Raw genomic sequence first — 57,671 nt, 5'->3', positions numbered from 1 at the left:
CAGCACCCGCGGCCCCCGCGCTATCGGCGCCATCACCCCCTGCGGCCGCCCGCCCGCACCATCCGCCCCAGCGATGCCGCCCCGGTGTCCTGCATCGCCGGCGCTGGGAGGGCCGCTGGGCTCGGACGTGCCGCTGGGTTCGGGCGCGCCGGCTGTGGCGAGCGGGTCGCTCGTATGAGGCGCGCTACCTGCGGTGAGCGGCTCGCTCTGGTCGGGGGTGCTGCCTGGGGTGAGCGGGTGGCTCTGGCCGGGTGTGTCGCTGGTGGCAGGCCGGTCGCCCGGGGTGGGGGAGGAGGACACGCGCGGGCTCCTCTCGGAGGGTGCACACATCACACACCGGACGGAAGCCGCATGTCGAGAAATATGCCCATCTCAGGATGGGCGGGCGAGCTGTGGCGGAAGGGGCCGGGCGTGCACGACGTCGAGCCGGGAGACGGCCCGGGTGAGGGCGACGTACAGGCGGTTGAGACCCCGCCGCTCCGCCTCGGCGATGGCCGCCGGCTCGGCCACGACGACGTGGTCGTACTCCAGGCCCTTGCACATCGAGGCGGGCATGACGCTGAGCCGCCCGCTCACGTCGAGACCCTCGTTCCAGAGTGCGGCGCTGATCGCCTCCACGCCGGCGTCCGCCGCGATCACCCCGATCGAGCCCTCGAACCCGGACGCCTCCCGCACCGCCTCCACCACCCCCTTCTCCAGCACGGGCACCTCCATCACCCGCAGCCGCCCGTCGGAGCGGTACGAGCGCGTCGCGGGCACCTCCACCTCCAGCGCCGCCAGCAGCGTGTTGGCCAGCTCCACCACGGCCGCCGGGACGCGGAACCCGGTGGTGAGCGCGATGACCTCGCCTCCGGGCTTGCCGAGCAGCTCCAGACGTTCGGGCCAGGACGACGCCGCCCACGGCGTGGTGCCCTGCGCCAGGTCGCCGAGCACGGTCAGCGAGCCGTGCTCGCTACGCCTGGCGACCGCCCGGCACTCCATGGGCGACAGGTCCTGGGCCTCGTCCACGATCACGTGGCCGTAGCCGCGCGGGCGCTCGATCAGCGCGCCGAGCTCGTCCAGCAGCACCAGGTCGGCCGCCGACCACTTCGCGCTCCTGACGCTGCGCGGCGGCCTGCTCCAGGTCAGGGCCGCGCGCTCGGCGTCCGTCAGCAGGCCGCGCGCGGGGTCGCGGCCGTCCGGTGCGGGGCCGCGCAGCAGCTCGTACAGGACCTCCTGCGGCTTGGCGGACGGCCAGATCCGGTCGAGCCACGGGGTGACGCCGCGGCCGATCCTGCGCAGCCAGGGCGCGGTGGCGGTCTGCCCGCGGGCCTCGGCCTGGCGGCGGATGGACTCGACCACCCGTGCCCTGACGCGTTCGCGGCCGGTGCCGTAGGGCAGGGACTCGCGCCGGGTGTCGTCCACGATGCGGCGCAGCTCGTCCTCGTACACCCGCCACCGGAAGGAGCCGTCGGGCACCGCGACCGGCTCGACCGGCTTGGCGATCCGCCCGTACAGGGCCCTGCGCAGCACCCGCGCCATGCGGGCGTCGTGCTTGACCTCGGCCGTCGCCTCGCCGTCCACCGCCGTGACGGGGACGGTGGCCAGCAGCCGTTCCAGCGTCGTCTGCTCGACGTCCACCTCGCCGAGCGCCGGCAGCACGGCCGAGATGTAGCCCAGGAAGGCCCGGTTGGGCCCGAGCACGAGCACGCCGGCGCGCTGGAGGCGCCGGCGGTGGGCGTAGAGCAGGTACGCGGCCCGGTGCAGGCCGACCGCCGTCTTGCCGGTGCCGGGGGCGCCCTGGACGCAGATGGAGGTGTCCAGCTCGGCGCGGACGAGGTCGTCCTGCTCGGGCTGGATGGTGGCGACGATGTCGCGCATGGGCCCGACGCGGGGGCGCTCGATCTCGGCCGCGAGGATCCTGCTCTCGCCCTCCTCCCCGCGCGAGAGCCGCTCGTCCTCGAAGCCGGTGAGGGTGGTGCCCGACCAGCCGAAGCGGCGACGTACGTCCACGCCCTGCGGATCGCGGGCACTGGCCCGGTAGAAGGCGCGCGAGACCGGCGCACGCCAGTCGATCACGACGGGCGGGCCGCCGGGCTCGCCGCTGATGTGCCGGCGGCCGATGTGGTACGCCCGCCCCGCGTGCTCGGCGGAGCCCGGCCCGAAGTCCAGCAGCCCGAAGAACGGCGGGCCCTCGGGCTCCTCGCTCAGCTCCTTGGCCAGGCTCTTGAGATGCCGGCCCAGGCGTTCGGCGCTGTAGCGGTCGCCGGCCACGGTCTCACCGACGATGACGTTGTCCCGCGCGCCCTCCAGCATCCTGCGCAGGCCGGCCCTGCAGCGTTCGACGTACTCCCGCTCGTCGTCGAGCGTGGCCATCACACCCCCCAGAAGTGTTAACTCGGTTAAGAACTTAACCAGGTTAACACTTTGCTAGAGTGTGCTCATGACGGGACTGCGGGAGCTGCAACGGCAGCGCGTGCACGAGGCCATCTCCACCGCGGCCATCACGCTCTTCCTGGAGCACGGCTTCGACGAGGTGTCCGTCGCGCAGGTCGCGGCGGCGGCCGGGGTGTCCAAGCCGACACTGTTCAAGTACTTCGCCACCAAGGAGGACCTCGTCCTGCACCGGATCGCCGACCACCTCGGCGAGTCGGCCCGGGTGGTGCGGGAGCGGGCCCCGGGCGAGCGGCCGGTCGAGGCGCTGCGCCGCCACTTCCTCGACGGCCTGGCCCGGCACGACCCGATCACCGGGCTCAACGACGACCCCGAGGTGGTGGCCTACCACCGCATGGTGTTCTTCGAGGCGCCCAGCCTGCTGGGGCGGCTCCACCAGCACATGGCGCGCGACGAGGAGGCCCTGGCCGGGGCGCTCGCGGAGACGGCCGACGAGCTGACGGCGCGGCTGCTGGCCGGGCAGGTGGTGGCCACGCAACGGGTGCTCGCCCGGCGCAACTGGCAACTGCTCGCGGACGGGCGGCCGATGGCGGAGGTCGAGGTGGAAGCGGTGCGCGCGGCGGAGCAGGGTTTCGGAATGCTGACTGCCTGATTTCGTGGCGCATTTTCAGTATCGGCCCGATTTCGCGGCTGGCGAATATGGCGAGGCCGGGGGAGTTTAACCAGGTGAGAGGGGGTGTAGTTGTTATCCTGACAACCTCTTCACGAATTGCAAATTTATGCAATTTGGGACAAGCCGGGGTTGTCTTTACCAAGAAGGAGTGGTGGTGAACGGACCTTTCATGTGTATGCACGGTCACCGTACCGATTCGATCGGTGACACAACGTGACGGGCGTGATGGTCGCGGGCTGGGGACGCCTGCGGTCGGTGCTGCCCGAACGGGCAGCGCTCGCCGCCATGCGCGACCAGCCCCGCAACAACCTGCTGGCCGGCCTCACCGTGGCGATCGTCGCGCTGCCGCTGGCACTCGGGTTCGGCGTCTCCTCCGGCCTCGGAGCCGCCTCCGGCCTGGCCACCGCGGTGGTCGCCGGATCGCTGGCCGCGCTGTTCGGCGGCTCGGCGCTGCAGGTGTCGGGCACCAGCGGCGCGATGACCGTCGTGCTCATGCCCATCATGAGCGACCACGGCGCCTCCGGCGTGCTCACCGTCGGGCTGCTGGCGGGAACGCTGCTCGTCATGCTCGCCCTGGCGCGGGCCGGACGTTACATGTCCCTGGTCCCCGCGCCCGTCGTGGCCGGCTTCACCGTCGGCATGGCCGGCGTCATCGGCCTGCAGCAGTTCCCGCACGCGCTCGGCGTCCCGGCGCACGACAGCGACAAGGTCGCGGTCGTGGCCTGGCACGCCGTGATCGACTTCCTGGCCAGGCCGCACTGGTGGGCCATGTCGGTCACCTTCATCGTGGCGGCGGCGCTGCTGGTGGGCGCGAGCCTGCGGCCGAACGTGCCGTTCTCGCTGCTGGCCGTGGTCGCCGTCACCCTCGGCGCGGAGCTGGCCGAGCTGCCCCTGGCCAGGATCGGCCACCTGCCACAGGGGCTGCCCGCACCGTCGCTGGGCTTCCTCGACCTCGACGTGCTGCCGTCCCTCATCGCCCCCGCCATCGCGGTGGCCGCGCTGGCCTCGATGGAGTCGCTGCTGTCGGCCACCGTCGCCGACAACATGACCGGACGGCACCGGCACGACCCCGACAGGGAGCTGTTCGGCCAGGGCATCGCCAACCTCGTCACCCCGCTGTTCGGCGGCATGCCCGGCACCGGTGCCATCGTCAGGACCGCCGTCAACGTCCGCTCCGGGGCGACCTCCCGGCTCGCGGCGCTGGCCCACGCGCTGATCCTGGGCGCCATCGTCTACACCGCCGCCGGGCTGGTCTCCAAGATCCCGCTCGCCGCGCTGGCCGGGGTGCTGCTGGCGACCTCCGTCCGCATGATCGAGCGCGACTCCGTACGCGCCATGTGGCGCTCGACCAGGAGCGACGCGGCGGTGCTCGTGCTGACCGCCGTCGCCACGCTGACCCTCGACACCGTTCTGGCCATCATCCTCGGCCTGATCGTCGCGGGGGCGCTGGCGCTGCGGGCGATCGCGCGGAACGTGCGCTTCTACCGGGAGCCGCTCCGCCACGACCTGCAACCGCAGCACACCGAGGACGAGCACGCCCTGCTCGCCGAGCACATCGTCACCTACCGGCTGGACGGGCCGCTGTTCTTCGCCGCGGCCCACCGGCTGCTGATGGATCTGTCCGAGGTGACGGGCGTGTCCGTGGTGGTGCTGCGCATGCGCCTGGTCAGCACCATCGACGCCAGCGGGGCGAAGGTGCTCTCCGACACCATCGAACGGCTCGAAGGGCGCGGGGTCATGGTGTACGTGTCGGGCATCCCCGACGGGCACCATCAGCCGCTGGAGGCGCTCGGGGTGATCGCCCGGCTGGACCAGGCCGGTCAGGTGTTCGCCACGACCGACGAGGCCATCGCGGCGGCCCGCGAACGCCTGCACAGCTCCGGCATCGTGCCCCGCCTCGCGGGCTGACCCCCGCATCCGACCGCTCCGGCCCGGCCACCCGCCCGCGCCGGAGCGGCATCGCCGCACTTCGGAGAGGTCACTTGCAGAACGCGCCGCGGCGGCCTCGCCGGGCGGGTGGTCAGGCCAGGGGGCGGGCGGACGGGAGGCGGAGGCGGTCGACGGCCTCGCGGCGGGTGCGCTCGGGGCGCCGGTCGTAGCGGGCCGTGGTGGCCGGCGAGGCGTGCCCCACGAGGGCCTGCGCCGTGGCCAGGTCCACCCCGGCGTCCAGCAGCTCGCCGATGAACGTGCGGCGGAAGTCGTGCGCCGTGCGCCGCGCCGCCCCCGCCTCCCCGAACCGCCGGGTCAGGATGTCGGCGATGCCCTGCCCGGTCAGCCCCACCGGCCGCCCGTCACGCGTACGCAGCCGCCCCGCCTTGCTGATCGGGCTGAACAGCGCGCCGGGCCCGCCGCCGCGCACCGCCAGCCACCGCTCCACCAGCCCGATCGCGTCCGTCGTCAGGTAGACCAGGCGCTCCTTGTCACGCTTGCCGCGTACCCGCAGCGACCGCGACCCCGGATCGTAGTCGGCCAGCGCCAGCCCGCCGAGCTCGGCCCGCCGGCAGCCGGTCGAGTACAGCACGGCGATCAGCGCCGCGTCGCGCACCCCGGCGGGCGAGTCGTCGCACGCCGACAGCGCCGCCCCCACCACCTCGGGCGGCACGTGGTGCCCGGCGGGCAATCTGCTCTGCCGCACCGGGGCCAGGTCGGAGGCGCGGGCGAGGTCCTCGGCGCTGGTCTGCCCCAGCCGCCACGCCTCCTTCAGCACCCGGCGCAGCGCCACCAGGTGCTTGTTCACGTACGCCGCCGACCATCCCTGGTCGGTGAGCAGCGTACGGATCCGCACGGTGTGCTCGTACCGCAGCAGGTGCCACGGCTGCCCCGCCCCCGTCGCGCTGTCGTCACCGGTCAGCAGCCGGGCCAGCCGGTCGAGACAGCCGCGCATCGTGCGCCGCGACTCGGGGCTGGTCAGGGAGTCGAGGTAGACGTGGTACGGGTCACGCGCCGGCTCGACCGGCAGCGCCCCCGGCACGGAAACGGCGGGCAGGCTCACCCTGACGATCTTAGAAGGGTCAGGGCGAGCCCGCCCAGGCCGCCGCTCAGAAGGGGCCGGTCAGCTCGCCCAGCTTGTCGGTCAGCTCCAGGTTGGCGGAGTAGTCCACCGGCACCGCGATCACCGACACCACGTCGTCGGCCAGCGCCTTGCGCAGCGTCGGGAGCAACTCGTCCGCGCTCTCGATCCGGTAGCCGCGCGCCCCGAAGCTCTCGGCGTACTTCACGAAGTCGGGGTTGCCGAAGGAGACGTTGGAGTCGCGGCCCAGCTCCAGGTCCATCTTCCACTCGATCAGCCCGTACGCGTCGTCCACCCACACCAGCACCACGAACGGGACCCGCTCCCGCACGGCGGTCTCCAGCTCCTGCGAGTTCATCAGGAACGCCCCGTCGCCCGTGGCCGCCAGCACCCGCCGCCGCGGGTACGCGAGCTTGGCCGCCAGCGCGCCCGGCACGGCGAACCCCATCGACGACAGCCCGTTGGAGACCAGCATCGTGTTCGGCTCGTACGTCGGATACATGCGGGCCATCCACATCTTCACCGCGCCCGTGTCGGCCAGCACGATGTCCTCGCGCCCCATGGCCTCGCGGATGTCGGCCACCACCCGGCGCGGCGACAGCGGGAAACCGCCCTCAGAACGCCCCTGCTCCAGCTCCTCCCGGAGCAGGCGGCGGACCTTCTCGCCGGTGCCGTTGATCTCGAACCGCCGGTGCACGGCGTCCGCCAGCACGTGCAGCGACCGCGAGATGTCGCCGTGCACGCCGACCGCCACCGGGTAGTGGTCGTCCACCTCGGCGGGGAACCGGTGAATGTGGATGATCTTCTTGTCCCGCTCCGGGTTGATCTTGACCGGGTCGAACTCCTGCAGCTCGTACCCGACGCTGATCAGCACGTCCGCCTCGTCGAAGCCGAAGTTCACGTAGTCGTGCCGCATGAAGCCCACCGCGCCCAGCGCGTGCCGGTGGTCGTCGGGGAAGACCCCCTTGCCGTTGAACGTGGTCGCCACCGGCAGCCCCAGCCGCTCGGAGAACCGGACGAGCGCCTGCGCGGCCCCCGCGCGGGTCGCGCCGTGCCCGGCCAGCACGATCGGCCTGCGCGCGGTGGCCAGGATGTCGGCGGCGCGGGCGATCTGGGCGGGGGAGGGGTCCTGGGGGCGGACCACGTTCACCGGGAGCGGGCGCAGGCCGCCGGGGACGGGCGCTGACTCGACGTCCTCGGGGATGGCCAGGTAGACGGCGCCCGGCCGTTCGGTCTGGGCGGTCTTGAACGCCTTGCGGATCAGCTCGGGCAGTGCCCGCGCGGAGGGGGCCAGCTCCGACCACTTGGTGATCGGGCGGAACAGCGACACCAGGTCCACCACCTGGTGCGACTCCTTGTAGATGCGGTCGAGCCCGACCTGTGCCGTGATCGCCACCACCGGCGTGCTGTTGGTGGTGGCGTCGGCCACGCCGAGCTGCAGGTTGATCGCCCCCGGCCCGAGGGTGGCCGAGGCCACGCCCGCCTTGCCGGTCAGCCTGCCGTAGATCTCCGCCATGAACGCCGCGCCCTGCTCGTGACGGACGAGCACGTACCGGATCGAGGAGTCCTTGAGCGCGTCGACGAAGTGGATGTTCTCCTCGCCCGGGATGCCGAAGACGTACTCGACGCCCTCCGCCTCCAGAGCCTGCACGATGAGCCGGGCCGCGTCGGCCTGCGCTGCCATGCGAAACGCCTTCTTCCATGAACGACTGCACTCGGTGGAGCGCGGAAGGGAGGACATTCATTCCGGGGCAGGAGAACAGGTCCGTAAAGATGTCACGAATCGTGCCCGTCATCCGGTCGTACTTCCGAAGTGCTATCGCCGACGCGGTCAGAAGGAACACGAGATGCATGCGCTGGAGAACAGGATCGCCACGTCAGTCCTGGTGATCGGCACGGGAGGGGCCGGGCTGAGGGCCGCGATCGAGCTGGCGGAGCGCGGGGTCGGCGTGCTGGCCGTGGGCAAGCGGCCGAAGGCGGACGCGCACACGACGCTGGCGGCGGGCGGCATCAACGCCGCGCTGGCCACGATGGATCCCGAGGACACCTGGCAGCAGCACGCGGCGGACACCCTCAAGGAGAGCTACCTGCTCGCCCACCCGGAGACGGTGCGCATCGTCGCCGAGGGCGCCGCGCGCGGCATCGAGGACCTGGAGCGGTACGGGATGCCGTTCGCGCGGGAGGAGGACGGGCGCATCTCCCTGCGCTTCTTCGGCGCCCACAGCTACCGGCGCACCGCCTACGCCGGCGACTACACCGGGCTGGAGATCCAGCGCACCCTGATCAACCGGGCGGCCCAGCTCGACATCCCCGTCCTCGACACCGTGTACGTCACGCGCCTGCTGGTCCGCGACGGCACGGTGTTCGGCGCGTACGGGTTCGACCTGGCCGACGGCAGCCGGTACGTCATCCACGCCGACGCGGTGATCCTGGCCACCGGCGGGCACACCCGGATCTGGCGGCGGACCTCCTCGCGGCGCGACGAGAACACCGGCGACTCCTTCCGCCTGGCGGTCCTGGCCGGCTGCCGCATCCGGGACGCCGAGCTGGTGCAGTTCCACCCGTCGGGCCTGATCGCGCCCGAGAGCGCGGCCGGCACGCTCGTCTCGGAAGCGGCCAGGGGCGAGGGCGGGATCCTGCGCAACGGGCTCGGCGAGCGCTTCATGGAGCGGTACGACCCGGAGCGGATGGAGCTGTCCACGCGGGACCGGGTCTCGCTGGCCGCGTACACCGAGATCAAGCAGGGCCGCGGCACCCCGGCGGGCGGCGTCTGGCTGGACGTGTCGCACCTGCCGCGCGAGACGATCATGACCCGGTTGCCCCGCGTCTACCAGACGCTGCTGGAGCTGCAGATGCTCGACATCACCAGGCAGCCGATCGAGATCGCGCCGACCGCGCACTACTCGATGGGCGGCGTCTGGGTGCGCCCCGAGGACCACGGCACCGGGGTCGGCGGCCTGTACGCGATCGGCGAGGCGGCCAGCGGCCTGCACGGCGCCAACCGGCTCGGCGGCAACTCGCTCATCGAGCTGCTGGTCTACGGCCGCCTCGCCGGGCAGGCGGCGGCCGAGCACTCCGCGGGCCTGGAGGAACACCGCCGCTCGGCCGAGGCGGTCGAGGCGGCTCGGGCGGAGGTGGACGAGCTCCTGGCGGCCGACGGCCCCGAGAACGTGCGGGCGCTGCAACGCGCGCTGCGCGACGTCATGACCGAGCACGCGGGCGTGGTGCGCGACGAGAGCGGCCTGCTGAAGGGCCTGGAGGAGCTGGCCGCCGTGGAGGCACGCATGGCCGACGTGGGCGTGCACCCGGACCTGGCCGGCTTCCAGGACCTGGCGCACGCCTTCGACCTGAAGTCGGCGGCGCTCGCCGCGCGCGCCACGATCGAGTCCGCGCTGGAGCGGCGCGAGACCCGCGGCTGCCACAACCGCTCCGACTACCCGCGGCTCGACCCCGAGCTGCAGGTCAACCTCGTGTGGTCCGGCCCCGGAGCGGTGGAACGCGAGCCGATCCCGCCGGTTCCCGCGGCGATCGCGGCGCTCATGCGCGAGGTCTCGACCGCGGGAAAGCTCGTCGAATAGCCGGTGACCGGCAACGCAACTGGAGAGGAACGACCGCGATGACCCCTGTGACCGTAGGCGTGGACGACTCCGAGGACGGCCTGCGGGCCGTGGAGTGGGCCGCCGCCGAGGCCGGACGCCGGCAGCGGCCGCTGCACATCGTGCACGCCTTCATCTGGCCCCTGCTCAACGTGCCCCTGGGGCCCGCGCCGGGAGGGCCGCGGGAAGGCGGCCTTCGGCACGCCGCCGAACGGGTCCTGGACACCGCCCGAGCCCGCGCGCGGGCCGTCGCACCCCAGGTCGAGGTGACGACCGCGCTGCCCGAGGGCGAGCCGGTGGGCGCGCTGCTGCACCACTCGCGCGAGGCGGAGCTGCTCGTCGTGGGCAGTCGCGGGCTCGGCCAGGTCGGGGGCCTGCTGCTGGGCTCGGTCGGCGCCCGGCTCGCGGCCGAGGCCGCCTGCCCCCTCGTCGTCGTACGCGGCTCCGCTCAGCCGGGCGGCCCCGTGGTGGTGGGCGTCGCCGACCCCGGCGAGAGCGAGGACCTGCTCGCCTTCGCCTGCGCGCACGCCGCCAGGACCGCCGACCCCCTCCTGCTGGCCCACGCCGGCACGGGCGGACCGGCGGACCGGAGCCACCCGCCCCTGCCCGAGGAGGACCTGGCCCGGTGGCGCAAACGGTTCCCCACGGTCACGATCGACCAGGAGACCCTGGCAGGACACCCGGGCAAGGCGCTGACGCACGCCGCCGCGCAGGCGTCCCTGCTCGTGGTCGGCTCGCACCACCGCCACGAGCTCGGCGCGCTGCTGCACGGCTCGGTCAGCCAGAACGTGCTGCACCACGCCGGCTGCCCGGTGGCGATCATCCGGGTCGGCGGATGAGGCCGGGAAAAATTTCCCGGCAGCCGTCACGAGCGAGCGGGGCTGTCCGGTCTTAGCTGGCGACCGGGTGGCAACGAGGTGACCCGGCGGACGGAGAGAGGAATCCGCATGAAGATCGTGGTGATCGGCGGCACCGGCCTGATCGGGTCGAAGCTGGTGGCGAAGCTGGGCGAGCACGGCCACGAGGCCGTCGCGGCCGCGCCGAACACCGGTGTGAACACCCTCACCGGGGAAGGCCTGGCCGAGGTGCTGGAAGGCGCGCAGGTGGTCGTCGACGTGTCGAACTCGCCGTCGTTCGAGCGGGCCGCGGTGCTGAAGTTCTTCGAGACCTCCACCGGCAACCTGCTGGCGGCCGAGAAGGCGGCGGGCGTGGGCCACCACGTCGCGGTGTCGATCGTGGGCACGGAGCGGATGCCGGAGAACGGGTACTTCGCGGCGAAGATCGCCCAGGAGCAGCTGATCGAGAAGTCGGGGGTGCCGTTCTCGCTGGTGCACTCGACGCAGTTCTTCGAGTTCGCCCGCGGCATCGCCGACGAGGCCACCGTGGACGGCAAGGTGCACATCGCACCGGTGCTGTTCCAGCCGATCGCGGGCGACGACGTGGCCCAGGCCGTCGGCAGGACCGCGGTGGGCACGCCGCTGAACGGCAGGGTCGAGATCGCCGGGCCCCAGCAGTACCGGATGGACGAGTTCTTCCGCAAGGCGCTGGCCGCCTGGGGCGACACCCGCGAGGTCGTCACCGACCCGCACGCGCGCTACTTCGGCAGCGAGGTGACCGAGCGGTCGCTCGTCCCGCTCGACGACCAGGCCGTCCTGGGCACGGTCACCTACCGCGACTGGCTCGACCGCTCCGGCTCGGGCAAGTAGGTGTGACCGCACCGGCGATGGTCGCCGAGTTCGACGAGGTCGCCGGCTGGACCGCCGAGGCCGTCGAGCAACTCGGACGACGGCATGCCATCCCGGCCACCTGCCGAGGCAGCGCGAGCCCGGCCGCGCTGGCCTGGCTGGCCGAGGCGTGCGAGCTGTCCCCCGGCATGACACTGCTGGACGTGGGCGCCGGCGCGGGCGGCCCGGCGGCCTGGGCCGCCGAACGGTTCGGGGTCCGGCCGATCCTGCTGGAGCCGATGCCGGCCGCGGGCCGGGCGGCCTCCCGGCTGTTCGGGCTGCCGGTCATCGCGGGCGACGGCAGGCGGATTCCGCTGCGTACGGGGTCGGCCGACGCCGCCTGGTGCCTCGGGGTGCTGTGCACCGTGCGGGACAAGGCCGCGGTGCTCGGGGAGATCCATCGGGTGCTGAAGCCCGGAGCCTCGCTGGGGCTGCTGGTGGTCGTCGCCCGGGGCCGGCGGACGCTGCCCGCTCCGGACGGCAACCACTTCCCGACCCTGCCGGAGCTGCGCGCGCTGCTCGCCGGCGCCGGGTTCGAGCTCGTCGAGCAGGCCGGGCTGCCCGGCCGGGCGCCGCTGTCCTGGTCGCGGCGGGCCGAGCAGGTGGCGGCGGTCGTCGCCACCCGCCACCGGGCCCATCCGGCCTACGCGCTGGCGGCCCACCAGGGTGAGCGCTTCACCCACCTGTTCGCGTCCGGCCAGATCAGCGTGCAACTGATCCACGCGGTCAGCCGGACGTCCACCCAAGCCACCCATGGAGGAATGATGAGCACCGGCGAGGACGACTTCCTGCACGAGCTGGAGATCGAGGTCGAGGCGGAGGTGAGCCTGGTCGAGGCCAGCCGCCCGGAGGAGGTCGCCGGCCTGCCGGTCACCGAGTGGCTGTTCGACCCGGCGGACGCCGAACGCGAGAAGATCGGCCTGCGGGGCCTGCTCGACGCGGTCGAGGTGCTGGAGGACGGCCGGCGGCCGGACGACCATGTCGCGTGAGGCGCGTATCGACACGCTCGGCAGCCTCCGGGAGCACCTGCAGTGGGCGATCGAGCTGGAGCACGCGACACTGCCGCCGTACCTGTGCGCGCTGTACTCGCTGGACCCGGAGCGTAACCCGGAGGCCGCGAACATCGTGAGCAGCGTCTTCGCCGAGGAGATGCTGCACCTGGCCCTGGCCGCCAACCTGCTGAACGCCGTCGGCGGCCGGCCACTGCTGGACTCGCCGCGGATGCTCCCGCCCCATCCGCGGCGCCTGCCTCACGGCGACAGGTCCCTGGAGCTGTCGCTGGTCCCCTTCGGCGCGGAGGCGCTGGAGATGTTCCTGCGCCTGGAACGGCCGGCGCCGCCGGGCGCCGCGCCGGAGGACGACGACTACGAGACGATCGGCCAGTTCTACGCCGCGATCGAGCAGGGGCTGCGCCACCTGTGCGACCGGCTCGGCGAGCGGGCGGTCTTCTCCGGCGACCCGGCCCGCCAGGTGCACGCCGGCCACTTCCGGCACACCGCCGGCCGCCTCGTCGCGGTCCACGACCTGAAGTCGGCGCTGGCGGCGCTGGAGGAGATCGTCGAGCAGGGCGAGGGCAACTCCCACGGCGAGGTCTGGGACGGCGACAAGGACGTCTTCCACCCCGAACGGGACGAGGTCGCCCACTACTACCGGTTCCAGGAGCTCAAGTCCGGCCGGCGCTACCGGCGCGGCGACACCCCGGAGTCAGGGCCCACCGGCGAGCCGATCACGGTCGATCCGGCAGGCGTGCGCCCGATGCCGCCCAACCCGCGCCCGGCCGAGCCCGGCAGCCCGGTCCGCAGGGCCCAGGAGGAGTTCGACCACACCTACTGCGCCGTCCTGCACCTGCTGGAGCGGGCGTTCAACGGCAGCCCGAGGCTGCTCGCGGTCGCCACCGGCACCATGTACGCGCTCAAGGCCCAGGCCCTGGCGCTGATGGAGGCGGGCGCCGGCCCCGTCTTCGGTTACGTGGCGCCGGAACGCCGCGGGTGGAGCACCGGCGACGAGCGGCGCATCGTCGTCCTGCGCGACGGCCCGTACGTCGTGTACGGCGGCGTCCCGCTGCGCCGCAAGCGCAAGATCGTGTCCTCCGGGAACGACGCGCTGACCTGGAAGACCGGCGAGCCGCTGGAGACCGAGGACACCTACGCGCTGTGCCGGTGCGGCCACTCCGGCAGCAAGCCGTTCTGCGACGGGACGCACGCCGTGATCGGGTTCGACGGCACGGAGAGCCAGGTCATGCGCCCGTACCGGGAGCTGCAGCACGTGCACGACGGGGTCGGCATCTCGGCGCAGCGGGTGGGCGAGCTGTGCGTCCACGCCGCCTTCTGCATCGGCCGCACCAGGCCGATCGCCGCCATGCTCGCCGACACCGCCGACAGCGACGTGCGCTCGAACATCATGGGCCGCATCGACCACTGCCCCTCCGGCTCCTACAGCTACGCGCTCGAACGCGGCGGCGAGACGATCGAGGCCGACCTCCCGCAGGCCGTCTCGGTCCTGGAGGAGGAGAACGGGCTGGCGAGCGCGCTGTGGGTCACCGGCAAGGTGCCGGTCGTCCGGTCGGACGGCCTGCCGCTGGAGACCCGCAACCGGATGACGCTGTGCCGCTGCGGCCACTCCGGCAACAAACCGCTGTGCGACGGCACCCACCGGGAGATCGGTTTCCGCGAGGAACCCGCCCCGGCCACCACCAACCCCACCACGAAAGAAGGAACGACATCATGACCGAACAGCCCGTCGTCGTGCTGGTGCACGGCGCCTTCGCCGAATCGGCCTCCTGGAACCGGGTCATCACGCGCCTGCACCGTCACGGGCTGGAGGCGGTCGCGGTGGCCAACCCGCTGCGCGACGTCGAGGGTGACGCCGCGTACGTGCGCGACGTGATCGCCGGCCTCGGCCGCCCGGTCGTCCTGGTCGGCCACTCCTACGGCGGCATGGTCATCACCCAGGCGGCGGCCGGCGACCCGGCCGTGCGGGCCCTGGTCTACGTCGCCGCCTTCGCCCCGGAGCCGGGCGAGAGCGCCTTCCTGCTGTCGGCCAAGTTCGAGGGCAGCACGCTGGGGGAGGCGCTGGTCGCGTACCCGGTGGCGTCCGGCGGCAACGAGTTCCGCATCGACCCCGCCAAGTTCCACCACCAGTTCTGCGCCGACGTGGACGCCGGCGAGGCCGCGCTGATGGCCGCGACCCAGCGGCCGGTCACCGAGCGGGCGCTGCGGGACGAGCCGACGGTGGCCGAACCCGCCTGGCGCGGCATCCCGTCGTGGTTCGTGCACGGCGAGCGCGACCTGAACATCCCGGCGGCGGCACTGCGCTTCATGGCCGAGCGGGCCGGCTCGCGCGGCACCCGGGAGGTCGCCGGCGCCTCCCACGCGCTCGCCGCCTCCGAGCCCGACGCCGTGACGGAGACCATCATCGAGGCCGTCCGCACCACCGACGGCTGATCAGGGGGGAAACGCGGTCCGTGGCGTGAACAGCGCCCGGGCCGCGTTTTCGCGTTTCGCGGGCGCTGATCCGATGGGGGGTGGCTGTACTTCCTGCGGACCGGCGGCAGATGGGTCTTCGTGACCGCCGTCATCGGTCCTGCCAGTGGTGGGGGGTATGCCACTTCGGCGTTTCCGGGCGCTTGGGGGGCGAGGTCGTTCTCAGGCGCCTGTCGGGCGCGGGTGTTCCCGGGGCCTAACGGGCGAGGTCGGCGGCCAGCAGCGCTTCCAGGTCGGCGAGGCCGCCGGTCTGGGCGGCGGCCAGGAACGTCCGTACGAGGCGCTGGTGCGCGGCCGTGCTCACCGGGTGGACGCGCCCGGCCGCCAGGTGCTGGCGGGCGCGGCGCAGGAGCTGCCGCGTGTGGTCCTCGGTCAGGCTCAGGACCTCGCCGATCTGGCGGTAGGGGTAGTCGAAGGCGATCCGCAGGAGGTAGACCGCTCGTTCGGCGGGGGTCAGCCGCTCCAGCAGCAGCCTGATCGCGCTGTCGACCGCCTCGTGCCGCTCGGCCGCGGTCTCGGGGCTGACCGAGTGGTCCGGCGTCTCGGGAAGCCAGGGGCCGGCCGAGGTCTCGCGGCGCTTGCGGGCCGACTGGGTGACGTTGATGGCCAGTCTCGTGGTCGTCAGCGCCAGGAACGCGGCAGGGCTGACGACGCTCGAGCGGTTGGCGCGGGACCAGCGCAGCCAGGTCTCCTGCACCACGTCCTCGGCCTCGCCCACGTCCTGCAGGACGCGCAGGCCGATCGCGTAGAGCCGGGGCGCGGCGCTGGCGAACGTCGCGGCGGCCCCGTCCCATCCGGCCGCCGGCCGGTCGTCGATCGGCTCGCCGTGGTCTCTGCGCGATTCCAGGAGGTTCATGGTCACGGTCTCAACTCCGTTCACAGGTGGCATCCGGCGGATGCCCTGTGATGACGGTCGCTGTCCGGACCCTTCCGTCGCGCCCTGGGAACCCCGTGGTCGACACCCTGGCCCGGGTACCCCGGGACTCCCTAGGGGGTCCGGGGGTGGCCCGGGGGTACTGGCCCGCGACCGCGGAATCGCCTGGTCAGAGGGCCTGTCAGGCCGGCGTGGAACCCCCTGGGGGCCCTGGCGGGCCGGGCGCGATGCGGGCCCGTGGCGGCAGGTGGCCGCAGGCCCGGTGCCCATCCTGGGTGCTGGGACGGGAAACGGCAATACCGGGCCTTCCCCGGCCCCGGCCGCTCGGCAACCTCCGGTGTCACGAACCGCCGTCGCCGTCCTGTCCAAGGGGGCGAGGGCCGGCCGAGGGGCCGGCCACCAGCGAGAGGAAGATCATGAGCGACCACGTTCTCGAGCAGGCGGCGCAGGAGTTCGCGGAGGCGGCGGCCAAGCCCCCGTTCGTGTACGAGCTCGGCACGGAAGGCGCCCGCAAGCTGCTGGACGGCGTGCAGTCCGGGCAGGTGGACAAGCCCGACGTGGACGAGAAGTGGATCACCGTGCCGGCCGGGGTCGGTGACGTGCGGGTCCGGATCGTCAAGCCCGCCGGGTCCACGGGTGTACTGCCGGCGGTGCTGTACGTGCACGGGGGCGGCTGGGTGCTGGGCAACGCGGGCACCCACGACCGGCTGGTGCGCGAGCTGGCCGCCGGGACGGGCGCGGCGCTGGTGTTCGTCGAGTACGACCGCTCGCCCGAGGCGCGCTACCCGGTGGCGATCGAGCAGGCGTACGCGACCGCCCAGTGGATCGTCAAGGAGGGCGCGACGGAGGGCCTGGACGCCACCAGGCTGGCCGTGGCGGGCGACTCCGTCGGCGGGAACATGACCGCCGCACTGACGATCATGGCCAAGCAGCGGGGCGACGTGCGGTTCGTGCACCAGTCGCTGTACTACCCGGTCACCGACGCCGGCCAGGACACCGGCAGCTACCGCGAGTTCGCCGACGGCCCCCACCTGACCGCCAAGGGCATGGCCTGGTTCTGGGACGCCTACACCACCGACCCCGCCCAGCGCGCCGAGATCACCGCCTCCCCGCTGCGCGCCACGCTGGAGGACCTGGCGGGGCTGCCGCCCGCGTTCGTCATCGTCGACGAGAACGACGTGCTGCGCGACGAGGGCGAGGCCTACGCCCGCAAGCTCACCCAGGCCGGCGTGCCGACCACCAGCATCCGCTACAACGGCACGCTGCACGACTTCATGATGCTCAACCCCGTGCGCGACACCCAGGCCGCGCGCGCCGCCACCGCCCAGGCCATCGAGGTGCTCAAGGCCGCGCTGAGCGCCGGCAGCGCGGGGAGCTGATGCCGCCGTGCCCGCGATCCTCATCCACGGCGTCCCCGACACCCACCGCGTCTGGGCGGGCGTGCGCCGGCACCTGGAGCGTACGGACGTGGAGGCGTGGGACCTGCCGGGGTTCGGCGCCCCCCGCCCGGACGGCTTCGGCAGCACCAAGGAGGAGTACGCCGACTGGCTGATCGACCGCCTGGAGCAGGTCGGCGAGCCGGTCGACCTGGTCGGCCACGACTGGGGCTGCATCCTCACCGCCCGGGTCGCGTCCCTGCGCCCCGACCTCGTACGCACCTGGGCGGGCGGCAACGGCCCGATCAGCGCCCGCTACGCCTGGCACCCGCTGGCCAGGATCTGGCAGGACCCGGTCACGGGTGACCGGTTCATGGCCGAGCTGACGCCGGACGGCTTCGCGGCCGACCTCGTCAACGGGTTCGAGGTCCCCGCCGGCCTGGCCGAGGAGATGGTGCGGCACGTGGACGCGCCGATGAAGGACAGCATCCTCCGGCTCTACCGCTCCGCGCTGCGCATGGGCGCCGAATGGGAGCCCGAGCTGGCGAAGGTGACCGCGCCCAGCCTCGTGATCTGGGGCTCGCGCGATCCCGCCTGCCCGGTCGCGTTCGCCGACGAGCTGGGCCGGGCGATCAGGGCGGAACGCGTGATCAAGTTCGTCGACTGCAACCACTGGCCGCTGCTGCAGCGGCCGCAGCAGGTGGCGATCGCCCTGGAGGAGCACTGGCGGCACCCGGCATTACGAGGCGGAGACCATGACCGTTCAGCGGCTTGACGAGCCCCGTTCGCCCCTGCGCTGGACCGCCCGCGCCGCCTGCCAGGACGCGGACCCCGGCCTGTTCTTCCCGATCGTCTGGGACGACCAGGCCGGTCAGCGCGCCGAGCAGGCGCGGAGCATCTGCCGGGCCTGCCCCGTGCAGGCCATCTGCCTGGACTGGGCGCTGCGCACCGGCGAGCCGGACGGCATGTGGGGCGGCACCACTCCGGAGGAGCGCCGCCGGATCCGGACCCGCCAGGCGCAGGCCACGGCCTGACCCCATTTCCCTACACCCAGAACAGGACACCCGATGAAGAACCTCGAGAGCGTCGACGCTCCCGGGCCCGCCCGGATCGACACCCTCGACAGCCTCCGCCAGCACCTGCAGTGGGCGATCGAGCTGGAGCACGCGACGCTGCCGCCGTACCTGTGCGCGCTGTACTCGCTGGACCCGGAGCGCAACCCCGACGCCGTGGAGGTGGTGGGCAGCGTCTTCGCCGAGGAGATGCTGCACCTGGCCCTGGCCGCGAACCTGCTCAACGCCGTGGGCGGGCGGCCACGCCTGGACATGCCGGAGATGCTGCCGGCCCATCCCCGGCGGCTGCCGCACAGCCCTCTGGAGCTGTCGCTGCTCCCGTTCGGCCCCGAGGCGCTGGAGATGTTCCTGCGCCTGGAACAGCCGGCGCCTCCCGGCGCACCGCCGCAAGGCGACGGCTACGAGACCATCGGCCAGTTCTACGACGCCGTCGAGCAGGGGCTGCGCCACCTGTGCGAGCAGCTCGGCGAGCGGGCGGTCTTCTCCGGCGACCCCGCCCGCCAGGTGGCCGGCACCCACTTCCGGCACACCGGGGGCGCGCTGTTCGCGGTGGAGGACCTGGAGTCCGCGCTGGGAGCGCTGGAGGAGATCGTCGAGCAGGGCGAGGGCACGGCCAGGGGCGAGGTCTGGGACGGCGACCAGGACATCTTCCACCCAGAACGGGACGAGGTCGCCCACTACTTCCGCCTCATGGAGCTCAAGCTCGGGCGCCGCTACCAGCGCGGGGACACCCCGAAGTCCGGCCCCACCGGCGAGCGGATCTCGGTGAACCTGTCAGCCGTACGCCCGATGCGGCCCAACCCGCGGCTGTCCGACCACGCCCCCGGCAGCGCCGTCCGCACGGCGCAGGAGGAGTTCAACCGCACCTACTGCACCCTGCTGAACCAGCTGGAGCAGGCCTTCGACGGCGACCCGAAGCTGCTCGGCGCCGCCGTCGGCACCATGTACGCGCTCAAGGGCCAGGCCGCCGCCCTGATGCAGCTGCCCGACGGGGACGGCACCGTGGCCGGTCCCACCTTCGACTACGTGCCGCCGGACTCACGCTCGTAAGCGTCCGCGCCCGGAAAGGAAGAAACCTCCGTGGACAACCCCTTGAGGATCGGCGCCGGGCTCGTCGACTACGTGCTGATCCTCGTCTACTTCGCCGTCGTCCTGCTGGTCGGGGTGGCCGCGCGCCGGCGGGTCTCCAGCAGTCTCGACTTCCTGCTGTCGGGGCGGTCGCTGCCGGCCTGGATCACCGGGCTGGCCTTCATCTCGGCCAACCTCGGCGCCGTCGAGGTCATCGGCATGTCGGCCAACGGCGCCGAGTACGGCATGCCGACCATGCACTACTACTGGATCGGCGCCGTCCCGGCCATGCTGTTCCTCGGTGTCGTGATGATGCCGTTCTACTACGGGTCGAAGGTGCGCAGCGTGCCGGAGTTCATGCGCCGCCGCTTCGGCCCGGGCGCGCACCTGGTCAACGCGATCACCTTCGCGCTGGCCCAGGTGCTGATCGCGGGCATCAACCTGTTCCTGCTGGCCACCGTGGTCAACGGGCTGCTCGGCTGGCCCTTGTGGGTGGCCCTGATCCTGGCCGCCGTGATCGTGCTCAGCTACATCACCCTGGGCGGGCTGTCGGCCGCCATCTACAACGAGGTGCTGCAGTTCTTCGTCATCGTCGCCGCGCTGCTGCCGCTCACCCTCATCGGGCTGCACCGCGTCGGCGGTGTCGGCGGGCTGATCGACCGGATCCAGGACCCCGGGCAGCTGCGCTCGTGGCCGGGCACCGCGCTGGCCGGCTTCGACCACCCGGTGCTGTCCGTGATCGGCATCGTGTTCGGGCTGGGCTTCGTGCTCTCCTTCGGCTACTGGACCACCAACTTCGTCGAGGTCCAGCGGGCCATGGCGACCAGCTCGATGACGGCCGCGCGCAGCACGCCGATCATCGCCTCGTTCCCGAAGATGTTCATCCCGTTCATCGTGGTCATCCCCGGCATGATCGCCGGGGTGCTGGTGCCGGAGGTGATGCGGCTGAAGGCCGGCGATCCGGCCGCCGGGGTCACCTACAACGACTCGATCCTGCTGCTGATCCGCGACACGCTGCCCACCGGGCTGCTCGGCCTGGCCCTGACGGGCCTGCTGGCGGCGTTCATGGCGGGCATGGCGGCCAACATCTCCGCCTTCAACACCGTCTTCAGCTACGACCTGTGGCAGCAGTACGTGGTCAAGGGCCGCTCCGACGGCTACTACCTGAAGGTCGGCCGGTGGGCCACGGTCGGCGCGACGGTGCTGGCCATCGGCACCGCGTTCATCGCCGCCGGCTACGGCAACCTGATGACCTACCTGCAGACCTTGTTCGGCTTCTTCAACGCGCCGCTGTTCGCCACGTTCATCCTGGGCATCTTCTGGAAGCGCATGACCGCGACCGCCGGCTGGGTGGGGCTGGTGTCCGGCACGCTGGGCGCGATCGCCGTCTGGCTGGCCAACGAGACCGGCCTGATCTCGCTGCCCGGGCAGGGCGCGGCCTTCGTCTCGGCGGGCGTGGCGTTCGTCACCGACCTCGCGGTCAGCATCCTGGTCAGCCTGGTCACCGCGCCGAAACCGGCGGCGGACCTGAACGGCCTCGTCTACTCCGAGACGCCCAAGGCGCAGCGCACCGACCCGGCCGCCGCCCGGCTGCCCTGGTACCGGGCGCCGGCCAAGCTGGCGGGCATCTCCCTGGTGCTCGTCACCGTCCTCAACGTGATCTTCCGATGAAGGGGAACCGGCACATGACCGACGACCAGCCCGCATCCCGCAAGGTCGGCGCGTTCGACATCCGCGTCGTCATCGCCGGACTGATCGGCTTCTACGGCGTCGTACTGATCGTCATGGGGTTCGTCGCGGACACCGCCGCGGACCGGGCCAAGACCGGCGACGTGAACGCCAACCTGTGGGCCGGCATCGGCATGGTGGTCGTCGCGGCCGCCTTCGCGATCTCGGCGCGCCTGCGGCCCGTCCTCATCGAATGACCATCCTGGGGGGGATGCGACGGCCCGGACGCCGCCCGTGATGCGGCGTCCGGGCCGTGCTCACGCCGTGGCCAGGGAACCCTCCGGCAGGCTGCCGCGAAGCTGCCTGCGGGAGACGACGCCGAGCTTGGTGAAGACCTTGCGCAGGTGCCACTCGACGGTGTGCGGGCTGATGAAGAGCCGCGCGCCGATCTCGGAGTTCGTCAGCCCGTCCCCGGCCAGGCGGGCGATCTGCGCCTCCTGGGCGGTGAGCGTGACGCCCGGCTCGGCGGACCGCGTGCGCACGGTCTCGCCGGTGGCCTCTAACTCCCGCCTGGCACGTCCGGCGAACGCCTCGACCCCGATCCGGTCGAGGAGCTCGTACGCGGCACCCAGCTGCTCGCGCGCCTCCGCGCGGCGGTTCTCGCGGCGCAGCCATTCGCCGTGGAGCAGCAGGGCGCGGGCGTAGGTGACCCGGACGCCGGTGCGGCCGAGGCGCTCGACCGCCTCGCGGTACAGGGCGTCGGCGGCCGGCCCCTCGCTCACCTGGGCCCGCGCCACGGCCGAGGCGCCGAGGGCCCAGTCGGTGCCGCAGGCCCTGGCCATCGCGTCGAGCGTCCTGGCGGCGTCGGCGGCGCGGGCGTGCCGTCCCGTGCGGGCCGCGGACTCCACGAGCTCCATCGCGGACCTGATGGCCAGGCCAAGCTCCTGGAGGTTCGCGGCGCCCTGCTCGGCGGCGGCGTACGCCTCCTCGTGCCGGCCGTGGCCGTTGTAGAGCACCGCGCGGGCCCACTGGCCGGCGGTCAGCGGCTTCCCCCGCCCCTGGTAGAGGTCCGCGTCGCGGCTGACCGCCTGGATCGCCTCCAGCGTCGCGGCCTCCCGGCCCCGCCACGGCTCGATCACCATCGCGACGTAGTGGGCCAGGAAGCGGCTGCCCGTCGCCTCGCCGATCTCGCGCGCCTCGGCGATCAGCGTGTCCGCGTGGCCGAGCTCGCCGGCCAGCACCCGGTTCGAGACGAGTTGCAGGAGCGCCTGCGGCAGCACCGACAGCGCCCCTCTCTCGCGGGCCAGGTCGACCAGCCGCGTGGAGAGCGCCGTGCTCGCGTCGAAGTCCCAGACGTTGAACGCCATGCGGGAGGCGAGCGGGAGCCAGCCCAGGCCCTCCTCCGGGGAGAGCTCCGCGGTACGGAAGTCGTCCAGGGCCTGGCGTACCAGCGGCACGCCGGCCGCGTACCCGTCGGTGGTCATCACGGCCAGGCCGCGCAGCAGCAGGTGATGGCGCTCCGGCGGCGGCCCGGGCGGCGCGGCGAGCGTCGCCCTGGCGACGTCCGGCAGCCGGGCGCCGCTCGGCAGGCGGTCGATGGTCAGCGCCGCGTCGAGCGCGTCGCGGTAGGTCTCCTCGGCCAGCCGCGCGTCCAGCGGCTCCAGCCGCCTGGCGGCCGTGAGCAGCAGCGGCAGGGCGGTGCCCGCGCTCCTGGCGGCGAGCATGATCTGACCGCGCAGCAGGGCGGCCCCGGCGAGCTGGTGCTCGTCGAGCGGGGTGAGCTCGGCCGCGTCCAGGAGCCCGCGCGCGGCGTCGTACCCGCCGGCCTGGTGCTTGGCCCGGGCGGCGGCCAGCGCTCTGGCGCCACGGCGGGCGGCGTCGGGGGTCAGCTCGGCCGCCCGTTCCAGGAACGCGGCCGCCGCCGCGACCCCGCCGCGAGCCTGCGCCCGGCCGGCGGATCGTTCGAGCTCGGCGGCCACCGCCTCGTCGGGGCCGGCGGTGGCGCCGGCGAGATGCCAGGCCCGGCGGTCGGGATCCGCCTGGGGGCCGGTCGCGCCGGCCAGCGCCCGGTGCGCGTCCTGCCGCTCGTGCGGGGCGGCCGAGCCGTAGACCACCGAACGCACCAGGGGATGGCGGAACCGCACCCGGGTGCCGATGGTGATCAGGCCCGCCTCCTCGGCCGGCGCCGCGGCGGCCGGCTCGAGGCCCAGCAGCTCGGCGGCTCCGGTCAGCAGGGCCACGTCGCCCATCGGCTCGGCCGCCGCGACCAGCAGCACCCGCTGCGTCTCCGCGGGCAGCGCCCGGACCTGCCGCAGCAGGCTCTGCTCGATCCGGCCGCCCACGGGCCGCGCGTCCGGCAGCCCGAACCCGCCCGCCAGCTCGGCCGGCGTCAGCCCGCGAGGCAGCTCCAGCAGGGCCAGCGGATTGCCCTGCGCCTCGGCCACGATCCCGTCCCGCACCCGCTCGTCGAGCCGGCCGGGGGTCACGGAGTCGAGCAGGGCGCGGGAGTCACCATCGCTCAACCGCGCCACCTGGAGCTGCGCGAGCCCTTTCAGCTCCGGTTCGAGCGCCTGCGGGCGCACCGCGAACACCAGCCCGACCCGCTCGGCGAGCAGGCGCCGCGCCACGAAGGCGAGCGTCTGCACCGAGACCAGGTCCAGCCACTGGGCGTCGTCGACCAGGCAGAGCAGCGGCTCCTTGTCGGCCACGTTGGCGAGCAGGCTGAGGACCGCCAGCCCGACCAGGAACCGGTCGGGCGGAGCTCCCGTGCTCAGGCCGAACGCCGTCTCGAGCGCCTGGCGCTGCGGCTGCGGCAGGCGGCGCAGGTCGTCCAGGAACGGGGCGCAGAGCTGGTGCAGCCCGCCGAAGGCCAGCTCCATCTCCGACTCCACGCCCGCCGCCCTGGCGATCCGGCAGCCCGAGGCCGCGGCGCGCGTGTACTCCAGCAGCGCCGTCTTGCCGATGCCGGCCTCGCCGCGCACCACCAGCACCGAGCTGTGACCACCCTCCACGGTCGCCACGAGCCGGTCCAGCGTCTCGCACTCCGCCTGGCGGCCACGCAGGCGCGACCAGGATTCCCGCTTCGCCATCTGGCACCGTCCCCTCAGGGTGAAGGCCACCGGCGCCCGCCACGGGGCGGCCGGTGGCCTTCGTCACCCGCAACGCGCGGTGGTGAACAGGAACGCGCAATCCTGTACGGCCTCCACGCGGTGGCGGCGTCCGGGCATGACCAGCAGGTCGCCGGGCACCCCGTCCCACGACTCGGGCCCGGCGACCAGCCGGACCCGCCCGTGCAGCACGTGCACCGTGACCTCGCCGGGATGGTCGGGCTCGTGGATGTGCTCGCCCTGCCGCAACGCCATCACCGTCTGCCGCAGCGCACGGTCGTGCCCGCCGTGGACGGTGGTGGCGCTGCGGCCGCTGTCCGTCTCACGGGCCCTGGTGACCAGGTCGCGGGCGAGCGCGGTCAGCGACGTCCTGGTCATGACCGGGGCGCGCGCCGGTCCCGGCGGGCTTCCAGCTCCTCCTCGCTGACCGGGACCAGCATCGGCTGCCCCGGCGCGCAGAACATCGTCACCACGAACGCCGACTCCTCGTCGGCGAGGTGGTTGCCGTCCTGGTAGTGGATCACGTCCCCACCGGGCTCCCAGAACGCCTCACCGGCCCGCACCACCCGCACGGGGTCGCCTTCGAGCTCGAAATTGATCGCCCCCTTGACCACGTACCCGTACGCGGGCCCCGAGTGCCGGTGCGGCGGGGCGCCCGGGCTGTTCGGCGGCAACGTGACCAGGATCGTCATCGCCTCGGCCCCCTCCGGCGCGGGCGGTGCCCCCGGCACGGTGGCGACCACGTCGAGCTTCGGCGGCGGGCCGCTCTTGTCCGGGTTGTCGAGGTGGTGGGCGTGGGCGTGGTCGGTGCTCATCGGCATTCCTCCGCGATCAGTGGCCGGTCGGATCCGGCCGTGCACAGCTCAGACAAGACGGCGCCCCGGATGCGTGACACGCCTCCGGGGCGGCGGGGGTCATCCCGCGGCGCGCAGGTACACCGGGAGTTCCTGGTGGCCGTTGCTGATGAGGGTGGGGATGGGCCGCAGGTCGCCGGCCGGCGCCGCGAGCGAGACGCCGGGAAACCGCGCGAACAGCTGCCGCAGGGCCTCGGCGACCTCCAGGCGGGCCAGCGGGGCTCCCAGGCAGAAGTGCACGCCGTAGCCGAACGCCAGGTGATCCTTCATGCTGCGGGTGACGTCGAAGGTGTCGGCGTCCGGCCCGTGCCAGTCGGGGTGGCGGTTGGCGGCCCCGTACGCGGCCAGGATGGGCTCTCCCGCGGCGATGACCTGCCCGTCGGGCAGCTTGAGGTCGGTCACGGCGAAGCGCAGCGGCAGGTACTTGATGGCGGGCTCGGCCCGCAGGGTCTCCTCCACCACCTCCTCCCAGGGCACGTGGCCGTCGCGGACGAGGCGGAGCTGGTCAGGGGAGGTCAGCATCGCGAAGACGGCCTGGTCGATGACGTTGACGGTGGTCTCGTAGCCGGCGCTGATCATCAGGATCATGGTGTCGCGCAGCTCGACGCCGGTGAAGCCGGTGCCGTCCGACTCCTCGTCGCGGGCCGCGATGAGCAGGGAGGTCATGTCGTCGCCCGGATGGGCGCGCTTGGTGGCGATGAGCTGGTCGATGTGCTCGAAGAGCAGCAGGGTGTTCGCCTGGGCCTGCTCGGGCGTGAGGGTGCTGTCGAAGACGTTGTCGACGATCTGCCGGAAGTCGCCCCGCTGGTCCTCCGGCACGCCCATCAGGTGGCCGATCACGGAGATGGGCAGCGGGTAGGCCAGCCGTTCACGCAGGTCCACCACCTGGCCGGGGGGCACCGCGGCCAGGTCGTCCATCAGCCCGGCGACCATGGCCTCGATGGTCGGCTTGAGCTCGGCGATGCGGCGGGCGCTGAAGGCGGGCGCGACCATCCGCCGTAACCTGCGGTGGTCGGCGCCGTACGCGGTGAGCATGCTCTGCACCTCGATCCACAGGGCGAGAGGCCAGGTGCGGATCGTCCGCTGGAAGTCCGGATAGTGCGCGCGGCCGTTCTTGGACACGTCGGGGCTGGTCAGCAGTGTCTTCAGCAGGGCGGGGTCGGAGACCGCCCAGGCACGCAGGCCGAGCACGTCCACGGGGGTGGCCGGGCCGCGAGCCCGCAGGGCCCGGTACTCGGCCTGGCGGTCGGCACCGGCGGGGTCGATGACGAAGGGCAGGGGCTGGGACACGCGTCGTCTCCTTCGGCGTAACGGGGGCTCCGGAGACGTTGACCGGGCAGCCCCGGCCGCGCGTGACAGGCGGGCCGTCCGGCCCCCGCCGGCGGTCACCGGTGATCCGGCATGATGGGGGCATGGCGTTGTCGACCGTCTTCACGGAGCTGCTCGGCGTGCGGCACCCGATCGCGCTGGCGCCGATGGGCGGGTCGGCGGGCGGGGCGCTGGCCGCGGCCGTCTGCCGCGGCGGCGGGTTCGGGATCCTGGGCGGCGCGTACGGTGACCCCGATTGGCTGGCGCGCGAGGTGCCCATCGCCGCGAAGACCGGACGGCCCTGGGGCATCGGATTCCTGACCTGGGGCATCGACCTCGCCGCGGTGGAGCTGGCGCTGAGCTACGGCCCCCGCGCCGTGATGTTGTCCTTCGGCGACCCCGCCCCGTACGCCGAGCGGGTCCGCCGGTCGGGCGCCCTGCTGATCCTCCAGGTCACCGATCTGGAGGAGGCCGAGCAGGCCGTGGCCCTCGGGGCCGACGTGATCGTGGCGCAGGGCACCGAGAGCGGCGGGCACGGCGCCGCGCGCGGCCGGTCCACCCTGCCGTTCGTGCCCGCGGTGGTGGATCTCGCGGCTCCGACACCGGTGCTGGCGGCGGGCGGGATCGCCGACGGTCGCGGGGTGGCGGCCGCTCTCGTGCTGGGCGCCGCGGGAGCGCTCGTCGGCACCCGCTTCCAGGCCACCACCGAGGCCCTGGTGGACCCCTCGACCACCGAGGCCATCCTCGGCGGGCGGGGCCAGGACACCGAGCGGAGCACCGTGCTGGACATCGCGCGCGGCTCCGCGTGGCCGTCCAGGTATCCGGCCCGCACCCTCGGCCACCCCTACCTCGACCGCTGGCGTGGCCGGGAGGCCGAGCTCGCCGCCGATCCCGGGGCGCTCCAGGAGTACCGGGACGACGTGGCGAGCGGTGCGATCCCGCCGCTGCCCGTCTGGGCGGGCGAGGCCGTGGACCTCATCACCGACCTGCCCTCGGCGGAGGACCTGGTGACCGCGATGGCCGCCCAGGCCGAGGACGCCCTGAACCGGGCCGGGCGCCGCTAGCGCCGTGGCGCGGCCGGAGGTGTGCGACGATCGTGCGGTGAACGCCCCTCCCACCGCACGCAAGGTAGGCAGGCCGCGCGCCGTGGCGCGCCCGCGCAGCGGGCTGAGCCCGCGCGAGGAGATTCTGACGGCGGCGGCGGAGCTGTTCACCACCCACGGCTACACCGCCACCACGACGCGGGCGCTGGCCGAGCGGGCCGGGATCAGGCAGGCGTCGCTCTACCACTACGTCGACGGCAAGGAGGACCTCCTCGCCGAGCTGCTGGAGAGCACGGTACGGCCGTCCCTGGAGGCCGCGCGCGCCCTGTCCGGAGCCACGGCGGAGGAGCGGCTGTGGCAGTTGTGCCATCGGGACGCCGCGCTGCTGTGCTCGGGGCCGTACAACCTGGGCGCGCTCTACCTGCTGCCCGAGGTGCGCACGGAGCGGTTCGCCGCGTTCCGGCGGATGCGCGAGGAGCTCAAGGACGCGTACGGTGGCCTGCTGGCGGCCACCTCCGCAGGGGCGGCGCTGGCTCCCGATGACCTGGCGCTCCGCACCGACCTGCTGTTCGCGCTGATCGAGGGCGTCATCCTGATCCGCAGGGACACCCCGGGCGAGCTTGCCGCCAACGCCGTCGAGACGCTGGCGGCCGCCACCGCCGACGCGGCACTACGCCTGGCCGGTGTTCGCGACCGGCAGCCGCCCGCCGGCCACCCCGGCCAGGCGTAGCCGCCGGTAGAGCAGGCCCAGGGCGATGACCGCCGCGAGGAAGAGCAGGGTGAACCACTGGAAGAACCAGTGGCCGGTGATCGGGGCGTACACCTCGGCCCGCGGCCAGGCCAGGTTCACCGTCATGGCCAGCCCGTAGCAGAAGGCCAGCGCGTTGACCGGCAGTCCCCAGCGGCCCATGCTGAACAGCGGCGTCCCGTCCTCCGCGGTCCCGGCCGGCGCCCCGCCCCGCCAGGCGCCGCGCAGCCGCTGCACCAGCAGCGGGCCCGTCACCATCGCGTACGCCAGGTAGAGCAGCACGATGCAGGTGGTGCCGATGGCCAGGAACGCCTCCGGGGAGGCGAAGTTGAGCAGCAGGATCGCGGCCGCGAACGCCCCGGTGACCAGCGCGGGACCGGCCGGCATGCCGGTGCGGGGCGAGACCCTGGACAGCGCGCCGGAGAAGGGCACCACCCCGTCGCGCGCCATGGAGAACAACATCCTGGTGGCCGCGGTCTGGATCGCCATGGTGGCCACGGCGATCGCCACCACCACGTCGGCCAGCAGCAGCTTGCCCACCCAGTCGCCCAGGCTGCTGGTGAGCACGTACGACAGGCCCTCGGTGGCCAGCCGCCCGTCGGTCAGGCTGGGGGCGGCGAGCAGGCCGGCGAAGATGATCAGCCCGCCGAGCAGCCCCGCCGCCGTGAGCGCGGTCAGGATGGTGCGCGGGGCGACCCGCCGGGGGTTGCGCGTCTCCTCGCTCAGCTCGCCCGCGCTGTCGAATCCGATGAGCACGTACGCGGCGGTGAACGAGCCGACCAGCAGCGCGCCGATGGCCCCGCCCTGCCCGCCGGTGCTGAACGTGACGCCGGGGCCGTTCTCGGCGTGGGTGAACAGCAGCACGATGATGAGCACCGCGCCGATGATCTCCGTGGTCACGCCGATGCTGTTGACCCTGGCCAGGACGCGGTTGTCGATGACGTTCACGGCCGTGGTGAGCGCGAGCAGGATCAGGCCGAGGATCGCGGCGTTGGCCGCTCCCGTGGCGGTGGTGGGCGCGGGGTCGCCGCCGACGAGCTGGAAGCCCGGCCAGATCGAGGGCAGCACCACCTGCAGCGCGAGCGCCGCGGCGGCGATGACGACGATCTGCCCGAGAATCATGATCCATCCCGCGAACCAGCCGAACGCGGGCGTGCTCAGCCGGGTGGACCACTGGTAGATGGAGCCGGAGATGGGGTAGCGGGCGGCCAGCTCGGCGAAGCAGAGCGCGACCAGGAGCTGCCCGGCCAGCACGACCGGCCAGGTCCAGAAGAAGGCGGCGCCGCCGAAGGAGTACCCGATGGCGAAGAACTGGAAGACCGTGGTCAGCACGGAGATGAAGGAGAAGCCCGCGGCGAAGGAGGCGTACCTGCCCATGCTGCGGTGCAGCTCCTGGCGGTAGCCGAAGGTCCGCAGCGAGGCTTCGTCGGTGGGTGGCGGGGGAGTGGCGGTGACGTCCATCGGGTCTCCGGGCGCTCGAATTTCTGTCGGTTGACCGATATGTACGGGCCCGTCGTTTCCGCCTCATGACGCCGGCGTTCATCTGCCGTAACGCAAAACTCACCGTGCAGCCCGTTCACATCGGGCGCGTTGCCCCCGTGAGCGCTGCTTAACGCGGGATTTACCCGCCTGACCCATCGGTGTTCGCGAGGCCGCCCAGCATTTCTGTCAAGCGACAGATATTTCGAGGAGCGTCGTGACCACACTCCAGAACGGCACCGCCACCACCGCAGGTGCGCGCGCCCACGCCCGGGCCCAGGAGGGCACCGCCGTCCACACCGCGCCGGCCGTGCCGGCCTCGCGGTGGGCGGATCCGCCGGAAGGGATCGCCGCGGGCGACCTCGTCTGGGCGGACCGCGTCCCCGCCGGCGGCTACGCCCACCGCGTGCTCGCGGCCGGCACCGCGATCCGGCTCACCGACCCCGACGGCGACGCCTGCGCGTCGCTGCTGCTGTTCCACGCCGGCATGCCGTGGGAGCGGCTGAACGTCGCCGACACGGTCAAGGTGCAGTGGCAGGTGTACGCCGGGGCGTCGTACCTGCTGCTCAGCGACCAGGCCCGCGTCCTGGCGACCGTGCTCACGGACGGCTCGGGCAGGCACGACACCCTGTACGGCACCTCCACCCGCGCCAGGAACGAGCGCCGCTACGGCGACGGCTCACCCCAGGGCCCCAGCCCCGCCGGACGGGAGCTGCTCGCCCTCGCCGGCGCGAAGAACGGCCTGGAACGGCGGGACCTGCCCCCGTCGATCTCCTTCTTCCAGGGCGTGCGCATCGACGCCGACGGACGGCCGGAGTGGCAGGGCTCGGCCGGCGCCGGCACCAGCGTCACCCTGCGCACCGAGCTCCCGGTCGTCGTCCTCCTCGCGAACGCCGCCCACCCGCTCGACCCGCGCGCCGACTACGCCGTCACCCCGCTGGAGATCCTCGCCTGGCGGGACCGCGTGACGGCGCCGGGCGACCCCCAGTGGAGCGCCACGCCCGAGGGCCGGCGCGCCTTCGAGAACACCGCCGACCACCGGAAGGGCAGGGCACTGTGAACACCGACGCGTTCGGGGCCGAGCTGCACCGGGAGACCGTCCCGCCCCGCGCCCCCTGGTCCCGGGTGCTCCGGCGCGGGCAGGTGCTGGCCATCGTGGACCTCGACGGCAACCAGGCCGTCGACTTCCTCGCCTACGACGCCCAGCGGACCTGGCGCGCCTACAGCGCCCAGGCGACGCTGCAGGAACAGGAGACGATCTTCCTCACCACCGGCAGCGTGCTGCGCGACAACGAGTCCGAGCCGCTGCTGACCGTGGTCGCCGACGACGTCGGCCGGCACGACACCCTGGGCGGCGCCTGCTCCCGCGAGTCCAACACCCTGCGCTACGGCCACCACACCTACGCGCAGCACGCCTGCGCCGACAACTTCCTCGCCGAGCTCTCCAGGTACGGCATGGGCAAGCGCGACCAGGTCTCCAACGTCAACTGGTTCATGAACGTGCCCGTCGACCCCGACGGCGCGCTCGGCATCGTGGACGGCATCTCGGCCCCCGGGCTGTCACTCGCGCTCCGCGCCGAGAAGGACACCCTCGTCGTCGTCTCCAACTGCCCCCAGATCAACAACCCCTGCAACGGCTTCGACCCCAGCCGCGCCCGGATGGTGGTGTACGCCGGTGCCTGAACCGAGGAGACTTCCCGGCACGCTGCTGATCGCCAACCGCGGCGAGATCGCCTGCCGGATCATCCGCACCGCCAGGCGGCTCGGTCTGCGCACGGTCGCGGTGTTCTCCGAGATCGACCGCGCCGCCGCGCACGTCCGGCTCGCCGACGAGGCCGTCCTGCTGGGCCCGGCCCCGCCCGCGCAGTCCTATCTCGACGCGGAGGCGGTGCTCCGCGCCGCCAAGGAGAGCGGCGCGGACGCGATCCACCCGGGCTACGGCTTCCTGGCCGAGGACGCCGCGTTCGCCGAGCTCGTCGAGGGCGCCGGCCTGGCGTTCGTCGGCCCCACGCCCGCCCACCTGCGCACCTTCGGCGACAAGCACACCGCCCGCGAGGTGGCGGTCGCGGCGGGGGTGCCCGTCTTCCCCGGCACCGGCCTGCTGGCGGACGCCGATCACGCGGTGGCCGAGGTGGCGGCCATCGGCTACCCCGTCATGCTCAAGGCCACCGGCGGGGGCGGCGGCATCGGCATGACGGTGTGCCGCACCCCGGAGGAGCTGCGGGCCGCCTACGACCGGGTGACCGGCCTCGCGCTGCGCAGCTTCGGCTCCGCCGGCGTCTTCGCCGAGCGGTACGTCGAGCGCGCCCGCCACGTCGAGGTGCAGCTCTTCGGCGACGGCGCGGGCGGCGTCGTCACCCTCGGCGACCGCGACTGCTCGTTGCAGCGGCGCAACCAGAAGGTCGTGGAGGAGGCGCCCGCGCCCGCCCTGCCAGGCCACGTGCGCGAGCGGCTGCACCGCACCTCGCGCGACCTGGCCGCGTCCATCCGCTACCGCTCCGCCGGCACGGTCGAGTTCGTCTACGACGCCGAACGCGAGGAGCTGTCCTTCCTGGAGGTCAACGCCCGCCTCCAGGTCGAGCACCCCGTCACCGAGCAGGTGACCGGCGTCGACCTCGTCGCGTGGATGCTGCGCCTGGCAGGCGGCGACGACTCCTTCCTCGCGCCGCACCTCGCGACCGGCGCCGTACCGGTGTCCGGGCACGCCGTCGAGGCGCGCGTGTACGCCGAGGACCCGGCCGCCGGCTTCCGCCCGAGCGCCGGCGTGCTGACCCGGGTGGAGCTGCCGTCAGGGGACGGCATCCGGGTGGACGGCTGGGCCGTGACCGGCACCGAGGTGTCCACCGCCTACGACCCGATGCTCGCCAAGGTGATCGCCACCGGCGGCAGCCGCGAGGAGGCCCTGGACCGCCTCGGGCGGGCCCTGGCCACCACCCGGGCCGATGGGATCGAGGTCAACCTCGGCCTGCTGCGGGCCGCGGTCGAGATCCCGGAGTTCAGGGCCGCCACGCACACCACCGCCACCCTCGCCGGAGCCGGCGATCCCGAGCCGCGGATCACCGTCGTGCGCGCCGGCCTGATGACCACCGTCCAGGACGCCGAAGGACGCGTCGGCTACTGGCAGGTCGGGGTGCCGCCGAGCGGGGCCATGGACGACCGCTCGCTGCGGCTGGCCAACCTCGCGCTCGGCAACGACGAGAACGCGGCCGGCCTGGAGTGCACCGCGAGCGGCCCCGCCCTGGAGGTCAGCCACGACACGCTGGTGTGCGTCACCGGGGCGCCCGCGACGGTCACCGTCAACGGCGCGCCCGTCCCGATGTGGGAGCCGGTACAGGTGCCGGCCGGGGCCACCCTGCACGTGGGCGACGCCACCGCCGGGCTGCGCAGCTACATCGCCTTCGCCGGCGGGCTGGACGTGCCGCCGTACCTGGGCAGCGCGGCCACCTTCACCCTGGGCCGCTTCGGCGGCCACGGCGGCCGCGCCCTGCGCCCCGGCGACGTCCTCCGCGCCGGCCCCTCGGCCGGGACGCCATCAGGGCCTGTCCCCACCGAGCGCCGCCCCCGTTTCGGCCATCACTGGGAGGTCGGTGTCACGGAGGGCCCGCACGCCGCGCCCGAGTTCTTCACCCGGGACGACCTCACCCAGCTCTACACCACCCGCTACACCGTGCACTTCAACTCGGCACGCACCGGCGTCCGCCTGATCGGCCCCAAACCGGCCTGGGCGCGGCGCGACGGCGGCGAGGCCGGCCTGCACCCCTCCAACATCCACGACACGCCGTACTCGGTCGGCGCCCTGGACTTCACCGGCGACACCCCGATCCTGCTCGGCCCCGACGGCCCCAGCCTCGGCGGCTTCGTCTGCCCGGTCACGGTGGTGTCGGGCGAGCGGTGGAAGCTGGGCCAGCTCAGGCCGGGCGACACGGTCACGTTCGTCCCGGTACGGGCGGCCGAATCCGTGCCGCCGCGCTCCCTCGACCTGCCCGTACTCGTGCCGGGCGGCGACCTCGACGACGGCGTGCTGCGCAGGCTCGACGGGAACGACGGGCCGGCGGTGACCTACCGCAGGCAGGGCGACGACAGCGTCCTCGTGGAGTACGGCGACCTCGTGCTCGACCTCGCCCTCCGCGCCCGCGTCCACGCGCTGCACACGGCGCTGGCCGAGCTCGCCCCGGCCGGCGTGCTCGACCTGACGCCCGGCATCCGCTCCCTCCAGGTGCACGTCGACCCGCAGGTGCTGCCGGTGCGGCGCCTGCTCGGCCTGCTCGTGGAGCTGGAGGCCACGCTGCCGCGCACCGCCGACCTGGTCGTTCCGAGCCGTACGGTGAGACTGCCCCTGAGCTGGGACGACCCGGCGACCAGGGAGGCCATCGAGCGGTACATGGCCGGGGTGCGCGACGACGCGCCCTGGTGCCCGTGGAACATCGAGTTCATCCGCCGCGTCAACGGGCTCGGCAGCGTGGACGACGTCTACCGGACGGTGTTCGACGCCGAGTACCTCGTGCTCGGACTGGGTGACGTGTACCTGGGCGCTCCGGTGGCGACGCCGCTCGACCCGCGGCACCGGCTGGTCACCACGAAGTACAACCCCGCCCGTACCTGGACGGCGGAGAACTCCGTCGGAATCGGCGGCGCGTACCTGTGCATCTACGGCATGGAGGGGCCCGGCGGCTACCAGTTCGTGGGCCGTACGACCCAGGTGTGGCGCACCCATCCGGAGCCCGGGGAGGACCCGTGGCTGCTGCGGTTCTTCGACCGGATCCGCTGGTATCCGGTCTCGGCGGAGGAACTGCTCGACCTGCGGGCCGACCTGGCCGCCGGGCGGACGGGCCTCGACGTCGCCGACGGGTCGTTCTCGCTGGCCGCCCACGAGCGCTTCCTGGCGGAGAACGCCGGGTCGATCGCCGCGTTCCGGGCCAGGCAGGCGGCGGCGTTCGCGGCCGAGCGGCGGGCCTGGGAGGAGGCGGGGGAGTTCACCCGCGCCGAGCAGGCGGCGGCCGCCGGGCCGGTCGCGCCCGCCGAGGTGGTCGTGCCGGAGGGCGGTGCGCGGCTGGACGCGCCGTTCGTGGCGAACGTGTGGAAGGTGGAGGTCGCCGTGGGCGACGTGGTCGAGGAGGGGCAGACGCTGGTGGCGCTCGAGGCCATGAAGATGGAGACGTACCTGACGGCGCCGGCGGCCGGTGTCGTGGCCGAGGTACGCGCCGCCGCGGGCACCCAGGTCGCCCCCGGTGACTGCCTCGTCGTGCTGGGACCGCACGCATGAGCACCACCGGGACGCCGCGCGGGAACGCCCCCGACTCGCGCGGCGGGAACGCCCGCGAGGGGCTGGCAGGGAACGGCCGTGACGCGCTGGGCGGGGATACCCCCGAGGCGCTGCACGGAGGCGCTGGTGAGGGGCCGAGCGGTGGCGGTGGTGGGCCGTTGCGTGGGAACGCTCGTGAGGTGGTGCGGGGGCGGCGGCCGGAGGTGTTCATCGCTCACCGCGACGAGGCCGACGTGCTGGCCGACCTGGCCGCGGCCGCCGGGCCGCTGGCGGGGCTCCGGCTGGCCGTGAAGAACAACGTGGACGTGGCGGGCTTCCCGACGACCGCGGCCTGCCCCGCCTTCGCGTCCGGCCCGGCGGCTGCCGACGCGCAGGCGGTGGCCCGGCTGCGGGGCGCCGGCGCGACCGTCGTCGGCGTGACGAACCTCGACCAGTTCGCGACCGGCCTGGTCGGGCAGCGCAGCCCGTACGGAGGGGTGCGGGACGCGCGCCGCCCGTCGTTCGTGTCGGGCGGTTCGAGCTCGGGCTCGGCGGTCGCGGTGGCGCTCGGCCTGGCCGACCTCGCGATCGGCACCGACACCGCCGGCTCGGGCCGGGTCCCGGCCGCGTTCCAGGGCCTCGTGGGGATCAAGCCGACCCTCGGTACGGTCTCCGTGTCCGGGGTCGTCCCGGCGTGCCGCTCGTACGACGCGGTCACGATCATGGCCAGGGACCTCGGCACCGCCGGCGCCGCGATGGCCGCCATGGCCGGCGGCCCGGGGACACGCCCCTGGCCGGCGGACGCGCCCCTGGCGGCGCCAGCGGCCGCCCGCGTGGCCGTTCCCGACGAGCTGCCCGCCATGGACCCCGGCTGGGCCGACGCCTTCGACGCCACCGTGGAGCGGCTGCGGGAGGCGGGAGCCGTGGTCGAGCCGGTCCGGATCGAGCCGTTCCTGGCCGCCGCCCGGCTGCTCTACGACGGCGCGCTCGTCGCGGAGCGGCACGCCGCCGTCGGCGCGTTCGTGGACGCCCATCCCGGCGACGTCGATCCCACGGTCGGCGCGATCATCAGCCGCGCGGGGAAGGTGTCCGCGTCGAGCCTGGTACGCGACGTCGCACGCCTGGAACTGCTGCGCCAGGAGTGCCTGGGCCTGCTCGGCGGCTTCGACGCGCTGCTCGTGCCGACGGCGCCCTGCCATCCCACGGTGGCCGAGGTCGCCGCCGAGCCGGTGGCGGTCAACTCGCGCGTCGGCACGTACACGAACTTCTGCAACCTGTTCGACCTGTGCGCGGTCGCGGTCCCGGCCGGCACCGTGGACGAGGGCCCCGGCCGGGGGATCGCCCAGTTCGGGGTGACCGTCCTGGCCCGCCCGTTCCACGACGCGGTGGCGCTCGACCTGGCCCGCCTGGTCGCCGTCCAGCCGGAGCCTCCCGCGGAGTCCGCCGGCGGCGCCCCGCCCCTTCCGGACGGCCCGCTGCCGTGGCCGGCGGCGATCGCGGACGGCGGCGTCCGGGCCGTCGAGCTCTTCGTGGCCGGCGCGCACCTGGCCGGCCAGCCGCTGGAGTACGAGCTGCGGGACCTCGGCGCCCGCTGGGACCGCCCCGCGCGGACCTCCGCCGCCTACGCCCTCCACGCGCTCGGCACCGTGCCGGCCAAGCCGGGACTGGTGAGGGTGGGAGCAGGCGGAGCGGCCGTGGAGGGCGAGGTCTGGCTGGTGTCCGAGGGCGCGCTCGGCCGTTTCCTGGCGAACCTGCCCGCGCCCATGACGCTGGGCCGGGTCGAGCTCTCCGACGGCCGCTGGGCGGTGGGGTTCGGCTGCACGCAGGAGGCGGCGTCCGCGGGCGAGGACATCACGAAGTACGGCGGCTGGCGGGCCTGGCTGTCGAGCCGCTGACAGCGCGGCCGCCCGAGCCGCCTGCCCCGGGGGCTGAGGAAGCGTTCACCTGCCCGGGGAGAGGGCCCGATGCCAGAGGTCGATCACGGCGTCCAGGTGCGCGGCGGTGTCGCGGCCGGCGGGCGGGTCGAGCAGGGCGCCGTGCAGCTGCGCCTCGATGCCCTGAACGGCCAGCAGCGCGCTGATCCCGGGCTCGGGGCCGCCGGCCCCGAGCCTGCGCAGCTCGCCGGCCAGCGCGACGGCGATCCGCTGCTCGGCCTGCCGGAAGCGGGCGACCAGCCCGGGCGTGCGGGGCGCCTGGTCGAACAGCAGCCGGTGCAGCGCGGGCCGGTCGGTGTGCAGGTCGGCCACGCACCCCACCAGGCCGGTGAGCAGCTCGGGCAGGGACGGCCGCTGCTCCGCGGCGCGGGCGAAGACCCGGGCGACCTGCTCGCCGCTCTCAGCCAGGTAGTGCTCGGCCAGCGCCACCAGCAGGGAGTCCTTGTTCGGGAAGTACTGGTAGAGCGATCCGATCGACACCCCGGCACGTTCGGCGATCTTGTTGGTGGTGGTGCCGGCGTAGCCGTACCGCTGGAAAAGCTGAGCAGCCGCCTCCAGGATCGCCGCCACCGTCTCGCGGGACCGCTGCTGGCGGGGCTGTTTACGGGGTGTGAGCACGAGCCTCCGATGCGAGTACCGAAAACTGAGGATAGCTCGCATCATTGAACGGCGGGCTGATCGCCCCGCCTCCCCTCTCCAGAACGGAAACGTGTTCGTGCTGCCCGAACTCCTGGCCTACGGCGCCCGGATCCTGCCCGGCCTGCTCCTGATCGGCGGCTGCTTCGCGCTGGCACGGGCCGAGCGTGATCCGCTGCTGCGCATCGTGACGCTGGTCCTCGGCTTCATCCTGATCAGGGACGCGATGACGCCGCTCGGCTTCTGGCGGCTGGGGGTCGCGGGAGGGGTTCCGTGGCTGCGCTTCACCGGACAGCAGGGGATCCTGCTGCTGTTCGGTCTCGGCACGGTGCTGCTGACCGCGGGCCTGCTGCGTGCGGACGCCGGGCTGCGGTCCCTGGTGCGCTGGGGCCGGTTCGGTCCCGCCGCGGCCGGGTGGGGCGCCGGCGGCGGGGTGCTGGCCGCCGCGCCGGTGCTGCTGCTGTCGCTGCCGACACCGCAGGACGGGCGCGGCGGGGCCGTCGCCGTCACGCTGCTGCCGGTGCTGCTGCTGTTCGCCCTGGCCGGGAACCTGGCCGAGGAGGTGCTGTTCCGGGGGTTCCTGCAGGGGTGGCTGGAGCAGCGGGCCGGTGCCGTGCGCGCGGCGCTGCTGTCGGCGGCGCTGTTCGCCGCCTGCCACGTCTTCCTGGCCTCGACCGTCACGGCCGCCGGCTGGCCGCTGCTGCTCTTCACCCTGTACGAGGGCCTGATCTGCGCCTTCCTGCGCCTGCGGAGCGGGGTCATCGCCGCCGCCCTGGCGCACGGGACCGCGATCTTCCTGCTCGCGTCCGCCCTGATCTGAGCGGCCACCCGGCGCCGGCACGAGCGCGCCCCGGCTCCCGCCCATGGGAGCCGGGGCGCGCTCGTGATCCTCCACGGGTCAGCCCCGGGAACCGGTGAGCTCGCCGGTGCGGGTGCGCAGGGTCGCCGCGGCGATCAGCGCGCCCGCCAGGGCGATGCCGGCGGCTCCGACGAAGGCGGCGGAGAAGCCGTCGGTCAGCGCGGGCAGGTCGCCCAGTTGCGCGGCCCCGTTGGCGGCGGCCACGGCGGTCATCGCGGCCAGGCCGAGTGCGGAGCCGACCTGGTAGCTGGTGTTGACGATGCCCGAGGCCAGGCCGCCTTCCTCCGGGCGGGCGGAGGAGATGGCGGTGCCGAGGGAGGGGATGAAGGCCAGCGACATGCCGAGGGCGGCGACGAGGCCGGCGGGCAGGACGTCGGTGGCGAAGCTGCCGTCCGGGCTGATCAGTGAGAGCCAGGCCATGCCGGCGGTGAGCAGGACGAGGCCGGTGACGGTGGTGGTCTTGGGGCCGAAGCGGCCGATGGCCCGCGGCGCCACGACGATCATGCCGATCATGATGAGCACGGTCATCGGGACCAGGGCGGCGCCGCTGGGGAAGGCGCTGTAGCCGAGGACCTGCTGCAGGTAGAGGTTGAGGAAGAACCACATCGGGATCCACGCGCCGCCCAGCAGGAGCTGCGTCAGGTTGGCGGCGGCCAGGTTCGGGGTGCGGAAGATGGACAGGCGCATCAGCGGCTCCCGGCGGCGGGCCTGGACGGCGACGAACGCGGCCAGCAGCAGGACGGCGACGGCGAGCGTGATCCACGTCTGGGCGGAGGCCCAGCCCGCCTCGGGTGCGCGGACGATGGCGTAGACGGCGGTGCCGAGGCCGAGGGTGACGGTCAGCGTGCCGAGAACGTCGATGGAGCCGCGCCGGGCCGGGGCGGCGGGCATCAGCGAGCCGGTGGCGGCCAGCGCGACGAGCGCGATGGGGATGTTGATGTAGAAGACCCAGGGCCAGCTCAGGTACTCGGTGATGACGCCGCCGAGGAACACGCCTGCGGTGCCGCCCGCGGGCGCGGCGGCGCCGTACAGGGCCAGGGCCCTGGTCAGCTCCCTGGGGTCGTGGCCGAACAACATCATCAGCAGGGTGAGCGCGGACGGCGCGATCAACGCGGCGCCCACCCCCTGGACGGCGCGGCCGGTCAGCTCGACCCACACCTCCGGTGCGATGCCGGCCAGGAGCGAGCCGGCGAGCAGGACGAGCCAGCCGGCGCTGAAGAGCCGGCGCGCGCCGAACAGGTCCGACAGGCGCCCGCCCAGCAGGAGCAGGCCGCCGAAGGCGACGACGTAGGCGTTGAACACCCAGGACAGGTTCTCCTGGGAGAAACCGAGGTCCTGCTGGATGCGGGGCAGGGCCACGCCGATGATCGACGTGTCCATGATCACGATGAACTGGGCCGTGGCGATCAGGGCCAGCGCGGCCCAGCGCCGGGGGGATGGTGCGGACATGGTGCTCTCCAAGGTGCTTGGTACCCCTATGGGGTATGTTGGGCGGGAGTTAATCAATACCAGTGGGGGGTATATGTCAAGCCCGGGTCGCCGAGTTGCGGCCGGTGCGCCGGGGATGGGAACGTGAGGCGTGGTCACGGCAGCCGATCAGGAAACCCGCAGGGACGTCGCGTGGGCGGAGGCGAGGCGGTTCGCGCACGAGGCGGCCTCGCCGGCGCCGCCCGTGCGGGTGGCGCTCGGCCGCGCGGCGGGGCTGACGCTCGCGCAGGACCTCGTCGTGGCGACGCCGCTGCCGGCCTTCGACACCTCGGCGATGGACGGGTTCGCCGTGTCGGGCCCCGGGCCGTGGACGATCGCCGGCAGCGCCCGGCCCGGCAGGCCGTGGACGGGTGGCTCGCTGGCGGCCGGGCAGGCGGTGGAGATCTCGACCGGCGCCGTCGTCCCGCCGGGGACCTGGGCGGTGCTGCCGGTCGAGTCGGCCGCCGTCCGCGACGACCGCGTCGCGCTTGCCGGCGAGCCGGCCGTCACCCGTGACGGCACGGATGCTGTTCCCGGCGAGCCGGCCGCTGCTCGTGACGGCGGGTTTGCTGTTCCCGGTCTGGCGCGTGGCAAGCACATTCGTTACACCGGGGAGGACGCGCCCGCCGGTGCGTGTCTCGCGCCTGCCGGTACCCCGGTGGGCCCGCCGCTGCTGGGGCTGGCCGCCACCTGCGGATACGACGAGCTGCTCGTCCGCCGCGCGCCCGCCGTCGTGGCGATCGTCACCGGGGACGAGCTGGCCACGAACGGCCTGCCCGGGCCCGGACGGGTGCGCGACGCGCTCGGCCCGCTGCTGCCGTCACTGATCGCCGAGCTCGGTGGCCGCCTCGACGGTCTCGTTCACGTGCCGGACCAGCCCGTCGCCGCGCTGGCGGAGGCGGTGGAGTCGGCCGCCGGCGCCGACGTGGTGGTGGTCACCGGATCGACGTCGGTCGGCGTCACCGACGGGCTGCGCCGCCTGCTCGCCGAACGCGACGCCCGCTGGATCGTCGACTCGGTCGCCTGCCGGCCGGGCCACCCCGCCCTGCTCGCCCGGCCGCGCGGCGGCCCGTACGTCGTCGGCCTGCCCGGCAACCCGTTCGCCGCGCTGACCGCCGCGCACACCCTGCTCGGCCCGCTCCTCGCCGGGCTGTCCGGCCGTGCGCTCGATGACCTCCCCCAGGCCCCGCTGCTCTCCCGGATCGTGGTGCCCGCCGGCCGCACCCGCATCGTCCCCGTCGTCTGGGACGGTCCCGGCGTGCGGGCCGTCGGCGGCGACCGCCCGGCGTTCCTGAACGGCGCGGCCCTCGCGGACGCCCTCGCGGCGATCCCGCCCGCCCACGAGTCCGGCGAACCGGTACCGCTGCTCCTCCTCCGCCGTTGAGCGCCGTCCCTCGCTCCCGTCGCCCCGACCGCCCCACGCCAGGTGGGCATCGGATGGTAAAAGCCTCCCCCGTGGTTCCGCCTGATGTGCTCAGGAGGCCGGGGGCGTGAAGAGGGGGCGTGATGTGCTCGAAGAGGGTGTGCGTGCGGCAGGCCCCGCCTCCAGAGGGCGTAGTGGCCGGTCGGGCAGAGTCGTCACGGACGATGCGGGCTCGGCCACTACGCCCTCACGTGTTCCCGGCAGGCCTCCAGGCAACGCTCCACGGCGGCCCGCGGCGCCATCGCGTACGTCCCGTCCCCGAACAGCTCGAACGTCATGAGCCCCCGATACCCCCGCCGATCCAGCGCCTCCAGGTAACCGGCCAGCGGCAGCTCCCCGTCGCCCCATGCCAGGTGTCCGGCGGGCCGGCCGTCGATGAGGTGCACGTGCCGTACGCGGTCGCCGAGGGCGTCGAAGTAGTCGTCCACGCTCTCGCCGGCCACGGCCATGGCCACGGTGTCGAGCACGGCGCCCAGGTTCGGCGCGCCGATCTCGCCGATCATCGCGGCCAGCGCCCGGGAGTCGTTGACCAGGTTCGACTCGACGCGTTGCAGCGCCTCCAGCACGCACGTCACGCCGAGGGTCCCGGCGTACGCGGTGATCTCGCCGACCGCGTCGGCCGAGCGGCGCCAGGCGGCCGCCACCGGCTCGTCCTCGAAGCCGCGTCCCGGCGTGAGCAGCAGCAGCCCGGCCCCGAGCTCGGCGCAGAGCTCGGCGGCGCGGCGGAACATCGCCACGCTGCGCGCCCGCAGCCCGGTGTCGGGGGAGGCCAGGTTGACCGGGTACATCACCTGCTCGGGCGTGAGGCACGCGACCGTCAGGCCGCGCGACTCGGCGCGGCGGCGGACGGCGCGCGCCCCGGCGTCGCTCAGCTCCGGGACGTGGAGCTGCGGGGCGATGCCCCACAACTCGAGGCGTTCCCGGCCGAGCCCGGCCATGTCGTCGAGGAAACGGTCGAACGGCAGGTGCTGGTAGGCGAAGTTCGATCCGGTGAAGCGGGTGAGCTCGATCATTTTCCGATCCCGTCTGCGAGGCCCTTGACGATGTGGCGCTGGCCGAGGAAGAACAGCAGCACCACCGGCAGCGCGGCGATCACCATCCCGGCGAACACCACGGGGTAGTCGGTGCCGTGCTTGCTCATCAGGCTCGTCAGCCCGACGGGCAGGGTCTGCACGCCGGAGCCGCTGGTGAAGATCATCGCGAACAGGTACTCGTTCCAGGTGAACAGGATGTGCAGCAGCACCGTCGAGGTGAGGATGGGCTTGCACATCGGCAGGATGATCCGCCAGAACGCCGTCCACCGGCCCGCGCCGTCCATCTCGGCGGCCTCGTCCACCTCGCGCGGCAGGTCGATCATGTACGCCCTGATGAGGAACGTGGTGAACGGGATGCGGAAGGCGGTGTAGAGGATGAGCAGCGCCCAGAACGTGTTGTACAGCCCCATCGCCTGGAACAGCTTCACCAGCGGCACCAGCGCCACGGTCGGCGCGAGCATCAGCCCGCCGAGAATGGCCGCCGTGAGCGTCCTGTTCAGCGGGATGTCCACGCGCGTCAGCCCGTAGGCCGCCCACGCGCTGATGAACACGGTGGCGACGGTCGAGGTCACCGTCACCAGCACGCTGGTGGTGAGGTAGCCGCTGACACCGCGGTTCCACGCCTTGGCGTAGTTGCCGAAGCTCCAGTCCAGCGGCAGCGCGAACGGGTCGCCGAACAGCTCGGCGTTGGTCTTGAACCCGTTGAGCGTCATCCACAGCAGCGGGTAGAGCACCACCACGGCCAGCGCCAGCAGGAACGCCCACATGAACACGCGGGCGATCACCCCGAGGAAGCTCAGGCGCGTCACCATTCCACCCTTCTCCTGCGGGTGACCCAGAGCTGCGCCACCGCCACGCCGAGCGTGATCACGAACAGCACGGTCGCGATCGCGGCGGCGTACCCGAAGTTGTTGCGCACGAACCCGCTGCGGTACAGCCAGGTCCCCAGCACCTGCGTCGAGTTGTCGGGCCCGCCCGCCGTCATCACCATGACCTCGTTGAACACCTGGAACGCGCCCGACAGCGTGACGATCGCCATCAGCCCGGTCATCTCCCGCACGAGCGGCACCGTGATCCGGAAGAAGCGGCCGGCCGCGCCGACGCCGTCGATGGCGGCGGCGCCGTAGATCTCGGCCGGGATGCGCTGGATCGCCACCGCGAACAGCAGCGTCGAGTAGCCGAAGCCCTGCCACTGGCTCATCGCGATGATCGCCGACATGGCGGTGCTCTCCTGCCCCAGCCACGCCTGGGCGAGGTCGCCGAGCCCGGCCGCCCGCAACGCGTGGTTGAGCGGGCCGAGGTTCGGCTCGTAGATGAAGTAGAACAGCAGGCCCGCGACGGTCAGCGAGATCGCCGACGGGATGAAGTAGATCGCCCGCAGCGCGCGCTGCAACCGCTCGCTCCGCACGCCCTCGATGAGCGCGGCCAGCAGGAGCGCGCCGAACACCTGGAAGACGATGGAGACCACCGCGTACAGCGCGTTGTTGCCCAGCGACGACCAGAAGACCGGGTCCCCGGCCAGCTTGGCGTAGTTGTCCAGGCCGGCGTACTCCTGCTCGCCGCTGTAGATGTCCCACTTCAGCGTGCTGAACTGCAGGTTCTGCACGAGGGGGAGGTAGACGAACACTCCGACCAGCACGAGCGCGGGGACGACCCACGCGAGCCCGAGCGTCCTTCGCAGGGTGGCGCGCACGGCTACTTGGCCGACTCGGAGGCCTGACGCACGCTTTCGAGCACCTGCTCGGCCGTCTTCCCGCCGCTGATCAGGGCCTCGCCGCCGGCCAGCCACGCGTCGGCCACCTCGGGGACGGTGACGGTGTCGAGCCAGATCGCCAGCTTGGGCGCCTGGTTGACGAGCTGGACACCCTCGTGGACGGCCTTGCTGGAGGTCTGCTCCGTGACCGCGCCGACGACGGTGCTCGGCTGCCCGTACGGCGGCGCCGACAGCGTCTTGGCGTTCTCCAGGCTGGTGGCGAACTTCATGAAGTCCACCGCCAGAGCGACCCTGGGCGACTTGGCGTTGATCAGGTACCCCTCCGGCGAGCCCTCCAGCACCGTGGCGTCGCCGGGCGCGCTCGCCGGCACCGGGAGCTGGAAGATGCCGAAGTCGTCCGGCTTCACCTTGGCCGACGTGGCGTTGTCGAACTCGAGGATCTCCTGGTAGTACATGGCGGCCTTGCCGTTGGCGAACGCCTCCTGGGCGGAGCTGTAGAGCACGCCGTTGGTGCCGCCCTTGGTGTCGGTGCACTGGTCGACCAGGGTCTTGAACTGGTTGAGCGCGGTGACGTAGCCGGGGTCGGCGAGCTTGGCGGTGGCCGGGTCGAAGTCGGCCTGCAGCGTGGCGTCCGGCACGTTGTAGGCGAAGAGCTGCTGCAGGTAGTGCAGGGCCGGCCAGCCGTCCTTGTTGCCGAAGGCGATGGGCTCGTACCCGGCCTCGCGCAGCGGCCCGCAGGCGGCGATCAGCTCCTCGAACGTCTTCGGCACGGCGACGCCCGCCTTGCCGAAGGCGCTCTTGCTGTAGCCCATGAACTTGCCGTTGCCGTACAGCGGGATCCCGTAGTTCCTGCCGTCGCGGGCGAAAGCGGCCAGCGAGCCGGGGCTGAACGTCTTGCCCCACGCGGTGTCCGGGCCGATCACCGCGGTCAGGTCGGCCGCCCGGCCGCCGCGGATGTAGTTGTCGGCCCAGTTCCCGGTCCAGGTGAAGTAGATGTCGGGCAGCGCGTCGGAGGCGGTGAGCGTCTTGAGCTTGTCCTTGACGCTCTGGTCGGTCTCCTGGATCAGCTCGAACTTCACCTGCGGGTGCTGCTTGGTGTACGCGGCGGCGAGGTTCTCGAAGTAGGGGCCCGTGGGGTCGCCGGCGAACTTGGTGAGGATGCTCAGCGTGCCGGAGAACTCCGGCGCGGCGGTGGCGTCGGCCTTGGGGGCCTGGGTCGTGCCGCCGCCTGAGCAGGCGGCCAGCGTGAGTGTCCCGAGGAGTGCCGCGAACGTCGGCAGGGCGCGAGGGCGCATGGGCTTCCTTTCTCCACCGGTGCGTGGTGTTGGCCGACCATACAGCTCGTCTGATACCGGTACCAGACCCGTTCACCAAGATCTTTCTTTCGTTAACCTGGCGTGACCTGATAAGCGGCGATGTAGCTGCAGCTCAGGGAGGTGTTTTCAAGACCGGCGGTTGACGCCGCGTGGTGGCCTGTGCCAACGTGACCCCCGCGTGATACCGGTATCAGGTCCCGATCAGGCGGGCGCCGGATTCTGCGAAAGGATGCGACGATGCTCGGATTCGACGAGCCGGAATTTCTCTCCCAGGCGGCGAGCGCGGTGGCCCTGCGCCCTCAGATCGAGGAGCTGGTCGACCGGCTCGTGGACGCGGGCTTCGACACCCTGCTCCTGGTCGGGGCCGGCGGCACGTACGCGCAGATGTGGCCGTACGAGCACCTCGCCCGGCGGGCCTCGAAGCTCGACGTGCGCGCCGTGATCGCCGCCGAGCTGATCGCCTCCGGTGACGCCCGGCTGGGGGAGCGCACGGTGGCGCTGTTCACGTCCGTGTCGGGCACGACCGACGACAGCGTGCGGGCCATCGAATACTGCAGGTCCAAGGGGGCGTACACGATCTCCTTCACCGGCCACCCCGACTCGCCCGTGGCCACGAAGGCGGACACGGCGCTCATCTCCCGGCCCAAGACCTGGCCGTTCGACTTCCAGCTCCTGCTGTTCATGGGCAGGCTGCTCGCGCGCCGCGGCGAGTTCGACGGCTACGACCGGCTCGCCGGCGAGCTGGCCGGGATCCCGCAGGCCCTCGTCGAGGTGGCCAGGCAGGCCGAGCCGGTGGCCGCCGCGTTCGCCGACGCCCACAAGGACAGCGGCTACCACTTCCTCATCGGCGGCGGCAACCTCTGGGGCTTCACCTACCTGTACTCCATGTGCATCCTCGAGGAGATGCAGTGGCTGCGCACCACCAGGGTGCACAGCGCCGAGTTCTTCCACGGCTCGCTGGAGCTGCTGGAGGAGGACACCAGCGTCATCGTCTTCCAGGGCGAGGACGAGACCCGCGCCCTGACCGACCGCGCCGAGGCCTTCGCCAGGCGCGTCTCCAAGGACGTCACCGTCTTCGACACCCGCGACTACCCGCTCGCCGGGATCAGCCCCGAGTTCCGCGGCCTGCTCGCGCCGCTCGTGCTCGACACCGTCATGAGCCGCGTCAGCAAGCACCTGGAGCGGGTCCGCGACCACTCGCTCGACCTGCGCCGCTACTACCGGGTCATGGACTACTGAGCCGATGAGAGTGCTCGGCTTCGGCGACAACATCGTCGACCGGTTCGTCGACCGGGGCATCGACTACCCCGGCGGGAACAGCGTCAACGTCGCCGTCTACGCCCGCAGGCTCGGCGTCGAGTCCGCCTACCTCGGGGTCTTCGGCGACGACGGGCTCGGCGCGTTCCTGCGCGACTCGATCGCCGCCGAAGGCGTGGCCGTGGACCGCTGCGTCGTCCGCGCGGGCGAGAGCGGCGTCTCCCGCCTGCGCGTGGACGACGGCGAGCGCGTCTTCCTGGGCTGGAACGGCGGCGGCGTCACCGTACGCGAGCCCCTGTCCCTGGACGCGGACCTGCTCGGCCACCTGAGCGGCTTCGACCTGGTGCACTCCAGCGTCTACTCGCGCAGCGAGCCCGAGCTGCCCAAGCTGGCCGGGCTCGGCCCGCTGGTCAGCTTCGACCTGTCCAGCGAGGAGGAGTACCGCGGCCCCGCCTACCTCGACCGGGTCTGCCCGCACGCCGACCTGGTGCTGCTGTCCTGCTCCCACCTCGACGAGGCCGCCACGGCGGACCTGCTCGCCGAGGCCGTACGCCGGGGTGCCGGGCTCGCGCTCGGCACCCGCGGCGTGGCCGGCGCCCTCGCCCACGACGGGAACGTCACCGTGTCCGCCCCCGCCCGGCTCGCCGAGGACATCGTGGACACCATGGGGTGCGGCGACGCGTTCCTGACCGGGTTCGCCGTCTCGCTGCTGCGCGACGGCTGGGCCGCCGGCCGCCCGCCGGCGCCCGCCGCGATCGAGCGGGCGCTGCACGGGGGCGCGGAGGCGGCGCACGCGCAGTGCTACGTCGAGGGCGCCTTCGGGCACGGCCGTACCAGCGCGTAGCTAGCATGATTCAGTGACGAGGGACGGGATCCATGCCGACTGACCGCGGCCAGGCCGGGCCGACGATCTCCGAGGTGGCGGCGGAGGCCGGCGTGGGCAGGGCCACGGCGGCGCGCACGCTGGGCGGTTACGGATACGTCAGCCCCGAGCTGCGCGCCCGCGTGCTCGCGGCGGCGGAGAAGCTCGGCTACCGCGCCAACGCGCTCGCGCGCAGCATGTCCACCGGGGTCAGCCACACCCTGGGCGTCATCGTGGCCGACATCGGCAACCCGTTCTTCGCCGGGCTGCTGCGGGGCGTCTCCGACACCTCGCGGGCCCGGGGGTTCGACGTGATCGTGCTGAGCACGTACGAGAACCTCCAGGAGGAGGTGGCGGCCACCAACGTGCTCATCGACAAGCGGGTCGACGGCGTCATCGTGGCCTCGGCCGCGCTCGGCCGCGACCAGGTCGCGCACCTCAAGGCCGCGATCGACCGGGGCATCCCGGTCGTGCTCGTCGACCGCGCCGTCTCCGCGCTCGACCTCGACTCCGTCGTCATCGACAACCGCGACGCCGCCCGCGAGGCGGTGGAGGTGCTCATCGCCGCCGGGCACCGGCGCATCGGCTTCGTCTGGGGGCCGCCGGTGGCCCAGCCGCCGGCCACCCGCCGCGAGCTGCTGACGGCCGCCTCGCGCAACCTGTGGACCGACGGCGAACGGCTGCGCGGCTACCTCGACGCCCTCGACGACGCGCACATCCCGTTCGACCCGCAGCTCGTGATGGTCGGGCCGAAGACAGAGGAACGCGTCGTCACCGAGGTCGGCCGCATGCTGACGCTGCCCGACCGGGTCACCGCCGTGTTCTGCTCCGAGACCGACGGCATGACCGGCTCCCTGCGCGCGCTGCGCAAGGCGGGGCTGTCGTACCCGGCCGACGTGGCGCTGATCGGGTTCGACGACAGCGCGTGGGCGGCGGTGATGGAGCCGCCGCTCACGATGATCGCCCAGCCGGTGCACGAGCTGGGCGCCAAGGCGGCCCAGGTCCTGCTCGACATCCTCGGCGGGGCCGAGCCCGCCCGCGACATGCACACCCTGCGCTCCCGGCTCATCCACCGCTCCTCGGTCGCACCGCCGCGCACCTGACCGCGCGGGGGTGTGCTGGGGATAACCGATCCTTTCCACCACCTCGGCAATAGCCGGACCCGTTCGTCCCGATACTAAGAGTGATCGGACGGAGGCGGGGAGTTGATCGAGGTGATCGGGGCGGGGCTGCCCAGGACGGGCACCCTGTCGCTGAAGGCGGCCCTGGAGCGGCTCGGGTACGGGCGCTGCCACCACATGTTCGAGCTCTTCGACCACCCCGAGCTCATCGGCCGCTGGTTGCCGGCCGTGCCCGGTGACCGTGCCGGGTGGGAGCGGGTGCTGGCCGGGTACCGGTCGGCGGTCGACTGGCCGGTGAGCTTCTACTGGCGGGAGCTGGCCGAAGCGTTTCCCGAGGCCAAGGTCGTCCTGACCGTGCGTGACCCCGCCCGCTGGTACGCCAGCTTCCGCGCCATGGTGGGGTGGCGGGCCGCCGCGATCACCGCCGCCGCCCGTGGTGGCGATGACGCGTTCGAGGAGGCGTTCGCGCCGCTCCTGCCGCTGCTGCGGCACATGGCCTGCGCCACCTTCGACGGTGTCCGGCCGGGGCCCGACTGGGTGCCGGACGAGGCGGAGGCGGTCGCGGGGTTCGCCCGGCACGCCGCCGCCGTCCAGGAGGGGGTGCCCGACGGGCGGTTGCTGGTGTTCGACGTGCGGGAGGGGTGGGAGCCGCTGTGCGCGTTCCTCGGGGTGGGGGTCCCTCGCGAGCCGTTCCCGAGGCTGAACGACGCCGACGCCCTCCAGCGCAAGATCGACAGCCTGAAGCCGGCTGGCCGGGACGATGCCGGCCGGGACGATGCCGGCCGGGACAATGGCCGGTGACGCGGACGGCGGCTCGGCGGAGCCGCTGTGGCGCGCGGCCGCGGGTGGAGGCGTGGCCGAGGGCGGTGGCACGGTCGCGGGTGGTGGCCTGGCAGGGCTGTTGCGGCGCGCGGCCGGGGGCGGGCGGGAGCGGGGCCTGCTGTACGTGGACGAGGGTGGCGCGGTCACCGTCCAGTCGTACGCAGGCCTGCACGAGCTGGCCTGCCGGATGCTGGCCGGACTGGACGGGCTGGGGCTGCGGCCAGGTGCCGAGGTGGTGCTGGTGCTGGAGCGGGCGCCGGACGTGGTGCCGGTGTTCTGGGCCTGCGTGCTCGGCGGGCTGACGCCGTGCCCGATGGCGCCGCCACAGGGGGACCCCGGGCGGTGGGCGGCGCGGCTGGGGCACGTCGGGCGGCTGCTGGGCGACCCGCCGATCGTCACCGGCCGCAAACTCCTGACCGCCCTGCCATCCCTGCCCGGCCGCACGGTGGCGCTGGTGGAGGACCTGCGCGACACATCCCCCGGCCGGTCCACAACCCCGGGGGAGCCTTACGCCGCACACCACGGTGCGGACGGCGTGCACGAGCCGGTGCCGGACGACGTGGCGGTGCTGATGCTGACGTCGGGGTCGTCGGGTGACAGCAAGGCCGTGCCGCTCACCCACGCCAACCTGCTGTCCTCCCTGGCGGCCAAGGCGGAGCGGCTGGCCTGCCACCCCGGCGACGTGATGATGAACTGGATCGCCTTCGACCACATCGCCGCCATCGAGGCCCACCTGCTGCCCCTGTCCATGGCCGCGTCCCAGGTCCAGGTCGAGCCGCCGTACGTGCTGGGCGACCCGCTGCGCTTCCTCCGCCTGGCCGCGCAGCACGGCGTCACCCTCACCTTCGCCCCCAACTTCCTCTTCGGCGAGATCAACAAGGCGCTGCCCCCGCCCGGCGACCCGGAGCTCGACCTGTCGGCGCTGCGCCACATCCTGTCCGGCGGCGAGGCGGTCGTCTGCGACACCGCCCGGCGGTTCCTGCGGGCCCTGGCCCCGTACGGGCTGCGGCCCGGCGCCATCGTGCCCGCGTTCGGGATGACGGAGACGTGCGCGGGCAGCACCATGAACCTGGCGTTCCCGGAGGCGGACGAGGGCCGGGAGTTCGCCTCGCTCGGCCCGCCGATCCCCGGCTTCGGCGTCCGGATCGCGGACGGGGACGACGCGCCCCTGCCCGCGGAGGTGGAGGGTGAGCTGCAGGTGAGCGGCCCGATGGTGTTCGGCGGCTACGCCGGCGACCCGGAGGCGAGCGCGGCGGCGTTCACCGGTGACGGCTGGTTCCGCACGGGAGACCGCGGACGTCTGTCCGATGGGCGGCTGATCCTGACCGGCCGCAGCAAGGACAGCATCATCGTCAACGGCGTCAACCACCCCTGCCAGGAGGTCGAGGCGGCGCTCGGCGCGCTGCCCGAGGTGCGGGACACCTGCGTCGCGGCCTTCCCCGTGCGGCGGCCGGGCGACGACACCGAGCGGCCGGCCGTCGTGTTCACGCCGAGCGTGCCGCTCTCCGACGAGGAGGGGGTGCGGCGGGCGCTGGTGGCCGTACGCGACAAGGTCGCCCGGCTGTGGGGGGTGCGGCCGGCGGTGATCCTGCCGCTGCCCGCGCCCGAGCTGCCCAGGACGGCGCTCGGCAAGATCCAGCGGGCGCTGCTGCGCCGGCGGCTGGACGAGGGCGAGTTCGCCGAGCGGCAGCGGCGGGCGGCCGAGCTGACCGGGCGGCTGCGCGGCGCGCACCTCCCGCCGCGCGACGGCGCCGAGCGGGCCGTCGCCGGCGCCTACGCCGACCTGTTCGGGCTGCGGCCGGCCGAGGTCGGCGCCACGGCGAACTTCCTGGAGCTCGGCGGTACCTCCCTGGACGTGCTGCGGCTGAAGCAGCGCCTGCGCCGCGACTTCCCCGGCCGCGACCTGCCTCCCACGGCGATCCTGCGCGCGCCCACCGTCCGCGCGCTGGCCGCGCTCCTGGACGGCGAACCCGGGCAGAACACGCCGTACGACCCGATCGTGCCGCTCCAGCAGACCGGCGAGGGCACGCCGCTGTTCTGCGTGCACCCCGGCGTGGGGGAGGTGCTCGTCTTCGTCAACCTCGCCGGCTACTTCACCGGCGAGCGCCCGTTCCACGCCCTGCGGGCGCGCGGGTTCGGCCCGGGGGAGCCGCACTTCGGCAGCTTCGAGGAGATGGTCTCCTGCTACGTGGACGCGATCCGGCTGCGCCAGCCCGTCGGCCCGTACGCGATCGCGGGCTACTCCTACGGCGGTGCGGTCGCGTTCGAGATCGCCAAGGCCCTGGAGGGGCTGGGGGAGCGGGTCGACTTCGTCGGCATCTTCAACCTGCCGCCGCACATCCGGCAGCGCATGAACGAGCTCGACTTCACCGAGGGCGCCCTGCACCTGGCGCTCTTCCTCGACCTGCTCGCCCCGGCGGAGGCCGGCGCGCTGCAGCCGGCGCTCCGCGACCTGCCCGCGCCGCGCCAGATCGACCGCATCATGGCCGCCGCCTCCAAGCGCCGCCTGGCCGAGCTGGACCTCGGCCGCGACCAGTTCGCCGCGTGGGTGGATCTGGCCCAGTCCCTGGTACGGGCGGGCCGCTCCTACGAGCCGAGCGGCACCGTCGCCTCGGTCAGCGTCTTCTACGCCATCCCGCTGCGCGGCACCAAGCAGGACTGGCTCGACCACGACCTGCGCAAATGGGACGACTTCACCCGCGGCGAGAACCGGTACCTGGAGGTGCCAGGCGAGCACTACACGCTCATGAACGCCCACCACGTCGACGCCTTCCAGCGCGTCCTGCGCGCCGAACTGGACCGCTGCCTGCGCGGTCGCTGACCTCCTGGCAGGGGGCGGCGGGTCAGCGGCCGGGCAGGGTGACCGTGCGGCAGGCCAGGTGGAGGGCCAGGCGCTCGTCCCGGTGGCCGAGGTCCACCCCCAGCAGCCGCTCCACCCGGTCGATGCGGGCCGCCACGGTGTTGCGGTGCACCCCCAGCACGGCGGCCGTCTCCGCGATCGACGACTCCGCGTCCAGGTAGGCCGACAGCGTACGGATGAGGTCGCCCGGCTGGTCGCGCAGGGGCGCGAGCAGCGCGCGGGCGGCTGGCTCGAACGTGTCGGTCCTGGTCCACTCCAGCAGGAGCTGGGCCATGCCGAGCTGGTCCACCTGGAGGAAGAAGCCCGCCTCCGGGCGGGTCGCGGCGAGCCTGGCGGCGTCCGTGGCCTCCGCCACCGTGCCGGCCAGCCCCTCCGGCCAGGGGTGCGGCCTCCCGACCCCCATGTGGTCGGCGATCGAGCCGCGCAGCTTCCTGTGGGCTGCGCGCAGCTTGGCGGCGAGGGTGCGGACCCGCGCGGGCGTGGGCTCCTGGGCGAACGTGGTCCAGCCCGTCCATCCCTCGCCGTGCTCGACGACCACCGCCTCGACGCCCTCCGCGCGCAGGACGCGGGAGATCTCGGCCGTCCACGGCACGAGGTCGAGCGCCGGGACCGCGCCGATGCGCAGGCCGACGTGCCAGCCGCCGAGCTGCCATCCCGCGTCGGCCACCCGCCTGCGCAGCTGGGCCGAGGGCTCGGCGTCCAGCCGCAGCAGGTCGCCCAGCAACGCGGTACGGGCCCGCGCGTCGCGCTCCAGCTCCACGCGGTGGACCAGCAGCCAGCGCTGCACCGCGGCGGCGGCCACGGCCAGGGCGGGAGGCACGATCTCGGCCCGCGCCGCCGCCGTGCCCCGCAGCTCGGCCACCAGCCAGAGCGTCGGCCGCGCCGGGTGCGGCAGCAGCGCCGGGTGGGCCAGCAGCATCCCGCCGTCCAGCGGCACGCGCTGCGGGACGAACTCGTCCACGCGTACGGCGCCGGGCTCGGCGATCTCCCCGGCCAGCGGCTGCCCGCGGTCGTCGAGCAGCGCCACCGGGACGCCGAGCAGGTCCTGCAGCCCGCGTACCACGTCCTCGGGGGTGCAGGTGCGGTTGTCGAAGGCGCGATGGGCGGCCAGCACGAGCCGGGCGCGGTCGATCTCGGGCTCGGCCAGCAGCAGCCGGGCGGCGACGACCAGGTCCAGCGGGTCACCACCCACGGCGCCGAGCAACGGCAACCCGAGCCGATCGGCCAGCAACAACGTCGCCCGCGACACCTCCACCCCTGTCACCGCTCCGAAGCGCGCCGTCGCCCCGGAGCCCACCACCGCGCCGGAGCCCACCACCGCGCCGGAGCCCGCCACCGCACCGGGGCCCGCTGTCGTGCCGGTACCCGGCGCGGCCACGGTGCTCGGTGGCGGGCCGCAGGGGACGAGCACGCCTGCGCCGCCGGCGTCCACCACGCGGCGCAACAACGCGTCCAGGCGCCAGTCGGCGGGCTGCGGCGGGACCGTGACGATGACCAGCTCGTCGGCGGCGACGGCATGACCGGCCGCCGGGTCGGCGAGGGGCCGGACGGCGCGTACCGGCGCGTCGAGCCCGGCCGCCCCGGCGAGCACCCGCACCTGGCCGCTCCATTCGGGCAGCGCCAGCAGCCTGCGCACGCTGGTCATCGGCCCACCTCCAGAAGCCCCCGCGTCCCGCTCACGCGCCCGCCCCCAGCCCCGCACCGCCGCCCAGCCGAGCGCCCCTTTCCGGCGCCGCGCCGCCGCCCGGCTGACTGCCCGGTTCCGGCCCCGCACCGCCGAGCTGCCCGTCCCGTTCCAGCAGCACGGGGTCGGAGTCCAGCCCGTAGGCGCGTGGCGAGAGGACCCCGATCCTGCCCGGATCGGTCCAGAACGGCGAGATCGCCACCTGCAGCACCATGACCTCCATCCCCACCCGCACGGCGTCCCCCTGGATGGGCACCCCGGTCCGCCGGTCCAGCACCGCGATCACGTCCGGTGTGGACGCCACGACGAGCCCGTCGCGCAGCGCGAGCAGGTACTCGTTCTCCATCTCCACCCGCAGCAGCTCGCCCGACACGTGCCCGGTCAGCGTGACGCTGCCGCGCGCGAACCCCGGCCGCCCGTGCACCTCGGGCCCGGGCCGCCGGGTGACCTCCACCACCCGCCCCACGGCCAGCACCCGCCCTCCGGTGGCGGCGGCGAGCCGCCCGGGGTCGGGTGACTCGCCGAGGCCGAGGATCCGCCGCCCGAGCCGTACGGCATCGGAGACCGAGCCGGTCACGCAGCAGGAGGCCAGCTCGCGTGCCGGGACGGGGGCGAGGGCGAGGGCCGCCCAGCCGCCCGCGGCTGGCAGGAAGGTGCGGGCGGTGCGCTCCAGGTCGGCGGGCGAGCCGGTGCCCTGGACGAGCACCTGCCCGCTCGGCTCGGCCAGCGCGGCAGGGGTGAGCGGGCGGCCCGCGGCGGCCAGGGAGAGCTGGTTCAGCCGCGGCAGCCCGCGCCCCGACAGGTCGGCGTCCACCGCGGACAGGCCGAGGTCGCAGGCGGCGACCAGCGGCAGGACGCCGTTCAGCCCGCCGATCTCGATGGAGACCAGGGCGTCGGCGCGCTCGCCCGTCCAGCGCTGGATGGCCTCCACGGCGGCGGCGACCTCGTGGCCGCCGGGCAGCTTCTCGGCGAAGGCGGCGGTCGCGCCGACCACGCCCACCGGCACGACCCGCGCGCCGGGCGGCAGGTCGCCGAGCGGGCGCACGGCGACGTCCACGCCGTCGGCCAGCCGCCGGCGCAGCAGCGTGGCCGCGGTCCGGCTGTCGCCGCCGCCTCCGGAGCCGAGCACGGCCACGCCCCGCTCCAGCGCCTCCACGTCCGGCGACTCGATGCGCACCATGCCCCTCAGCTTGCCGTACGCGGGGTGCTCGATGTGTCCGCAGGCCAGGGCGCCCGTGAGCGGCCGGTCGCCACACCGTGGATCACCCGGGTCGCGCCTGCCGCGGGGACACCACCACGGCATCGGAAAGAGGGACTTTCCGGTTCAACTGCCGCATCGCTACGATCGGGCACCGATCGTCTGTGCGGCGATCTTCCGTCTTGGGGTTCCACCGATCGGCGAGGAGTGTCCTGCACGTGGCTGGATGGGGCAGGAACAGGCGACCCCCAACGGGGACCCCGGGCGGGCAGGCCGGGGTGCGCCGGCTGCGCCTGCGTACGGTGCTGCTCGTCGTGGTGATCGTCCCGACCGTGACGTTCACTCCGCTGCTGGCGTCGGGAATGTCGCAGTTGTTCGGGCAGTGGCGGACGGAGAAGGTCCAGATGGACCTGGCCACCACGACGGTCGGCAGGCCGGCGGCCGACCTGTTCTTCGCCCTGGACCGGGAGCGCAGGCTCACCGCGCAGCTGCAGGCCGCGCGCGGTGGCGGCGCGCGTGAGAGGCTGGCCGAGCAGCGGGCCGTGACCGACCGGGCCGTGCGCGCCTTCCGTCCCCTCACGTCGCTGGACCCGGACGACGCGCAGGAGGGGCTCGCCGAGGCCCTCGCCCGCACCGGACGCGAGCTCGGCCTGCTCGACCAGCAGCGCAGGGCGGTGGACTCCGGCTGGTCCAGCGCCAGGCAGGCGTTCGAGTACTACAGCGGCGTCCTGGAGTCGGGCCTGCGTGTGCTGGCCGCCCTCAGCAACACCGGCGAGGGCCAGGTGAACACCACGGCACAGCCCCTGGTCGACCTGCTCTGGATCGCCGACATGGTCGGCCGCGAGGACGCCGTCCTGGCTCGCGGCTGGCCGACGGGCAGGCTGACCAGGAGCGAGTACAACATCGTCACCGAGGCCGCCGGCACCAGGAACCACCTCATGAACGCCCGCGTGGTGCCCGCCCTGACGGGCCAGGAGACCCGGTACGCGACGATGACCGACGGCCAGGCCTGGCGCGCCATGACCACCGTGGAAGGGCGGCTGTCCCTCGCCGACGGGGACCAGGTGCGGCTCCGTGACGACAGCGCCGAATGGCGTTCCTCGGCGGAGACGGTCACCGCTCAGCTGCGCGAGCTGGTCGGCCTGCGGTTCGAGCATCTCGGCAGGGTCGGCTACGGCCACGCCGACATGATCTTCACGGTCTTCGTCAGCATCTCCACCGTGGGCGTGCTCGCCCTGCTCCTGGTCTTCTTCACGAGCTGGCGGCTGACCTCCGTCCTGCGGCGGCGCATCCTGCACCTGCGCCACGACGCCCAGGAGCTCCAGGAGCGGCTGCCCGACGTGGTCGCCCGCCTGGAACGCGGCGAGGACGTCGACGCGGACGCCGAGGTACGCATGATCGAGCCCACCGGCGACGAGCTCGGCGAGCTCGGCCAGGCGCTCAACCTGGCCCGCCGCAGCGCCGTGCGCACCGCCGTACGGCAGGCCGAGCAGCACCGCGGCTTCCAGCGCATGCTGCAGCGCATCGCCCGCCGCACCCAGATCCTCATCGGCCTGCAGCTGAAGAAGCTGGACGAGCTGGAGCGCAGGCACGAGGATCCCGAGGTGCTGGAGGGCCTGTTCGACCTGGACCACCTGACGGCCCGGCTGCGCCGTTACGAGGAGAACCTGGTCATCCTCGGCGGCGGCCAGCCGCAGCGCCGCTGGCGCAAGCCGGTACGCCTGCTCGACGTGCTGCGGGCCGCGCAGAGCGAGGTGCAGGACTACCGCCGGATCTCGATCGACGTCGAGGGCGAGCTCTGGATCGCCGAGCGCGCGGTGGGCCCGCTGATCCACGTCCTGGCGGAGCTGATGGAGAACGCCACCACCTTCTCCAAGCCGCTGACCCCCGTCGAGGTACGGGCGGCGCCGGTCAGCCGGGGCGTCGCCGTGGAGATCGAGGACCGCGGCCTGGGCATGGAGCCCGAGCAGTACGACGCCGTCAACGCCCTCCTGCAGTCGCCGCCGCGGCTCGACATGATGACGCACGCCGACGACGTGCGGCTGGGCCTCTACGTGGTCGCCCGGCTCGCCGCGAGCCTGGGCCTGCAGGTGGAGCTGCGCTCGTCGGCCTTCGGCGGCACCCGGGTCATCGTGCTGCTCGCGGACACGCTGGTGGTGGACCGCCCGCGTACGGCACCCGAGCCCGACACGGTCCCCCAGGAGGCGGCCACCCAGGAACCGCCCCGCCCGCCCGGCACGAACGAGGCGCTGCCGTCCCGCGCCAGGGGGCGCGCGATGGCCTCCGTCACGGCCCCGCAGGCCTCGCCGGCCGGCCTGCGGCCGCTCCCGCAGCGCGTACGCCAGGCCAGCCTCGCAGAGGAGCTCCGCGTCCCGGAGGACACCCCGGACGACGGCGGCCAGGAGAGCTGGGCCGCACCCGAACAGCCCGCCCGGTCCGGCGCCATGATCGGCGCCTTCCAGCGGCAGTCCAGAAAGCGCCGCGCCGGCGAGGACGTCCCCCAGACCTCGCCGAGCGCGTCCCCCGAACCCACCTCACCCACGACGGAAGACCGATGATGACGCAGCGCACCACCGCCACCGACACGGACCTGGACTGGCTGCTGGACGGCCTGGTCGATCAAGTCGCGGGTACCCGGCACGCCATCGTGCTGTCCGACGACGGCCTGGTGATCAGCCGGTCGCGGACCATCAAGCGCGCGGACGCCGACCGCCTGGCCGCGATCGCCACCGGCCAGCAGAGCCTGGCCCGCGGCGCCGGGCAGCTCTTCGGCGGCGGCCAGGTCC

General features: G+C 73.6%; 47 protein-coding genes (2 of these 47 cut by a window edge). 29 read left to right on the top strand and 18 right to left on the bottom strand.

Features of this window, described 5'->3' with window-relative positions; translation table 11 throughout:
- Both HD593_RS60510 and HD593_RS31130 read right to left on the bottom strand, forming a co-directional pair.
- Window positions 1-300 carry the 5' portion of a hypothetical protein gene (locus tag HD593_RS60510; RefSeq protein ID WP_221525078.1) on the bottom strand. The gene continues 201 nt to the left of window position 1, outside the view, so 300 of the gene's 501 nt are visible here — the first part of the coding sequence; the start codon lies at window positions 298-300; its stop codon lies off the left edge, out of view.
- 72 nt (window positions 301-372) lie between these two features.
- Window positions 373-2,355 carry a HelD family protein gene (locus HD593_RS31130; RefSeq protein WP_185105546.1) on the bottom strand — a complete coding sequence of 661 codons (1,983 nt, stop codon included), beginning with the start codon at window positions 2,353-2,355 and terminating at the stop codon, window positions 373-375.
- A gap of 67 nt (window positions 2,356-2,422) precedes the next feature.
- On the opposite strand from HD593_RS31130, the gene HD593_RS31125 reads away from it, so the two are divergent.
- The gene (locus tag HD593_RS31125; RefSeq protein ID WP_185105545.1) at window positions 2,423-3,025 is read left to right on the top strand and encodes a TetR/AcrR family transcriptional regulator; all 603 of its coding nucleotides are present in this window, start codon (window positions 2,423-2,425) and stop codon (window positions 3,023-3,025) included.
- A gap of 234 nt (window positions 3,026-3,259) precedes the next feature.
- The gene (locus tag HD593_RS31120) at window positions 3,260-4,954 is read left to right on the top strand and encodes a SulP family inorganic anion transporter (protein WP_312903829.1); all 1,695 of its coding nucleotides are present in this window, start codon (window positions 3,260-3,262) and stop codon (window positions 4,952-4,954) included.
- Window positions 4,955-5,066: 112 nt separating this feature from the next.
- On the opposite strand, the gene HD593_RS31115 is transcribed toward HD593_RS31120, so the two are convergent.
- Together HD593_RS31115 and HD593_RS31110 are read right to left on the bottom strand one after the other, a co-directional pair.
- Window positions 5,067-6,038: a tyrosine-type recombinase/integrase gene (locus HD593_RS31115; protein ID WP_185105544.1), complete on the bottom strand. Its 972-nt coding sequence runs from the start codon at window positions 6,036-6,038 to the stop codon at window positions 5,067-5,069.
- A gap of 46 nt (window positions 6,039-6,084) precedes the next feature.
- Window positions 6,085-7,740 carry an acetolactate synthase large subunit gene (locus HD593_RS31110; protein WP_185105543.1) on the bottom strand — a complete coding sequence of 552 codons (1,656 nt, stop codon included), beginning with the start codon at window positions 7,738-7,740 and terminating at the stop codon, window positions 6,085-6,087.
- 163 nt (window positions 7,741-7,903) lie between these two features.
- Here HD593_RS31110 and HD593_RS31105 point away from each other — a divergent pair, with 163 nt between their 5' ends.
- The 6 genes from HD593_RS31105 (at window position 7,904) to HD593_RS31080 (ending at window position 14,819) form a co-directional block, all read left to right on the top strand.
- On the top strand, window positions 7,904-9,634 hold the full coding sequence (locus tag HD593_RS31105) for an L-aspartate oxidase (protein ID WP_185105542.1): 1,731 nt from the start codon (window positions 7,904-7,906) through the stop codon (window positions 9,632-9,634).
- Window positions 9,635-9,672: 38 nt separating this feature from the next.
- Entirely contained in the window at window positions 9,673-10,491 is an 819-nt protein-coding gene (locus HD593_RS31100; RefSeq protein WP_185105541.1) for a universal stress protein, read from the top strand.
- A 108-nt stretch (window positions 10,492-10,599) separates the two neighbouring features.
- Window positions 10,600-11,358, top strand: a complete 759-nt coding sequence (locus tag HD593_RS31095; protein ID WP_185105540.1) for an SDR family oxidoreductase — start codon at window positions 10,600-10,602, stop codon at window positions 11,356-11,358.
- A gap of 2 nt (window positions 11,359-11,360) precedes the next feature.
- The gene (locus HD593_RS31090; RefSeq protein ID WP_185105539.1) at window positions 11,361-12,365 is read left to right on the top strand and encodes a class I SAM-dependent methyltransferase; all 1,005 of its coding nucleotides are present in this window, start codon (window positions 11,361-11,363) and stop codon (window positions 12,363-12,365) included.
- The gene (locus HD593_RS31085) at window positions 12,355-14,103 is read left to right on the top strand and encodes a ferritin-like domain-containing protein (protein ID WP_185105538.1); all 1,749 of its coding nucleotides are present in this window, start codon (window positions 12,355-12,357) and stop codon (window positions 14,101-14,103) included. The genes HD593_RS31090 and HD593_RS31085 overlap by 11 nt, the downstream gene beginning before the upstream one ends.
- Entirely contained in the window at window positions 14,100-14,819 is a 720-nt protein-coding gene (locus tag HD593_RS31080; protein WP_185105537.1) for an alpha/beta fold hydrolase, read from the top strand. Before HD593_RS31085 ends, HD593_RS31080 begins: the two co-directional genes overlap by 4 nt.
- A 235-nt stretch (window positions 14,820-15,054) precedes the next feature.
- On the opposite strand, the gene HD593_RS31075 is transcribed toward HD593_RS31080, so the two are convergent.
- Window positions 15,055-15,714, bottom strand: coding sequence for a sigma-70 family RNA polymerase sigma factor (locus HD593_RS31075; protein WP_185112237.1), 660 nt, complete (start codon window positions 15,712-15,714; stop codon window positions 15,055-15,057).
- Window positions 15,715-16,148: 434 nt separating this feature from the next.
- On the opposite strand from HD593_RS31075, the gene HD593_RS31070 reads away from it, so the two are divergent.
- Genes HD593_RS31070 through HD593_RS31045 form a run of 6 tightly spaced genes read left to right on the top strand, consistent with a single transcriptional unit; the run spans window position 16,149 to window position 21,174 of the window.
- Window positions 16,149-17,111 (top strand): alpha/beta hydrolase, encoded by a 963-nt coding sequence (locus HD593_RS31070; RefSeq protein ID WP_185105536.1) that lies wholly within the window; start codon window positions 16,149-16,151, stop codon window positions 17,109-17,111.
- 7 nt (window positions 17,112-17,118) lie between these two features.
- Entirely contained in the window at window positions 17,119-17,883 is a 765-nt protein-coding gene (locus HD593_RS31065; RefSeq protein ID WP_185105535.1) for an alpha/beta fold hydrolase, read from the top strand.
- On the top strand, window positions 17,864-18,142 hold the full coding sequence (locus HD593_RS31060; protein WP_185105534.1) for a WhiB family transcriptional regulator: 279 nt from the start codon (window positions 17,864-17,866) through the stop codon (window positions 18,140-18,142). Before HD593_RS31065 ends, HD593_RS31060 begins: the two co-directional genes overlap by 20 nt.
- Before the next feature lie 33 nt (window positions 18,143-18,175).
- A complete protein-coding gene (locus tag HD593_RS31055) occupies window positions 18,176-19,231 on the top strand; it encodes a ferritin-like domain-containing protein (RefSeq protein WP_185105533.1) in 1,056 nt (351 codons plus the stop codon).
- A 30-nt stretch (window positions 19,232-19,261) separates the two neighbouring features.
- Window positions 19,262-20,920 (top strand): sodium:solute symporter family protein, encoded by a 1,659-nt coding sequence (locus HD593_RS31050; RefSeq protein WP_185105532.1) that lies wholly within the window; start codon window positions 19,262-19,264, stop codon window positions 20,918-20,920.
- Between the two features lie 14 nt (window positions 20,921-20,934).
- Window positions 20,935-21,174, top strand: coding sequence for a hypothetical protein (locus HD593_RS31045; RefSeq protein WP_185105531.1), 240 nt, complete (start codon window positions 20,935-20,937; stop codon window positions 21,172-21,174).
- A 60-nt stretch (window positions 21,175-21,234) separates the two neighbouring features.
- Here the strand turns inward: HD593_RS31045 and HD593_RS31040 are convergent, their stop codons facing one another.
- From HD593_RS31040 to HD593_RS31025, 4 genes are all read right to left on the bottom strand, one after another.
- Window positions 21,235-24,006: an ATP-binding protein gene (locus tag HD593_RS31040; RefSeq protein WP_185105530.1), complete on the bottom strand. Its 2,772-nt coding sequence runs from the start codon at window positions 24,004-24,006 to the stop codon at window positions 21,235-21,237.
- A 63-nt stretch (window positions 24,007-24,069) separates the two neighbouring features.
- A complete protein-coding gene (locus HD593_RS31035) occupies window positions 24,070-24,402 on the bottom strand; it encodes a cupin domain-containing protein (protein ID WP_185105529.1) in 333 nt (110 codons plus the stop codon).
- A complete protein-coding gene (locus HD593_RS31030) occupies window positions 24,399-24,839 on the bottom strand; it encodes a cupin domain-containing protein (RefSeq protein WP_185105528.1) in 441 nt (146 codons plus the stop codon). Before HD593_RS31030 ends, HD593_RS31035 begins: the two co-directional genes overlap by 4 nt.
- Window positions 24,840-24,938: 99 nt before the next feature.
- Window positions 24,939-26,168, bottom strand: coding sequence for a cytochrome P450 family protein (locus HD593_RS31025; protein WP_185105527.1), 1,230 nt, complete (start codon window positions 26,166-26,168; stop codon window positions 24,939-24,941).
- A 122-nt stretch (window positions 26,169-26,290) separates the two neighbouring features.
- Between HD593_RS31025 and HD593_RS31020 the strand changes: the two genes are divergently transcribed.
- Both HD593_RS31020 and HD593_RS31015 read left to right on the top strand, forming a co-directional pair.
- Window positions 26,291-27,250: an NAD(P)H-dependent flavin oxidoreductase gene (locus HD593_RS31020; RefSeq protein WP_185105526.1), complete on the top strand. Its 960-nt coding sequence runs from the start codon at window positions 26,291-26,293 to the stop codon at window positions 27,248-27,250.
- 37 nt (window positions 27,251-27,287) lie between these two features.
- A complete protein-coding gene (locus HD593_RS31015; protein ID WP_185105525.1) occupies window positions 27,288-27,959 on the top strand; it encodes a TetR/AcrR family transcriptional regulator in 672 nt (223 codons plus the stop codon).
- On the opposite strand, the gene HD593_RS31010 is transcribed toward HD593_RS31015, so the two are convergent.
- A complete protein-coding gene (locus HD593_RS31010; protein WP_185105524.1) occupies window positions 27,900-29,438 on the bottom strand; it encodes an amino acid permease in 1,539 nt (512 codons plus the stop codon). The genes HD593_RS31015 and HD593_RS31010 overlap by 60 nt on opposite strands.
- A gap of 235 nt (window positions 29,439-29,673) precedes the next feature.
- Between HD593_RS31010 and HD593_RS31005 the strand changes: the two genes are divergently transcribed.
- From HD593_RS31005 to atzF, 4 genes are read left to right on the top strand one after another with little or no spacing between them, the layout of a single operon-like run.
- A complete protein-coding gene (locus HD593_RS31005) occupies window positions 29,674-30,516 on the top strand; it encodes an urea amidolyase associated protein UAAP1 (RefSeq protein WP_185105523.1) in 843 nt (280 codons plus the stop codon).
- A complete protein-coding gene (locus HD593_RS31000) occupies window positions 30,513-31,139 on the top strand; it encodes an urea amidolyase associated protein UAAP2 (protein WP_221525077.1) in 627 nt (208 codons plus the stop codon). The genes HD593_RS31005 and HD593_RS31000 overlap by 4 nt, the downstream gene beginning before the upstream one ends.
- Window positions 31,132-34,719: an urea carboxylase gene (gene uca, locus HD593_RS30995; RefSeq protein ID WP_185105521.1), complete on the top strand. Its 3,588-nt coding sequence runs from the start codon at window positions 31,132-31,134 to the stop codon at window positions 34,717-34,719. Before HD593_RS31000 ends, uca begins: the two co-directional genes overlap by 8 nt.
- Window positions 34,716-36,593, top strand: a complete 1,878-nt coding sequence (gene atzF / locus HD593_RS30990) for an allophanate hydrolase (RefSeq protein ID WP_185105520.1) — start codon at window positions 34,716-34,718, stop codon at window positions 36,591-36,593. Before uca ends, atzF begins: the two co-directional genes overlap by 4 nt.
- Window positions 36,594-36,638: 45 nt before the next feature.
- On the opposite strand, the gene HD593_RS30985 is transcribed toward atzF, so the two are convergent.
- Entirely contained in the window at window positions 36,639-37,250 is a 612-nt protein-coding gene (locus HD593_RS30985) for a TetR/AcrR family transcriptional regulator (RefSeq protein WP_221525076.1), read from the bottom strand.
- Window positions 37,251-37,347: 97 nt separating this feature from the next.
- Between HD593_RS30985 and HD593_RS30980 the strand changes: the two genes are divergently transcribed.
- Window positions 37,348-38,088, top strand: a complete 741-nt coding sequence (locus HD593_RS30980; protein ID WP_312903826.1) for a CPBP family glutamic-type intramembrane protease — start codon at window positions 37,348-37,350, stop codon at window positions 38,086-38,088.
- Between the two features lie 78 nt (window positions 38,089-38,166).
- On the opposite strand, the gene HD593_RS30975 is transcribed toward HD593_RS30980, so the two are convergent.
- Window positions 38,167-39,576 carry an MFS transporter gene (locus tag HD593_RS30975; protein ID WP_185105519.1) on the bottom strand — a complete coding sequence of 470 codons (1,410 nt, stop codon included), beginning with the start codon at window positions 39,574-39,576 and terminating at the stop codon, window positions 38,167-38,169.
- Window positions 39,577-39,706: 130 nt separating this feature from the next.
- Between HD593_RS30975 and HD593_RS64575 the strand changes: the two genes are divergently transcribed.
- Window positions 39,707-40,978 (top strand): molybdopterin molybdotransferase MoeA, encoded by a 1,272-nt coding sequence (locus HD593_RS64575; RefSeq protein ID WP_185105518.1) that lies wholly within the window; start codon window positions 39,707-39,709, stop codon window positions 40,976-40,978.
- A gap of 218 nt (window positions 40,979-41,196) precedes the next feature.
- Here the strand turns inward: HD593_RS64575 and HD593_RS30965 are convergent, their stop codons facing one another.
- The 4 genes from HD593_RS30965 to HD593_RS30950 are packed head-to-tail and all read right to left on the bottom strand — an operon-like array spanning window position 41,197 to window position 45,060.
- Complete coding sequence (locus HD593_RS30965; protein WP_185105517.1) at window positions 41,197-42,030, bottom strand: sugar phosphate isomerase/epimerase family protein; 834 nt, start codon at window positions 42,028-42,030, stop codon at window positions 41,197-41,199.
- Complete coding sequence (locus tag HD593_RS30960) at window positions 42,027-42,863, bottom strand: carbohydrate ABC transporter permease (protein WP_185105516.1); 837 nt, start codon at window positions 42,861-42,863, stop codon at window positions 42,027-42,029. The genes HD593_RS30965 and HD593_RS30960 overlap by 4 nt, the downstream gene beginning before the upstream one ends.
- Complete coding sequence (locus HD593_RS30955) at window positions 42,857-43,744, bottom strand: carbohydrate ABC transporter permease (protein WP_312903824.1); 888 nt, start codon at window positions 43,742-43,744, stop codon at window positions 42,857-42,859. Before HD593_RS30955 ends, HD593_RS30960 begins: the two co-directional genes overlap by 7 nt.
- 2 nt (window positions 43,745-43,746) lie before the next feature.
- Complete coding sequence (locus HD593_RS30950; RefSeq protein ID WP_185105514.1) at window positions 43,747-45,060, bottom strand: ABC transporter substrate-binding protein; 1,314 nt, start codon at window positions 45,058-45,060, stop codon at window positions 43,747-43,749.
- A gap of 258 nt (window positions 45,061-45,318) precedes the next feature.
- On the opposite strand from HD593_RS30950, the gene HD593_RS30945 reads away from it, so the two are divergent.
- The 5 genes from HD593_RS30945 to HD593_RS30925 all read left to right on the top strand — a co-directional run bounded on the left by HD593_RS30945 (window position 45,319) and on the right by HD593_RS30925 (window position 51,964).
- Window positions 45,319-46,320, top strand: coding sequence for an SIS domain-containing protein (locus tag HD593_RS30945; RefSeq protein ID WP_185105513.1), 1,002 nt, complete (start codon window positions 45,319-45,321; stop codon window positions 46,318-46,320).
- Between the two features lie 4 nt (window positions 46,321-46,324).
- Complete coding sequence (locus HD593_RS30940) at window positions 46,325-47,182, top strand: PfkB family carbohydrate kinase (protein WP_185105512.1); 858 nt, start codon at window positions 46,325-46,327, stop codon at window positions 47,180-47,182.
- A gap of 32 nt (window positions 47,183-47,214) precedes the next feature.
- Window positions 47,215-48,303 (top strand): LacI family DNA-binding transcriptional regulator, encoded by a 1,089-nt coding sequence (locus tag HD593_RS30935; RefSeq protein WP_185105511.1) that lies wholly within the window; start codon window positions 47,215-47,217, stop codon window positions 48,301-48,303.
- A 111-nt stretch (window positions 48,304-48,414) separates the two neighbouring features.
- Complete coding sequence (locus tag HD593_RS30930; RefSeq protein ID WP_312904458.1) at window positions 48,415-49,122, top strand: sulfotransferase family protein; 708 nt, start codon at window positions 48,415-48,417, stop codon at window positions 49,120-49,122.
- Window positions 49,112-51,964: a non-ribosomal peptide synthetase gene (locus HD593_RS30925; RefSeq protein ID WP_185105510.1), complete on the top strand. Its 2,853-nt coding sequence runs from the start codon at window positions 49,112-49,114 to the stop codon at window positions 51,962-51,964. Before HD593_RS30930 ends, HD593_RS30925 begins: the two co-directional genes overlap by 11 nt.
- 22 nt (window positions 51,965-51,986) lie before the next feature.
- On the opposite strand, the gene HD593_RS62010 is transcribed toward HD593_RS30925, so the two are convergent.
- The gene (locus HD593_RS62010) at window positions 51,987-53,648 is read right to left on the bottom strand and encodes a helix-turn-helix domain-containing protein (RefSeq protein WP_185105509.1); all 1,662 of its coding nucleotides are present in this window, start codon (window positions 53,646-53,648) and stop codon (window positions 51,987-51,989) included.
- A gap of 31 nt (window positions 53,649-53,679) precedes the next feature.
- Window positions 53,680-54,867: a DUF917 domain-containing protein gene (locus HD593_RS30915; protein WP_221525074.1), complete on the bottom strand. Its 1,188-nt coding sequence runs from the start codon at window positions 54,865-54,867 to the stop codon at window positions 53,680-53,682.
- A 296-nt stretch (window positions 54,868-55,163) separates the two neighbouring features.
- On the opposite strand from HD593_RS30915, the gene HD593_RS30910 reads away from it, so the two are divergent.
- Entirely contained in the window at window positions 55,164-57,443 is a 2,280-nt protein-coding gene (locus HD593_RS30910) for a sensor histidine kinase (RefSeq protein WP_312903822.1), read from the top strand.
- Window positions 57,440-57,671: the 5' portion of a roadblock/LC7 domain-containing protein gene (locus tag HD593_RS30905; RefSeq protein ID WP_379478765.1), read on the top strand. It continues 203 nt past the right edge of the window; 232 of the gene's 435 nt are visible here — the first part of the coding sequence; its start codon is at window positions 57,440-57,442; its stop codon lies off the right edge, out of view. The genes HD593_RS30910 and HD593_RS30905 overlap by 4 nt, the downstream gene beginning before the upstream one ends.

Origin of the sequence: Nonomuraea rubra, from assembly GCF_014207985.1 — a bacterium.
Classification (GTDB): domain Bacteria; phylum Actinomycetota; class Actinomycetes; order Streptosporangiales; family Streptosporangiaceae; genus Nonomuraea; species Nonomuraea rubra.
Note: the sequence above shows the minus strand (reverse complement) of the source record. Positions and strands in the feature narration are given on the sequence as shown.

Excerpts from the sequence above, each read along its gene's own strand:
- HD593_RS31130 (WP_185105546.1), bottom strand. The coding sequence starts at position 2,355 with ATGGCCACGCTCGACGACGAGCGGGAGTACGTCGAACGCTGCAGGGCC.
- HD593_RS31125 (WP_185105545.1), top strand. The coding sequence starts at position 2,423 with ATGACGGGACTGCGGGAGCTGCAACGGCAGCGCGTGCACGAGGCCATC.
- HD593_RS31110 (WP_185105543.1), bottom strand. The coding sequence starts at position 7,740 with ATGGCAGCGCAGGCCGACGCGGCCCGGCTCATCGTGCAGGCTCTGGAG.
- HD593_RS31105 (WP_185105542.1), top strand. The coding sequence starts at position 7,904 with ATGCATGCGCTGGAGAACAGGATCGCCACGTCAGTCCTGGTGATCGGC.
- HD593_RS31100 (WP_185105541.1), top strand. The coding sequence starts at position 9,673 with ATGACCCCTGTGACCGTAGGCGTGGACGACTCCGAGGACGGCCTGCGG.
- HD593_RS31095 (WP_185105540.1), top strand. The coding sequence starts at position 10,600 with ATGAAGATCGTGGTGATCGGCGGCACCGGCCTGATCGGGTCGAAGCTG.
- HD593_RS31085 (WP_185105538.1), top strand. The coding sequence starts at position 12,355 with ATGTCGCGTGAGGCGCGTATCGACACGCTCGGCAGCCTCCGGGAGCAC.
- HD593_RS31080 (WP_185105537.1), top strand. The coding sequence starts at position 14,100 with ATGACCGAACAGCCCGTCGTCGTGCTGGTGCACGGCGCCTTCGCCGAA.
- HD593_RS31075 (WP_185112237.1), bottom strand. The coding sequence starts at position 15,714 with ATGAACCTCCTGGAATCGCGCAGAGACCACGGCGAGCCGATCGACGAC.
- HD593_RS31070 (WP_185105536.1), top strand. The coding sequence starts at position 16,149 with ATGAGCGACCACGTTCTCGAGCAGGCGGCGCAGGAGTTCGCGGAGGCG.
- HD593_RS31060 (WP_185105534.1), top strand. The coding sequence starts at position 17,864 with ATGACCGTTCAGCGGCTTGACGAGCCCCGTTCGCCCCTGCGCTGGACC.
- HD593_RS31055 (WP_185105533.1), top strand. The coding sequence starts at position 18,176 with ATGAAGAACCTCGAGAGCGTCGACGCTCCCGGGCCCGCCCGGATCGAC.
- HD593_RS31045 (WP_185105531.1), top strand. The coding sequence starts at position 20,935 with ATGACCGACGACCAGCCCGCATCCCGCAAGGTCGGCGCGTTCGACATC.
- HD593_RS31040 (WP_185105530.1), bottom strand. The coding sequence starts at position 24,006 with ATGGCGAAGCGGGAATCCTGGTCGCGCCTGCGTGGCCGCCAGGCGGAG.
- HD593_RS31035 (WP_185105529.1), bottom strand. The coding sequence starts at position 24,402 with ATGACCAGGACGTCGCTGACCGCGCTCGCCCGCGACCTGGTCACCAGG.
- HD593_RS31030 (WP_185105528.1), bottom strand. The coding sequence starts at position 24,839 with ATGAGCACCGACCACGCCCACGCCCACCACCTCGACAACCCGGACAAG.
- HD593_RS31020 (WP_185105526.1), top strand. The coding sequence starts at position 26,291 with ATGGCGTTGTCGACCGTCTTCACGGAGCTGCTCGGCGTGCGGCACCCG.
- HD593_RS31010 (WP_185105524.1), bottom strand. The coding sequence starts at position 29,438 with ATGGACGTCACCGCCACTCCCCCGCCACCCACCGACGAAGCCTCGCTG.
- atzF (WP_185105520.1), top strand. The coding sequence starts at position 34,716 with ATGAGCACCACCGGGACGCCGCGCGGGAACGCCCCCGACTCGCGCGGC.
- HD593_RS30975 (WP_185105519.1), bottom strand. The coding sequence starts at position 39,576 with ATGTCCGCACCATCCCCCCGGCGCTGGGCCGCGCTGGCCCTGATCGCC.
- HD593_RS30965 (WP_185105517.1), bottom strand. The coding sequence starts at position 42,030 with ATGATCGAGCTCACCCGCTTCACCGGATCGAACTTCGCCTACCAGCAC.
- HD593_RS30960 (WP_185105516.1), bottom strand. The coding sequence starts at position 42,863 with ATGGTGACGCGCCTGAGCTTCCTCGGGGTGATCGCCCGCGTGTTCATG.
- HD593_RS30950 (WP_185105514.1), bottom strand. The coding sequence starts at position 45,060 with ATGCGCCCTCGCGCCCTGCCGACGTTCGCGGCACTCCTCGGGACACTC.
- HD593_RS30945 (WP_185105513.1), top strand. The coding sequence starts at position 45,319 with ATGCTCGGATTCGACGAGCCGGAATTTCTCTCCCAGGCGGCGAGCGCG.
- HD593_RS30940 (WP_185105512.1), top strand. The coding sequence starts at position 46,325 with ATGAGAGTGCTCGGCTTCGGCGACAACATCGTCGACCGGTTCGTCGAC.
- HD593_RS30935 (WP_185105511.1), top strand. The coding sequence starts at position 47,215 with ATGCCGACTGACCGCGGCCAGGCCGGGCCGACGATCTCCGAGGTGGCG.
- HD593_RS30925 (WP_185105510.1), top strand. The coding sequence starts at position 49,112 with ATGGCCGGTGACGCGGACGGCGGCTCGGCGGAGCCGCTGTGGCGCGCG.
- HD593_RS62010 (WP_185105509.1), bottom strand. The coding sequence starts at position 53,648 with ATGACCAGCGTGCGCAGGCTGCTGGCGCTGCCCGAATGGAGCGGCCAG.
- HD593_RS30915 (WP_221525074.1), bottom strand. The coding sequence starts at position 54,867 with ATGGTGCGCATCGAGTCGCCGGACGTGGAGGCGCTGGAGCGGGGCGTG.